Consider the following 57671-nt stretch of genomic DNA (forward strand, 5'->3'; position numbering starts at 1 on the left):
GAGGTTGTTAACGGCGCATCTCGCATTAATTTTGGTTTTAATCGTGAGTTGACTGACGGTTGGAAAGCATTTGCTAAATTGGAATGGGGTGTGAACCCTGTTGGTAGTAGCGACATCGTCTATAACAATCGCTTCGAATCTGTTCAAGAAGAGTTCTTTTATAACCGTTTAGGTTACGCTGGTCTGTCCCATGACACTTATGGAACACTGACTATTGGTAAGCAGTGGGGCGCTTGGTACGATGTCGTTTACAACACTAACTACGGTTTTGTGTGGGACGGTAACACTGCAGGTGTTTACACTTATAATAAAGATGATGGCGCGGTAAACGGTGTTGGTCGTGGTGATAAAACAGTTCAATATCGCAATGCATTTGGCGATGTAAGCTTTGCAGTTCAAGCACAATTGAAAAACAGCAGCTTCTATACCTGTGATACAACGGATGATATTTCACAAGCTCAGTGTCAAGCGAACTGGGAAAGCGGTGATAAAGCGGCTCAACAAGTAGAATACAATTATACTTATGGTGGCGCGCTGACTTATAAAGCCACTGATATGCTGACCTTAACTGCGGGTGTTAACCGCGGTGAGTTTGATGTGAGTTTTGGTAACGGCGAACAAACCACAGCGGTTGATCTTATCTACGGTGCAGGTATCACTTGGGGTAACTTCGATAGCAATGGCTTATACGCTGCTGCAAACGTTAACAGACAAGAAAATCATGACACAGACAATATTGGTCGTTTGATTAAAGACGCCTATGGTATTGAAAGTTTAGTTTCATACAAGTTTGACAATGGGTTACGTCCATTCATTTCTTACAACGTGCTTGATGCCGGTAAAGACTACGTCATTCAACCTAACTTTAATGCCGATCCTAACGATGAGTTCAAACGTCAGTTTGTCGTGGTTGGTTTGCATTTTGTATGGGACCCAAACACAGTGCTTTACGTAGAAGCACGTAAAGATTACAGCGATTTTACCAGTGCAGATAAAGAACAAGAAGCTAGAATGGCGCTTTCAGAATCTGACGGTGTTGCCATTGGTATCCGTTACACACTTTAAGTTTCCAGTTTCTATATAGTAGAAACCACTGTTTTAACAAAAAGCCAGTCAGTAATGACTGGCTTTTTTTGTTTTTAACGGTAAGTTAATTTGTAATAAAAAGACATTGTGTATTATTTGTTTGTATTTGGTTATCTTTTTGTTGATTAAATGTCTCTCATATGATTTTATGCTCCCGCAGCACTTCGGAATGTTTAAGGTGCCCTTGTTTAAAACTGCTTATTAAATAAGCAAATTATAATAAAAACATGATTTTCCCGGGAGATTGACAATGCATAAAAAAAACTTGATAGCAAAATCTGTGCGCTTTGCACTGATTAGCGGTGTGACTGCTACGGTATTAAATGTACCTTTTACATTTGCAGATGATAAAGATGGAGCAAAAGTTGAGCGTATAGCTGTAACTGGTTCGCGAATTAAACGCGCAGATATGGAAACGGCTAGCCCTGTTAGCGTGATTGATGCTTCAGCCATTATTTCCTCTGGTGCAATATCGATTGATGATGTTTTGCAGAAAATGACTTCGGCTGGCGGTGCAATGACTAACGCTGGCATAAATAATGGTTCTGGTGGTAATTCTCGCATAAACCTCAGAGGATTAGGCACTAACCGTACTCTAGTTTTGGTTAATGGTCGTCGAATGATTGCTTCTGGTACAGGAGCTGCTTCTACTGTTGACCTTAATACGATTCCAGTTTCTATGATCCAAAGAGTTGAAGTACTTAAAGATGGTGCTTCTGCGGTTTATGGTACAGATGCTATTGCTGGTGTGGTTAACGTAATTTTGAAAAGAGACTTTGAAGGTTTTGAAGTCAACGCCCAAACCGGCATTTCTGGAGAAGGTGATGCTGACGAGTCTACGATTGATATGACTTTGGGTAACACCTTTGATAAAGGCAATGTCGTTATAGGCGCACAGTATACAAAGCGTGGCGAGGCAAGCCAAGCTGATCGTGATTTTTCTGATTGCCCTGTAACAGAAACTAAGCCTGATGCAAGTGGTAAAATTAGCTTGTTTTGCGGTGGTAGTGGTTATTCTCAAGGTGGTCATATTTGGGGCGATACTGCAGATCTAAGTGGTAGAGGTGGTACTTACCATGATTATGTTACTGCAAATGATGCATATAACTATGCGAAAGATAGTTATCTATCGACGCCAATGGAACGCTTGAATCTCACGGCTGCTGGAACCTATGAGCTGACAGATACAACTCGTTTCTTTACTGAGGCTATGTATTCAAAGCGTTGGTCAAATCAACAAATGGCTCCTCAACCAATTTGGAACAGCGATGCATGGGTTTATAATCCTATTTCAGCTGGTGGTTGGATGACCGATGACCTGCTGCCATGGGTTAAGCCTGGAGAGGAACTCTCTTATGGTCGTCGCATGGTTGAGTCCGGTACCCGTGACTTTAGTCAAGTTGTAGACACTATTCGTATTGTTTTAGGCGTAGAAGGTGAATTTGATAATGGCTGGAGTTGGGATGCCTCTTATAATAAAGGTCGCAACGACTCTGTCGATACTCTGGCAAATCTACATAATTTAGGTTCAATTAATGCAGCAGTTTTAAAGGGGGAGTTTGATCCTTTTTTACAGTCTTCATGGGAAGGTGAGAGCATCACTCCATTCATTTATACCGAAGTAAATAGTGGTGGAAGTGAGTTAGATATTATTGCTGCAACCTTATCGGGTGATATTGTTGAGTTACCAGCGGGTATGATGGGCTTTGCTGCTGGATACGAGAATCGTAAAGAAGCTGCAAAGTTTACACCAGATTCATTAACAGCACAGGGGTTAGCTAATGATCCTAGGGTAGAACCTACCGGTGGTGATTTTAGCGTTAATGAAATTTATGCTGAATTGGCTATCCCATTGTTAAGTGGGTTACCACTAGTGGAACAACTCGATCTAAGTGCTGCAATGCGTTATTTTGATTACAGCACGTTTGGTGATGACACTACATGGAAACTAGGCTTAACTTGGCGAGTATATGATGACCTTATGTTCCGTGGGGGGTTGTCTACTGCATTCCGTGCTCCAACTGTTGATGAGTTATATGGTGGTAAGTCACCATCCTTCGAACAAATTGTTCATCCTGCAACAGAACAAGACCAAGCTGAAGTCACTGTTGGCGGTAATGGGTTATTAACCCCAGAAGAAGCCGACATTACGACGATAGGTTTAGTTTATTCACCAAGCTTCGTAGATGGTCTGTCTATGACTGTTGATTACTACGATATTGAATTAACAAACACTATAACTTCTGTTGACAACAATTATATTGCTAACCAATGTTTAGATGCTGCAGGTAATAAGATCAATACTGATACTGTATTGTGTCAATCTTCTAATATTCAGATTGATAACAGTGGTCGTATTAAGTTTGACAATGGTCTACAAAATATCGGTGCGACGAACACTGCGGGTTATGACATTAATGTTGCTTATGCATTTTCAGCTCTGGGATTGGATTGGAAAGCAGGTTGGGATACATCAATTCTGACCGAATATGAAGAATTCGATCCTGATGGTGTTGCTGTGGATTATCGTGGTTACATTACCGGCGGTACGGGAGCATATGCTAAATTCAAGAGTAATATGAACATCACTGCTAGTGCAGATGACTGGAGCTTTACTTATGAAGCTCGTTATATTGATGGGATGGACTCATTTGCTTGTAAAGGCAAAGAATCTAGTTGTTATGCGCCAACGGTAGGGAGTGTTATATACCATGATCTATCAGGATCTTATGATTTAACTCAAAATATTCGCCTATCAGGTGGTATCAATAACCTGTTCGATAAAGAGCCTCCCTATTACACAGGTAATAATGACTCAAACACAGATCCATATACTTATGAAATGTTAGGTCGTTATTTCTTCGTTCGTGCGAGTATGAAGTTCTAAATCCTCGTTAGCGGGAGTCATTATTTTGTTCCAGCTTTGATTATAAAAACCCTGAGGCACTTGGGGTTTTTTATCATCAGAATGAAGAAAATGGAAAACTAACTGGTACATAGCGTAATGGTCATTTAGATTAAGTCATTTATTTCAATAATTTGGTCACCTTAAATAACGAGCGCTTCTCAAATGGAAGGTAATTCAAATTTTGTTATTGTATTTGTTCGACAAATTTTCAGAACTCGTCAGTTCTGCACGCACACGTAAACTATCATAGACATCTTTGGTCATTGTTCTTATTGGCAATCAAGGACAAGTCAAATCCAGTCAAATGTCGGTATTAAAATCACTTTGGTTAAAAGTGCATGTTTAAGCAGAACTGAGGTTGTTTGTTGAAAATTATTCCCATGTTGTAATGATCCCCCCCATTTTGTTGAACAAAATTTAGCCATAAAATGTCAGGTTTTTTGAGCACTTATACTTAAAAGTGGTTTTAAGTGTTAATTTTTTGCAAGTATTTATGTTTGAGTTGTTTTTCAATTTGATAATGGGGAATTCTCCATTGTAACGAAATAAGTTCTTAAATTTCATGTGGTTATGATTTTTATTCAATTTGACACTAGACAAAGCTTATGGCTAATCATCAGCTTTAAACTATTCACAAACAGCGATCGTTGTGTTATTTCAGTTTCAATTGTTGATTAAGTGTTTTAAATGTGATTTTATTGGCTCATCTATGTGTCGGCGTGTGATTTTTTGGTGTCGGGCTTAGAGGAAAAGTCGTCAGTGAGATGTCGATGAAAAATAATAAAGACATAGTATGTCAAGGGAGATAGGCAATGCATAAGAATAATTTATTAGCTAAATCAGTGCGTTTCGCATTGATTAGCGGTGTGACAGCAACAACCTTAAGTACATTCGGCGTATTTGCTGCGGAAGAAGATGGTGCAAAAGTCGAGCGTATTGAAGTTACTGGTTCTCGTATCAAACGTACTGATATGGAAACAACAGTACCAATTACAGTTTTATCAAGAGAAGATATTGCTCAAACAGGCGCAATTAACGTTGCGGATATTTTGAACTCATCACCAGTAACAATTGCTGGTTCAGATCAATCAAATAGTGCCTTCACTACATCTACAGTTGGTCTCAATACAACTTCATTACGTAATTTAGGAGACTCAAGAACTTTAGTTCTTGTCAATGGTCGCAGATTTGTTTCTGGTGTTGATCCATCAAGTGGTTATGCAGTAGATTTAAACGCAATTCCGACTTCGATGATTGAACGTATCGAAATTTTAAAAAGTGCATCTTCTGCTATTTATGGTTCTGATGCTGTAGCTGGCGTAGTTAACATCATTACTCGTAAAGATTTTGATGGTGTAGAAGTAAATGCTCAAACAGGTATTTCTGGAGAGAGTGATCGTAATACTAAGACTGTTAGCCTTACATCCGGTAAAACTTGGTCAGGTGGTAATGCTTGGGTTTCGTTGGGCTATGATGATGATGAAGGTATTAAAGCAACTGACCGTGATTTTTCTAAACAGGACTTGGCAGTTTTTCTTGATGAGAATGGTAATGAATATGCTGGTCCATTGAATTCCTCTTTCGCCCCACAAGGCAAAATTGGTAAGTATAATGGTGATGGTACTTTATATTCAGGTGCAACAGGTAGTTTTAACAGAGCAGAATATCGGCAGTTAGTTACTCCACTTGAGCGTAAATATGCAGCGGCTGGCTTGAATATGGAGCTAGCAGATAACGTATCTATGTTTACTGAACTTAACTGGAATACGACTAAAACGATAGATTCCACTATTGAACCAACACCTTTAGATGTCGTAAACGATGTATGGTTGAAAAATCGTAATGGTAAAGGTGGAATGGACATTAATTCTCCATTGATTCCTGATGCCTTACGTAATGCTCTTGTTGCTGACGGAATTACAAATTTAAATCAGACAACGTTTACTCGTCGATTGGTTGAATTTGGTCCTCGCTCTACAGATTTAGAAAGAAATACGATTCGTATTGCTACAGGTGTCGATTGGGCAATAAATGATGCATGGGCATCCCAAACGTACATGACCTGGGGGAGAACTGACCAGTTACAAGATAACGGTGGTCAGGTAAATAAAGAGCGAGCAGCACTTGCGTTGGATGTGATTAAAGATGCCAATGGCAACTTAGTATGTGCTAATGAACTAGCACGTTTACAAGGTTGCGTTCCATTAGATTTATTTGGTGCGGGTACTGTATCTGATGAGGCTGTTAAGTATATTGAATCTCCTGCAAAAGCAGCTGGTCAGGCAGAGCAGTTTGTTCTAGGAAGTAGCGTAACAGGAGCTTTACCTGTTGCATTACCGGGGGGAGATATTGGTGTTGCCATGGGCTTGGAATATCGTGAAGAACGCGGCGTTTACAGTCCTGGGGATTTAGCTCAAACAGGTGCGTCAAGTACTAACCAATCAGATCCTACCGATGGCAAATTATACTCAAAAGACGTTTATGTTGAAGCAATTCTTCCTGTTCTTGAAAACCTGGAATTTGATTTAGCTGCGCGTTTTGCTGATCATTCTGTTACTGGTGGTGATTGGACTTGGAATGCTGGTCTAGAATATACGCCATTTGATTCGTTTAAGGTGAGGGCTTCTGCTGCCACAGCTATACGTACTCCAAATATTTCTGATTTATACGGAGGGCGTGGTGAAACTTTTGCTACTGTAGCCGATCCTTGTGATGGTGTGACTGCAACAACTGCTGGAAATGCGGCGGCTAATTGTCGTGCAATCCAATCTGTAAGTGATCGAATCGCTGCTGATGGAGTCTTTAAGTTAACTCAAGCAGAGCGTCAGGCCACTGGTGGTACACAAGGTGGTAACCCTGATGTCAAAGCGGAAACTGCTGATACTTGGAGTGCAGGTATTATTTGGCAAATCGTTGATGATTTGGCATTTACGTTAGATTACTATGATATATCTGTGAAGGATGCAATTTCTACAACAAGTCGCACGACAGTGTTGAACCGCTGTTTTGATGTTGATGCAAGTCAGTTCTCACAAAATTGTAATGGAGCTGCTGTACGTGACTTTAAAGGTGCTTTGATTGAAGTTCATTCAGGTACATCTAACGAAAATAACATTGATACTTCAGGTATTGATGCTGAATTTAATTATACGACTGATTTAGGGCCTGGTAGTTTTAAAGCTCAACTAGTTTGGAACTACACTAATGAATATGTTGTTACAGGCATTCTATCTGGTGAGGCCATTGATTATGTCGGTGATGTTACGCATCCAGAACATAGAGCTAACTTGAATTTATCCTATGCTCTTGATGAGATGAGCTTTGCATGGCGTATGCGTTACTGGGATGCAGTTGTTGACTCAGTAGATGAAAGTAATGGTAATTTTACAGATGGTGCTTCATTAACTACATTTAACGAGATTGATGCGGTTATATACCATGATGTAAATGCTAGTTATACATTTGCGAATGGGTGGGAAGCAATGGTAGGTGTCCGTAATTTATTTGATAAACAACCTCCATTATTGCCTCAAGGCTCTAATTCTGGCTCAACAGGTATCAATACTGCGTCAGAGGCTTATGATGTAACAGGACGTTATTTCTATGCTGGTGTTACTGCCAAGTTTTAATGACTGACTATCGGTAATTAGACTATTACAGAATGGAACCGGATCAATGTTGATCCGGTTTTTTTATTAGTAAGTAAAGTCATGTAAATATGCTGCTTAGATTAGGGCTTATTGTTTTTGTTGTATAAGTATTACTCAGGCTATACATGGTAACCACATTAACGTAAATGCCAGTGAAACCATATTGGCGTAATTCTTCGCTAATTTTTTATATTGCTCGGCAGTGTTTAATTTTTCAAAATTATTCTCCACCAAATGTCGATATAAATACCAATCAACCTTCACTTGAAGTGTATTGTTATAGTTGCGCTTTGAGATAACTGATTTCCCATCTTTATTTGCGGAGAATTCACGAAAAGTATCACTTCCATAACCTTTATCAGCAGTCACAGTATCAACCTGCTTTAAGTGCACAATGAGGTTGGGTGCGATAGTAATATAGTGTCTCTGGCCTTCTGATAATTCGACATAAATCGGTAATTCTCCGCTATTGACCGCTAAGTGAATTTGGGTTTAATTGCTGCTTCGACTTTTACTTAGGCGCTCATTGCTCTGTGTGGTTGCATCAGTAGTGTACTGATGTGCGCGCACGAGCGAGTCATGGATAAAGAGTAATTCCATGTTAGCAAGTCTAGCTAAGGCTTTTTATAGGTAAGCCCGCATGCTTTTTTAGACAATAAATGAAGCCGTCTAAAGATTGTACTCCAATGATCGAACTCTTCGGGCAAATCTTGCAAAGGAATAGCTGTTGAAAGCGATAAAGAATGTCTTCGAATGTTTGTCTATGTTCAGGCTTATCATAAACATGGCCTATGCTTTCCATTACTTAAATGAAATAGCTTTTCCCTGTATATCAGTTAGCATAAATATTGGCATGGCTTGAAGTTATTAGTTTTTTTGTAAAACAAATAATAACGTCTTGCTATGTTCTCTAAATATCACTCTCGAAAGAGCAACAGATCCTAGTCATTACTCCAAACTCCAAGAAAAGGGGTGTAATTGAGTAAATTTTGGAAAGTTAACTTGTAAAAATGAGTCATTTGCCTGTGTAGACGTTTTTGAAAGCACTATGGTGGGCATCTGGAAGAAGATAATGGTGGTCATGATCTCATTTATTGCGATGCGATTAGTGCGTCTCTTCAGCTAATGAAGTTTTCTCTAATTCTATGATGACAACATAGGAACATCATAGATATCACAAAACACTTCCACTAACTTGTTGTATAAAGGCTCTTCTGTGTGATGGGGTTATTTGAGGTCGAAAGATCCTATCACTTGTGCCCTTAGTTCTGATGTTCTTACACTGAGTTCAAGTTAAGTAAATCTTATCGGGGGATTTGAGTAAAGAGCATCTATTTGAGTCGTCTTTATGTTAAAAAATGTTAATTTTAATAAACAGGACACACAAAGTTGGTCTTTAGCTATCGTTATGATTTTATAGGGTTTAAATTAGTTTATTATTTTTTGGAACAAAAAGTAATAACCCTAAAGATTCATTTTTGTCTAAAAAAACACCTTTCGTAAAAAATTTCATTATTAACGCTTCTTTACACTAGTTTTTAGTCGTCTGAAATGTTGACACAGGTCAACATTTTGTGAAATGATGCCAGCGGGTCTATGCCTGTAAGGGCGTAGGAAAGGGAAGAAAAAACTAAGAATCACAAGAGAAAGACGAACTTACAGAAATTTTTTCGGCAAGTATTTATTCCTTGTCGTTATGTTGCTGGTAAGTTAAACCTTTTTATTCACTTCAAATTGGTTGGGAACTATGTCCAAGGTAAGCAATAGAACAAAAATCGCTACTGCACTTGTTGGCGTGCTGGCATTAGCGAGCAGCAACTTAGTAGTTGCAGATCCTCTTACCGACGTGCAGAAAGCGGATAGTATGATCCATGCTGATGCTGCTGCGTCGCAAAAGAACGTTGATAAGTATTTCGATCAAGCACAAGACATGCTTTTTGAGTATGGTTCTGTCGCAGATGAGCGCGAATCACTGAAATCATATAACGATTACGTTGCAAGCTTAGTCGCTGATCAACAAAAGACAATGGATTCAGTGCAGGGTGACATCAATGGTGTTGATAAACTTCGCCAAGGTGTTGTGCCATTAATGTTTAAAATGGTTGAGTCATTAGAACAGTTTGTTCAATTAGATTTACCTTTTAATTCTGAAATACGCACTAATCGTGTTAATGAACTGAAAAAACTTCTTAATACTGCCGAAGTCACACTAGCAGAAAAATACCGTCTAATTCTTGATGCTTATAGTATTGAGCGTGAATACGGTAGTGCTGTTGCCGTTAACCAAGGTAAGTTAAACCTAGATGGTAAAGAAGTGTTGGTTGACTTCTTTAACTTAGGTCGTGTTGCTCTTTATGCACAGAGTTTAGATCAAAAGACTGGCTGGATGTACAACCCAGAATCTAAGGGTTGGGATAAGTTAGATGACAGCTATTTGCGTGAACTGACCAAAGGTATCCGCATTGCCCGTAAACAAGGCGCTCTAGATCTATTCGCGTTACCAATTCCTGCTGCGGAGACTGCACAATAATGAAGAAGTTAATTACTACAGCTGTGTTGGCTGCAAGTTTCTCTTTAACTGCTGGTATGGCGAGCGCTGCTGATGCGCCTAAGTCAATTGACCAATTATTGCAACAAGTTAAAGTTGAACGCGCTGCAGAAGGTAAAGTCAACAGCAAGCGTGAGCAAGAGTTCCAAGCAGAGCGTGGCGATAAGGCCGCTTTACTGCAAAAAGAAAAAAATGCGTTAGCTGCTGAAAAGCAACGTGGTAAAGATTTAAACCAAGCGTTCTTAGATAACGAGCGTAAAATTGCTCAGTTAGAAGAAGATCTAAAAACGGCTCAAGGTGACTTGGGTGAAATGTTTGGTGTCGTTAAAGGTGAAGCCGGTGATTTCGCTGGTAAACTGGCAAGCTCTAACATCAGTGCTCAATTCCCAAATCGCGATAAATTTATCGCTGATTTAGGTGCCCGTAAGCAATTGCCAAAAATTGAAGAGTTAGAACAATTTTGGCAAGAGCAGCTATTTGAAATGGCGCAATCTGGCAAAGTGGTTAAGTTTGAAGGTTCTGTTACCGAAATTGATGGTAACGTGAAAACGACGACTATTCATCGTATTGGTGCTTATAACTTAACGGCTGACGGTAAATACGTTGTATATAACCCTGAATTAGGTTTAATTCAGCAGTTATCTCAACAACCTGAAGGTTATCAAGTTAGCGCTGTTGCTAAATGGGAAGAAACGGCTTCTGGTACAGCACCTTTCTATATCGACCCTGCACGTGGCGTACTGTTAAACATCTTTACGAACAAAGCTAGCATGGAAGATCGTATCGAGTCAGGCGGTACCATTGGTTATATTATTCTGATATTACTTGCTATTGGTTTATTAATTGCGGTTGAGCGTTTCATTGTGCTGGCAGCTATCGGTGCAAAAGTTAAACGCCAAGCTAAGAATGTTGATAATCCAGGTAACAATGCCCTTGGTCGTATCTTGAAGGTTTACCATGAAAACAAAGATGTTGATGTTGAAACATTAGAGTTGAAACTGGATGAAGCTATTCTGAAAGAAACGCCTGCATTAGAAGCTCGAATTTCAATTTTGAAAGTCATTGCAGCTATCGGCCCAATGTTAGGTCTGCTAGGTACAGTAACTGGTATGATTGCGACCTTCCAAAGTATCCAACTGTTCGGTACTGGCGATCCTAAACTGATGGCGGGTGGTATCTCTATGGCTCTGGTTACTACAGTACAAGGTCTGGTTGCGGCTCTGCCACTGATGTTACTACATGCAATACTCGTTGCGCGTAGCAAATCAATCACCCAAATTTTGGAAGAGCAAAGTGCGGGCATTATCGCAGCACATGCTGAGAAGAGGGCTAACTAATGATGCTATACCTGATGGACATATGGGATTCCGTCAGGGGCTTCATGGCCGCTGGAGGAAACGTCCTTTGGTTGGTTGCGTTTGTATTGTTCTTCATGTGGGTATTGATGCTTGAGCGTTATTGGTATCTTAATTGGATATCACCAAAGCAACATAAAGCTATCATATCTGCGTGGGATGCTAGAGAGGAAACAACCTCTTGGTACGCACACCGTATCCGTGAAGCTTGGCTGTCCCAAGCGAAGCAAGATTTGAATGCACGTATGCTGATGATTAAAACCTTAGTAGCTATTTGTCCTATGATAGGTTTGTTAGGTACCGTAACCGGTATGATTTCAGTGTTTGATGTGATGGCAGTTCAGGGGACGAGTAATGCTCGTTTAATGGCGGCTGGTATTTCAATGGCGACTATGCCCACGATGGCGGGGATGGTTGCAGCATTATCGGGAGTATTCTTTAGTACTCGTCTGGATGTAAAAATGAAAATCAGTTTAGAAAAGCTAAAAGACAGCATGCCGCACCACTAGAGAGAGATTGAACATGGCACGTAAAAAGCATTCCAGTGTAGACGAGGAAGCGCAAATTGATATGACACCGATGCTCGACATCGTGTTTATCATGTTGATCTTCTTCATTGTAACAACGTCATTTGTGAAACCTTCTGGTTTGGATTATAACAAACCCAAAGCTTCGCAAGCGACTTCAAAGCCTTCGGCTAACATCTTTATCGGCGTCAGTAAAACAGGCGTGATCATGATGGAAAACCGTCAGGTTGATATCGAACGTGTAACAGCAAACGTTGAGCGCATGCTGGCTGAAGCTCCTGAGGCTGCGGTATTGATTCAGGCAGATAAAGACGCAACGCATGGCCTAGTTGTTAAAGTTCTAGACCAAGTCAAAGCGGCTGGTATAGATAAAATTTCGGTATCTGCGGGGAACGATTAATATGCTAAGAGCACTAGTATCGATCATTATTGGTGCTGCTGTGACTTTTGGTCTGTTCGCTTTTATGGCGTTCTTGGTCGGTGGCGGCGCACAACGCGGCGAAACATCGGCCGAGACCCCTGTAATTGAAATCACTATGGATAGACAGGATTCAAAAGCACAGAATAAGCCAAGGGTAGTGCCTAAGCCACCACCACCGCCAGAACAGCCACAGAAGCCTGAGGCAACGCCGCCAGAATCTTCGAGCAATATTGACACAGCGATGTCGTTCAATATGGGTGGTGTAGAAGCTGGAGGTCACTCAACAGGTGGTTTTAAATTAGGCAATATGATGACTCGCGATGGTGATGCTACACCTATCGTTCGTATCGAACCTCAGTATCCAATTGCTGCGGCGCGTGATGGTAAAGAAGGTTGGGTACAACTTCGTTTTACCATTAACGAACTCGGTGGTATCGACGATGTTGAAGTTATTCAAGCAGAACCAAAACGCTTATTTGATAAAGAAGCGATTCGTGCACTGAAGAAGTGGAAGTACAAGCCAAAGATTGTTGATGGCAAGCCATTGAAACAACCTGGTATGACAGTACAACTAGACTTCACCTTAGATAAAGGAGGCAACCAATAATGCGTAATGTTAATAAAATCGCAGTTCTATTATTGCTTTCTGTTTGTGGCGGTTCATTAACTCTTTCATCTGCAGTCGCAGAAGAAAAGTGTGCTATCGACAAACGTCAATCTAAAGCTGTGGGTGAAAGCGCGGCGAAGAAAGTTCAGAAGTCATTTGAAGCTTATACCAATGGTCAGGTCGATGAAGCTATTGCTATTTTGCTAGAGGCAAATGCCAAGAACGACTTCGACAAAGCCTATGTTGCACGTATGTTGGGTAACTTTTATGCCGAGAAAGGCAAAATGGATACCGCGATCAAGTACCTAAAACAAGCTGTTGAAGCTGATATTTTAGGTGGTACAGATCATGCTGCAACTATGCGTCTTTATGCTGATTTGCTATTACAAGAGAAAAAGTTTAAGGAAGCGATTCCTTATTATTACAAGTGGATGGAATTTACTTGTAAAGCCGATTCTCAAATGTATCGCCGTATTGGTATTGCGCATTCAGAACTGAAGCAGTGGGATAAAGTGATTGAAGTGGCCGACAAAGGTCTTTCATTAGCTGAAGCTCCTGACAAAGGTCTGTATCAAATGAAGCTGACTGCTTACTTCAATCAGAAGAAGTACAAGAAAGCTGTTGGTGTGTTAGAAGTCATGGTGCCTTTATTCCCGGATGATGGCAGATTGTGGGTTCAATTAGCACAGTTTTATTTGATGGTTGAAGACTATGACAAGTCTCTTGCAACTTACGATTTGGCTTATAGAAATGGTTTCTTGGATAGCGCGGGCAACATTACGCGTTTAGCGCAGTTAATGGCACAAAAAGGTGCTCCTTATCAAGCCGCTAAAATTTATCAGAAACATATGAAATCAGGCATGATCGCTGAGGACGCTAAGTCTTTAGAGATTTTGGCGGGTTTCTATCAAAATGCGAAAGAGTTTAAGCAAGCTGCTGAGTATTACGGTAAAGCTGCAGCCATCAGCAATGATGGCAAGACTTACTTGAAACAAGGTCGCTTATTAAACTTGAATGAACAATATACAGCTGCGATCCCTGTGCTTGAAAAAGCCATATCAATGGGTATTGAGCATCCTGGTGAAGCAAACTTTGAATTAGCTTTGGCTCATTTAAGTTTGAAACAGTATAAGTCGGCTTATAACCGTGCAGTGTTAGCTGCTAATGATAAGAAGACACAGAAGAGTGCAAATAGCTATATCTCTTATATTAAAGAGAAAGCTCGTATGCATAATATCACGCTGTAATCAGTTCGCCATTTAGCGTTTGAATCGAAAGCCCCGCAAGGGGCTTTTTCTTTGGTATCAATAAACCTATTTACTGTAATCGGATTAAAGCTTGGGATTGATCATGATTTTTTTCAAGCTGTTGTAAAAGTTGGCTGACATTACTGAAGAGTGACTCTATTTTACTTTCCTGTGTAGGTAGGCAAATACAGGCAGCCAGTTTATAGTCGATTGTCAGTTTATGATGTTTACCAAAATCTTGGTTAAAGTCAGATATTTGCTGTTCTATTCGCTTTAACACTACTTCCGTTCCCACCTCATCTATATTGAACAAACCCAACGCAAAGTGATTGTGATCTAGTCTAGCAATCATATCTGTTGCTCTTAATAGCGCTTCTTGCACTTGTTTGGTAAAGAATTCGAGTAAATGGGGTTGTTTGACGGTTTCATGAATGTGAGGGCACAGATACAATAGTGCCAAGCTTTGGTGGTCTCTCATGTGACGATGCCATTCTCGGTTGAATACTTCCATGAAATAGGTTTGGTTATAGACTCCAGTTTCTGGATCCCTGAAACCTGAGTTGCGGAACGAGTAGATCATAGATTAACTCCGATAGCAGACCTTGAACTAAGTATAGAAACAGTTCTGCAATAGCGGGCCAAAAAGGAGAAATATTAAAATGAAATTGGGTTTATTGGCAGGTTCGATAGCGTTAATCCTCACCCTTCAAGGTTGTTCTAAGCCTGAAGCCACTGCAGTTCAAGAAAATAGCTCGGCTAATACGACAGCTGTGCAGGGCGAAACTCAAACGGCAGAGCAGCGTTACTTAGCGCTTGTGGATGCTTATTTTAAAGATTACCTAAAGCTTGAGCCCATCTACGCTACTTTTGTCGGCGTTAATGACTATAACGCCGATTTCGGCGGAGATTTAACTGAGGATTACCTTAAGGCTCGTCATGATCTTAACACTCACTATTTAGCTCAGGTGCGTGCGATAGATCCAAAGCAACTGCCTGCGGATCTACAGTTGAGTTATGACCTGTTCGTCTATGACCGTGATATGGCGTTAGTGGACGAAACTTTCCCTTCACGCTTTATGCCGATAAGCCAGTTCTATAGCACTGTCATTACTATGGTGCAGCTGGGAAGTGGCGAAAGTGCACAACCTTTTAAGACTGTCCAAGATTATCGTAATTGGGAACAGAGAGTCGATGGTTTCATCAAGTGGGTCGCACTTGCTGAAAATCGTATGAATCAAGGTATTGAAAGTAAAGTGGTACTACCTCGAGTGTTGGTAGAGCGCATTATTCCTCAGTTAGATGCTATGTTAACGACGGATGCGACTCAGAGTATTTTTTACTCGCCAATCCAGCATTTCCCCGAGAGTTTTTCAGAGCAAGATAAAGCGGAATTGACCACCCGTTATCAAGCCATGATAGCCGAACGTATCGTGCCAGCGTTAACGAACTTACGCGATTATTTTAAGCAAACCTATTTACCTAAATCGCGGGCGACTGATGGTTGGTCAGGTTTGCCTAACGGTAAAGCTTGGTATCAGCATCTGGCGAACTCACATACGACCACCACTATGTCTGTGGATGAAATTCATCAAATTGGTTTAAGTGAAGTGGCGCGAATTTTATCTGAGATGGATAAGGTGCGTGAGCAGGTCGGTTTTAAGGGCGATTTGAAGGCGTTTTTTGCGTCTTTATCTTCAGAGCCGCAGTATTTCTATAGCGATCGCCAAGGCTTGATTGATGGTTATATGGTGTTGAAGGATAAAATCAATCATGTCTTACCTAACTACTTTAATGTGATGCCAAAGGCTGATTACGTGGTTAAGCCGGTTGAAAGTTTTAGAGAACAATCAGCAGCGGGAGCCTCTTATGAAGCGCCAGCGGTGGATGGCAGCCGTCCAGGGGTGTTTTATATCAACACTTATAACCTCAAAGCACAGCCTAAGTGGGGGATGACGACTTTATCTTTGCACGAGGCCGCTCCTGGGCATCACTTCCAAATCGCGATCAAACAAGAGCTGACCGGTGTGCCTGAGTTTCAGCGTTTTAGCGGTTATACCGCTTTCGAGGAAGGTTGGGCACTTTATGCTGAATACTTAGGTATTGAGATGGGGCTATTTACCGATCCTTACCAGTATTTTGGTAAGCTTTCCGATGAAATGCTGCGTGCAATGCGCTTAGTGGTTGATACTGGCCTTCATTCTAAAGGTTGGAGTCGTGAACAGGCGATTCAGTACATGAAAGACAACTCGCCTATGGCTGAGAGTGACATAGTCGCTGAAGTGGAGCGCTATATGGCGATCCCTGGTCAAGCTTTGTCTTACAAGGTCGGTCAGTTGAAGATTTTGGCACTGCGTGCCCGCGCAGAAAAAGCCTTGGGTGATAAATTTGATTTAAAAGCATTCCACGATCAAATCCTCACCTCAGGTTCATTACCCATGGCGGTCATGGAAAACAAGATCGATCGTTGGATTGCGTCGAAACAAGCTTAGCCGTGTAAGATGCCGTTAATTGACTTTGTTGTCAGTGACGGCATTTTAAGACTTTTTTATTCAACAGAAAGTTTTTATACTGTTGATTCCAAACCTGTTAAAACGAATGTTTTAGTGGGAACTCAATGATATTTGGGGCAAATGTCTCATGATCCTTACAGGAGTTTTACTATGGTCCAGGCAACAGCAAGACATTTGTTAGTCAGCAGTGAAGAGCAGTGTCAAGCGCTGAAACAGCAAATAATGGAAGGCGCAGATTTTGCTCAAATTGCTCGCGCGCACTCTTCTTGCCCATCAGGTGCCCAAGGCGGCGAATTGGGGTCATTTGGTCCTGGCATGATGGTCAGAGAGTTTGATGAAGTGGTTTTTAGTGCACCATTAAATGAAGTACAAGGACCCGTGAAAACGCAATTTGGCTTTCATTTGCTTGAAGTGACCAGCCGCGCGTAAGTTTTGCCGCTTATCTAATACAGCTTGTTTGATACGGCAGCGTTTGCTGCCGTTTTGTTTTATATGCTCATCACGGAGTCACTATGCTGGAACTCTACACTGATAGATTGAAACTCAGGAGCTTACAAGATAGTGATTGGGAACATTTTTATGCACTGCATAATGATCCTGAGATTAATCGTTTTGTACGCGTTCCAGAGTCGCAAGAGGTGATCCGCAGTAAGTTTCAGCAGCGTTCTGATACTTGGTTCTACGGTTCTGGCGATTGGCTGACCTTAGTGATTGAGACCGTTGATACTGGGCAGTTTATCGGTTTAACGGGCCTTTATTGTCAAAGTTTCGAGGAACAGCGTGCCGAAGTGGGTTATTTACTGGCGGCAGAGGGCCACGGTAAAGGTTATGCGACTGAGAGCTTAATGGCGGTCATTGATTGGGCCTGTTTAAGTTTTAATGTACATAAATTTGTTGGGCATTGTGCTAAAGATAATCACGCATCGGCACGAGTACTCGAAAAGTGTGGTTTTCGGCTTGAAGGTTTGCTCAGGCAGCAATTCAAAATAGGTGAAAACTGGCTCGATGAATCAGCCTTTGGCCTACTCGCCGATGAAAGACGTCTCTAGCCAAATTATCTTCAGCGAATTTTGTACTGTGCTGGTATAATGCCGCAGGTTTATTTTTAGAAGGCGTGTATTAAGTGGCGCAAATTAATCAATTGGCTTTGCATTCTGGCGAAGATTTCATTGAATTGTACAAAGTATTAAAAGTGCAAGGCATGAGCAATGCGGGTGGTGAAGCCAAACATTTTATCGACGAAGGTCAAGTCACTGTGAATGGTGAAGTTGAAACTCGTAAACGTAAAAAAATTATCGCGGGCGACATCGTCAGCTTTAATGGTGAATCAGTTCAAATCATTGCGGCAGAATAAGCCTGAAACAGTGGAGCAAGAAATGCAATTTCCAGATGATGACAATGGTAAAATGCTGGCCGCAATGGCTGAAGCGGGAATCGATTTAACTAAAGAGTTAGATGTTGATTTCTTTTTGGTTTTTGATGACCAACGCGATGCTGAAACTGCGTTAGAAGAATTAACAAATTCTGACTTGGAAGGCGAGCTTGAGCTGAATCTGAATGATGAGCTTGGTAAGTGGGAAATCATTGTTTGTCTCAATATGGTGCCTGAGTACGATACATTGGTTGAACAAGAAGTCATGCTAAATGATTTTGCTGCCGAATTCGGCGGCATGACCGACGGTTGGGGCGTAATGCAACATCAAGACGGTGACGATGAGTTTATGGACGATGATGACCATGTTCACGGTGAGCATTGCAATCACTAATTCTGATGCGCTTTAAGTCTTGAATCTAATAAACCACCTTTTGGGTGGTTTTTTATTGGTGTTTTTCTGCGCTCAGTTAGTGATCTCAATAGCTTCGTTTGGCACTTATAGCGTTATTGTGCCTCGCTTGAACTGAGATAGGCTTAATGCAGATTAATGACGATAGGGCGCAAAAATCTCTAATAACCAGTCGATAAAAGCTTGAGCTTTTAACGGCAGGCTTGGGGATTTTGGGGTGAGTAAATAATATCGATAGGGACTGGTAAAGGGGGCGTCGAAGGGGATGACTAAGCTGCCATTTGCCAGTTGTTCTTCGATGAAAAATCGCGGAATAAGTGCTGCGCCCATGCCACTCGCTGCCGCTTGACTCAACATATAAAAATGCTCGACACCAAAGGTTTGCGCTTGGGTTAATATCAGCCCTACTTTTTCAGCCCAATAATCCCAGAGTTCGGGTCTGGTGGTGTGTTTCAGTAAAGTGACGTGATTAATGTCCTCGATATTTTGCAGTTTAGGCGCTAACGAAGGCGCGCAAACTAAGCATAAATCCTCATCCATCAGCTTGATATAATTCGCGCCCTTAGGGATAACAGTGCTACTACGGATCGCAATATCATAACGACCTTGGCTAAAATCCACGGCAAAGTCGCCAATGGATAAGTCGACATACAAGTGTGGATGGCGGGATTTAAACTGCTCCATTCTTGGAATGAGCCAATTGATGGTTAAGCTTGGCAGCACATTGATGGCTAAGGTTTGTGGCTTAGTGGGATGACGGCGCAAGTCACTTGTAGCACTAGATAGTGTTTGCAGAGCGGCTTGAACATGGGGTAAGTAGCGTTTGGCTTCATCGGTTAAACCGACTTTTTTGTGTAAGCGTACAAAGAGCGCAAAACCTAAATAATCCTCCAATACTCTGATTTGTTTGCTGACTGCGCCATGGGTGACATGCAACTCCTTGCTGGCTAATGTCATGCTCTGTAAACGTGCTGCGGCTTCGAAGGCACGGAGAGAATTGAGGGGCGGTAGTTCGGCAAACATTTTATTTCCTACTGCTGGAAAATCAGAACAGGACTCGGGATTTTGTGTGAGTTTATCTCACGCTGTGCCGACAATAACTCCTTTGCGTTTATTTGGCAAACGCAGTCTAATGTTCGGCAATCACTCTCTTTTTTATCAGAAGAATAATAAATCATCATGGAATTTGAACTGACTCTACAAATCGCAGCGATACTTTTTGCCGTCGCTATGGTGGCTGGTTTTATTGACTCAATCGCCGGTGGCGGAGGCTTGCTGACCATTCCTGCACTTATGTGGGCAGGCTTGCCGCCTGCGGTTGCCTTAGGGACAAATAAGCTGCAGGCCTGTGGCGGCAGTTTTTTTGCGAGTTTGTACTTTGTCCGTAAAGGGCTGGTTGATCTTAAATCCGTTAAGTTAGCCTTGATTTGTGCATTTATCGGTGCGGCATTAGGTACGATTCTAGTTCAACTCGTCGATACTGAAGTGCTGGAGTTGATGTTACCTTTTTTGATTTTGGCTATTGGTTGTTACTTTTTATTTTCGAAAAAGATTTCTGAAGATGATAAACATCAAGTGCTGACACCTACCGCATTTGCCTTTACTGCAGCATTGGGCGTGGGATTGTACGATGGCTTTTTTGGCCCTGGTACTGGGAGCTTTTTTGCGCTGGCCTTTGTATCGCTAGCTGGGTTTGGTTTGGCGAAGGCAACTGCCCACGCAAAACTACTTAATTTCTCCACTAACATTGCTTCGCTGATCTTCTTTGCCTTGGGCGGAAAAGTGATTTGGTTATTAGGATTAGTCATGCTGGCAGGGCAAGCGATTGGCGCAACCTTGGGTTCTCGTCTCGTGGTCACTAAAGGTACAAAGATTATCAAGCCATTGGTGGTGACTATGTCCCTTGCTATGAGTTTTAAACTTTTGGCGAGCCAATATAATTTATTTTCGTAAACTATTTGATATTAAGCATTTTATAAAACTCACTCATCAATAGACGCTCTTTAAGCTGCGCATGAGTGTATCTTAGTGGCGTCCATCTTGGCTCAAAAGTTAAGCCGAGGTGGATATCACCCAAAAGATCCGCCAAATGACGACTTAAAACGTCTCATCCTACTTTGAGTTAGGTGTACTCTTTCAAGTTTTTTGAATAGTATTACCTGTCATTTTTAATACACTTTTTAGGCTTCTTATTGTTTTGGTGTGTATTTTAAATATTGTGTACATATTTAATCCGATTGATATAAGTGCAGTGTCTATCTTGCTAGTCTTATTTGCATCGACGGGCGGCATGTGCGCTCGGGTTTAGCGCCACCACTTCTTTAAAAGAGCGATTATGAAATTTATCCACACCTCGGATTGGCACATAGGTCGTCAATTACACAATCAATCACTACTGGATGATCAAGGCTTTGTGCTCGAGCAAATTATTGCTCTAGCGGATGAACACAAGGTGGATGCTGTGATTGTGGCGGGGGATATTTATGACAGATCGATTCCGCCTGCGAATGCGGTCGCGCTGTTAGATGATGTGCTTAACCGCTTAGTGCATGATTTAGGTCTACAAGTCATTATGATTGCGGGTAATCACGATGGTCACGAGCGCTTAGGTTTTGCAGCAAAACAAATGGCGGCAAGTGGGTTACATATTATTGGCCCTTTGAGTGCTGATATTTATCCCATTACTTTGTCGAGTTCAAGCGGTGATGCGGTGTTTTATGCCTTGCCCTATGCCGAACCTGCCACAGTGCGCCAAGTTTTTGAGTGTGAGGCGGCAAGCCATGAGGCCGCAATGACGCTATTGCTTGAACAAGTACGCCAGCACGATAGCCAAGGTTTGCCGAAAGTGGTGATAAGCCATTGTTTTTTGGATGGTGGTAGCGAGTCAGCATCTGAGCGACCACTGAGCATTGGTGGCGCTGATAAAATATCGCCAACGCTATTTACTGAGTTTGATTATGTCGCCCTTGGGCATTTGCACGGACCGCAATACAAAGGTGCAGAGCATGTGCGCTACTCAGGATCGATTTTGAAGTATTCCTTTAGCGAACAACATCAACATAAGTCGGTGACCTTAGTCGAACTTAGCGCGCAAACGCCGATTAAAATTAGTTTATTGCCATTAACGTCAATACGCGATGTCCGCATCTTAGAAGGGGAGTTAGCCACATTACTCGCCCAAGGTAAAACGGATATCAAGCGTGAGGACTACCTTATGGTCAGACTTCTTGATAAACATGCCATTTTAGATGCTATGGGAAAATTGAGAGCCGTTTACCCTAATGTGCTGCATTTAGAGCGGACTGGTCTGATGGCGGGGCAGCAACAAGTCACCTTGAGCCGAGATCATATCAAAAAAGGCGAGATGGACATGTTCCGTGACTTTTTCTCTCAAGTGTCCGGCGAGTCATTAACACAAGCACAGCAAGCCGTGATGGATGAACTCCTGACTAAGCTACACAATGAGGAGCGCCAAGCATGAGACCACTTAGCCTTTCCATGTCAGCCTTTGGCCCCTTTGCATCGACTCAAGAACTTGATTTTACGGCCTTAGGGACTAATCCGTTATTTTTGATTAATGGACCCACTGGTGCGGGTAAGACGACCTTGCTCGATGGTATTTGCTTTGCTCTCTATGGCAAAACCACGGGTAATGAGCGTGAAGGCAGCCAGATGCGCTGCGATATGGCCGATGATAGTCTGCTAACAGAAGTCACTTTTAGTTTTCAGTTGGGTAATAGCAGTTATCGTATTCGCCGTGTGCCAGAGCAAGACAGGGTTAAAAAAAGCGGTGACGGCTCAACGGTGCAGAAGCCCGAAGCACAGTTATATAAGATAGACGCCGAGGGTAATGAAAGTTTGCTTGTAGCGAGCAAAGTCTCTGAGGCAACCGCTGAGATTGAAGCCTTAACTGGCCTTGATGTGGAGCAGTTTCGCCAAGTGATGGTGTTGCCGCAGGGAAAATTTCGCGAATTGTTAATGGCAGACTCTAAAGCAAGAGAACTGATATTTAGTCAGCTATTTCAAACGCATATATATCGACGTATTGAAGATTCCTTAAAAAATAAGGCTGCAGATATCCGCGCCTTAGTAAAAGATCAACGCAGTCGCCGTGATGGCATTTTACAAAGTGCGGGTTTAGCATCCGATGACGATCTTAGCTGTGAATTAACCAAGCTCACGCCAGAACTTGAAACAGCCCAAAGTGCGAAAGAACAAGCATTACAGCAGCAACAATGGGTGATAAAAACCAGCGATGCCGCCCAGCATTTATTGGCCGAATTTGCGCAGTTTGATGCCTTAACTCAAACGGCAGCAGCCCTTGATGCGCAGCAAGAAAACATGGCTGCGCAAACCTACAAACTTAATTTGGCTAAACAGGCGCAGCACTTGGCACCCATGCTTGAGGTGTTTGTGGCCCGTGAGCAGGAAGCCAAGGCGGCAAGTATCGCACTTGATCATGCGAAAACAGCATTAATCCATGCTAAACAAGCCTTCGATAACGCAGAGCTTAAGGCTGCTGATTTGCCCGTGTTGGAAGCGTCGTTACTCGAACAGGAACAGGTTAAACAGCAACTGAATGCGTTAGGGCCGCAGCTTAGGGAATTGGATAGGCTTAATAAAACCCTCGAACAAGAGCAAGCGCAGCTAATTAGCGCGAAAACACAACTTCAGAACAGCAAACATGAGTTAACCACCTTAGTCCAAAAACGCCGTGAATTGGAATCCGCTCTGCCGCAACTACAGGCCAACAGCGAAACACGCCTCTTATTGCAACAAGCGCACCAGCAGCAACAGCAATTATTGTCGACTTATCAGCAATGGCAACAAGTGGCGGCAAGGGTATCTTCGACACAGGCAAAACTTGTTGAGGCTAAAGTCAAAGGGCAACAACTCAGTGCTCAGCATCAGCAAGCACTGGTTGCATATAAAGCCTTATTGTTGACTTGGCATCAAGGGCAGGCAGCTATTTTAGCGCGGCAATTACAGCAAGATGAACCTTGCCCTGTTTGTGGTAGCCAAACACATCCACAGCCAGCAAAAAGCCAAGAGCCACTCCCAAGTGATGAAGCGCTGCAATTAGCACTAGAGGCTGAAACGAATGCTCAAGAAATCCTGAGCAAAGCCAGAGCGGAATATCGTGGGCTACAAACGCAGTTAGAAACCTTGCAACAGCAAGTACAAGATCTCGCGGTCCAATTGGGCACTGCGGTTGATATTTCTTTAGACGAACATACACATACCTTGTCGCAATACGCTTTCTCACTCACTCAAGCGGAGCAAGCCCATCAGCAGTTACAGCTGTTACAGCAAGAGATTGCATTGTTGCACGCACAGGAAACGCATCTACAACAAAAGTTAGAGCAAGGACAAACACACGACAGTGCACTGCAATCTAAAGTGGATATATTGCAGGGGCAGTTAGCGCACATGCAGCAAAGTGTTCCATCTGCGCTTGCAACGCTTGAGGCCTTAACTGCAGCAATCGCGCAAAATCAGCAAAGTATCAGCCAAATTAAGCAACAGATTGCTAGTGTTAGGGATCTCCAACAACAGACTGGCCAATCTTTTGTTGCGGCTAAAGCGGCACTTAATGGTGCTGAAAATGCTGCTGAGGCAGCATTAGCCCAGCAAACGCGTGCACAGCAGCAACTCAATCAGCAATTAGTCGCAGCAGGTTTTGCCGATCAACAGGCCTTATTTGAGTCCATGCTGGATGAAGAACAACAGCGTGCATTAGCCAGCGAGATTGAGGCTTACCAGCAGCGCAGTGCTTTGACCAAAGCACAGTGCGAGCAGTTAGCGCTTAAGCTTAAGGATAAAGTACTACCCGATAGCATTAAGCTGGCTGCTGAGCTTGAGTTCGCGCAGCAAGCATTACACGCTGCTGAGCAGGCATGGCAGTTGCTTCACACGCGCACAGTATTACTGATGCAAACCCAAACCCAGCTGAGTATTGCCGATGCAAAAGCTAAGGTTTTGGAAGATGAATATGCGGTTATCGGCACCCTTGCAGATGTCGCTAATGGAAATACAGGTAATAAGATCAGTCTGCAACGTTTTGTGTTAAGCGTACTGCTTGACGATGTGTTGTTAGAGGCAAGCCACAGGCTACACCTCATGAGCAAAGGGCGTTATCGTTTACTACGTAAGGAAGATAGAGCCAAGGGTAACAAAGCTTCTGGGCTCGAATTGGAAGTAGAAGATGCTTATACCTCCAAAGTGCGTCCTGTGGCCACCTTAAGCGGTGGTGAAAGTTTTATGGCAGCATTATCTATGGCGTTAGGCCTATCTGATGTCGTGCAAGCCTATGCAGGTGGTATTAAACTCGATACTTTATTTATCGATGAAGGCTTCGGCAGTTTAGATCAAGATTCTTTAGAACTGGCCATTCGGACCCTGATGGATTTGCAATCCTCTGGCCGCATGATAGGGGTGATCTCGCACGTGTCGGAAATGAAAGAGCAGATAAATACCCGCATCGACATCAATAAAACCTCACATGGGAGCGAAATGACGATAGTTTTGCCTTAGTTGCTCATTCTCACAGAGTGCGATAAATAACAAATTGTTTTATAAGTGTTATTTATTGTATCTCCTGTGTGTTTAACATTCGGATAATACATGCAAAGTGAGTTGGAAATGCCAACTAGCGCATGTTTTTCATTAATGGTGCAACAAAAGAGTGAAATAGCGTTTGTCATAATCGGTTTTTTGATATAAGTTGGAAAAAATTCGGGCTTCCCTCAAAGGGACTGGTCAAAAATAGAACGCAAAGTTAACGAAAGGTGAAAAGCGTTGCAAACAGGCAAACCCAACTTTATCAACTTATCGCAAACCCGTTTGCAGAACTTATCATCGACCCAAAAGAACATTCTATTAATGGGTAGTTTGTTGATGGGTGCTGCGATGTTGATGCCGAATAATAACCATGTTACGCCAACTGCTCAGCGTATCCCTGTTGTTCTCGATATTGAAAATATTCTCCCTCAAGTTTCTGAACCTGAAGTCCTAGATCAAGCTGCACTCATTAATAATGCTCCCCAGTTTGAGCGAATTATCGTTTCCGGTGATACCTTAAGTGGGTTATTTTCCAAGGCGGGTGTTGATCAGCAGACTATGTATAAGGTTTTAGAAGCTGATTTAAACATTTTGGCACTTGATACCTTGTTACCTGGTAACAGAATGCAATTTTGGCTTGATAGTGAAGGCCAGTTACAAAAATTAGAACTTTATTTTAACGCTGCCCGCCAAGTGGTTTTTACGCGTTATGAAGACGGTAGTTTTAATGTTGAAGAAGTGAACGTTGAAGGTGTTTGGCAAAATCGAATTTTGACTGGCGATATTAAAGGTTCTTTCTACGTTTCAGCCCAAAAAATGGGCTTAGCCGCTGCAGATATTCAGCGAATTGAAGATTTACTCAAAGAAAAATTGAATTTTGCCCGTGATTTACGAGCTGGCGACAAATTCTCAGTTTTGGTAAATGATCAATATGTTGAAGGTGAACCGACGGGAAGTAGCCAAATTTTAGGCGTCAGTATTAAAAGTGGCCGTTCTGAAATTAGTGCATATCAGTATTCTGATGGTAGTTATTATGATGCTAAAGGTCAGAGTTTAGTTCGGGCATTCCAACGTTATCCGTTAGCTAAACAACCGCGTATGAGTTCACGTTTTAACAGCCATCGCAAACACCCAATCACAGGGCGTATTTCTCCCCATAATGGAACAGATTTTTCCGTGCCAATCGGGACTAAAGTTATTGCACCTGGTGATGGAATTGTCAGTTTAGTGACGGACCATCAGTTTGCTGGTAAGTATATTGTGATTGAACATGGTGGTAAGTACCGTACCCGTTACCTACATTTGTCTAAGGCGTTAGTGCGTAAAGGTCAACGTGTAACTCGCGGTCAAGTGATTGCTTTATCTGGTAATACAGGTCGTTCGACTGGTCCACATTTGCATTATGAATTCCATATCAATGGTAAACCTGTTGATCCGTTGAAAGCCGATATTCCTATGTCGAGCAAGTTAGCAAATCAAGATTTACGCACATTCACTAATATGGTGAAGAGTCGTGAAGCTATAATGAACTTAGGTTAGCCAAACCTAAGCTAATAGAATTTATAGTATCAAAGTTTGAATAAACAATAGCACTGATTTTCTAGAAGAGTTTATCAATGCCGATGAAATGAAAATTTCATCGGCATTTTTGTTTCCACAATACTTATTATGGTAGACATTTTCCTGCTATCACGAGTACTGTTCGAGTTGTATAAAAGCTTAAAACTTGTTCGATTCGAAGTCGTGGCGATAAAACATAAGGGATAAAATAGATAGGATCTTCAGTTAGAAGTGGTATAGCGAGTCATTCAAAAGGTTGTGAAGAGGAAAATTGTGCAGATGAAGAGCTTATAACGTTTTTTATTAAGGACTGAACAGAGAACCCAATATGCAGTGCTAAATCGTGCCTATCAGCTTGCGTGGCGCCTTTGCATCACTTTTAATGCGCACTTGCACAATTTACCTTTTAATGCGGGACAGCCACCACAGGGTGATTTTTTAAAGGGACGTAATGCAAAGCTGTGTTCCGTGGGTAAAGGAGAAAGTCGAGTAATAATAGTCGATGAAAATGTCGCATCATTTGCGGCAATAAAATTAGCTTTCGCGAGTTTTAATTGTTTTTTGAGTGTTGATTTATTGCTATGGGCAAATTCTTGCTGAGCAATATGCTTAGAGAGTAATTGGGTGAGGTGCTTTCGTTGAGCCTTTTTATTCGTCAAAGATTTATCAGTCAGGGTGTTCAGATGAGATAAGGATGGAATCGCTTTTCCTGAACTTGAAACAGATTTCGCCTGTGTTTTGAGTAACTTTTTAGCTTGCTTTTTACACCACTTGCTTAAGAGTTTGTCGATATTCTGTTTAGTCATTGTCATTACAGTATTCTGCAGCACTAGATACTACAACATTCTAAATGAAAACTATTATCAGTCAAGTTTTGGGCGAAAAATATACGAAGGTCAGGTGTCGACTTTATCTGCAGAATAAGGGGATATGTTAGCGTCGATGCAAGTCAATAATAAGCGCAAATCAAATTCAAACTGGTGATAATCCGGCTCCATGTGGGTACACAAATTATAGAAAGCTTTGTTGTGATCTTTTTCTTTTAAATGGGCTAATTCATGTACTACGACCATACGCAACAAAGGTTCTGGCACACGCTTTAAACGCGAAGAAATGCGAATTTCGTTCTTCGCTTTGATTTTATTGCCTTGAACTCGTGCTACGTAAGAATGCAAGCCAAGTGCATGATGGCTAATATTAATTTTGTCATCAAATATCACTTTTGAGAGCGGGGAGGACTGGCGTAAAAATTGATTTTTAATCGTCTGAGTATAGTCGTACAGCGCTTTATCGCTACGAACGCTATGTATGACAGGATGACGTTTCAGCAATAGCTTGGGTAATGTGCCAGCATCGAGATGTTGCTGTACCTGCTGCTGAATATCAAGGCTGTAACCGTTTAAGTACTTTAATGGATTCATAGAGGATTTAGCTCCGAATGACTTCGGAGCCTGAGTTCATCACATTACTTATACTTTGCCAAAAATTCGGCGATTTTGATGGGCATAAGCGGCTTCGAAAGCTAACTGCTGTACTTTTTTAAGATCTAAACTATCGAAATCAACTTGGGGTGGATTGCGCTTGTTTTGCTCTTTGATAGTGACAGGAGACAATAGACTGACAGGTAATTCCCCTAATTGAATGGCTGCTTCAAGTTTAAAGCTTGTCGCTGAACCCGCGAGTTTACCTTTTTGCTCACGTTCTATGATGACAACTTCATCAACGCGATAATCTTGCATAAGCTTATGAAAAGCGAAGTGAAACTCACGAATAGCTTCTGTGGTAGCAGATTGGGAAACGGTGAAAGACACCTTACGGCATTCTGGCACATTGAAGGTTTCACCTTCATAGCTCAATAAACTGATAATGGCTTCGCCACCTTTTAATTCAACACCACAAACTCTCATGTTACACCTTCAAAATATCGATAATAGCGCTATTGTAGCTGGAAATGACATGAGGATCAGTGTTTACCATGCGCTTTTGATTCGCTTGGCGACAGACTGATAATTTTAGTATGTCAATTTCCAGTATTAGATCATGCCTATGTGATTTGTATCAGAGATAATATCTGATGTTAAATCCACCGGCCTTTATGCATAAATTAGTTTTAAACTTTTTCAGTATCATTATCTTGCAGTAATTGTGCCGCAGCAGGTTTTCTACGCATAGGAGCATCGCCGACATCCACGCCTGTGATGAAACGCTTATCCCGCGACGGTGCAGGTGTGGTTGCTTTAGTTCTTTTGCTCTTACCTTTAGCAAGCTCCGCTTTAGCAACACGTTTTACTGGCGTCTGTTTAGCTTTGCTTTTTATACCACTAAATTTAGCTTCGAGGCCTGAAATTGTGCTGATCTCAAAGGTTTTTCTGAGGAAGACTTGGACTTTCTTAAAGTTGTCCCAATCTTTTGGCCCGACGAGCGATATCGCATCACCTTTTGCGCCTGCACGACCAGTACGGCCGATACGATGCACGTATTCTTCGGCAAATTTAGGCATGTCGAAGTTAACGACCAAGGACACATTGAGCAAATCCAGACCACGAGAGGCGACATCGGTCGTCACTAGGACTTGTTGTTGGCCACGGGAAAATTGGTCCATGATTTGGTTGCGTGCGGCTTGCTTTAAATCACCGCTGAGTGCTGCGGTTGCAAAACCTTGCGCGGTTAATTTAGCGGCTAAGCGCTCAGTATCTGGACGCGTCGCGGTAAAAATAATCACTTGTTTATGGGTTTCATCTTTGAGCAAACGGGCTAATAACGCTTCTTTATGGTCTAAGTGGTCACATAAAAAGATACGTTGATGAATATCGTTATGCTCAGAGTGAGCTGCGCCAATCGCCACGTGCGCTGGATTTTTTAGTAATGTTGCTGCGATATCATTGATTTCGTCGTGATCTAAAGTGGCAGAAAACATCAGCGTTTGACGGCGTTTATGATCGGCTGCATCGTTGATCGCTTTTAGCTGCGGTGCAAAGCCTAAATCCAACATGCGGTCGGCTTCATCGAGGACTAATAACTCTAAGCCATTGAGAAAAAGATGCTTCTGTTCTAAATGATCGGCGATACGGCCTGGAGTCGCGACAATGAAATGCGGTTCTTTCGCTAAGGCTTTGGCTTGGTCATTAAAGTTTTCCCCGCCCAGTACGCTGATGGCCTTGTATTGGGTGTTGGCGACAAGGAGGCGAAGCTGACTATAAACCTGATGCGCTAGTTCGCGGGTCGGTAATAAAATCAAGACTCTAGGATCACGTTTCGACAGTGAGCGGGTAGAAATGACTCTTTGCAATGCGGGTAACAAAAACGCTAAGGTTTTACCTGAGCCCGTTTTTGATGACGCCATTAAATCTTTACCTGCCAATGCGATAGGCAGTGCTTGTTCCTGGATGGCGGTGGGTTCTGTGATCCCCATATGTTTTATGCTTTGAAGCAGACGCTGGTCCAGAGAAAAATCGGTAAATTGCAAAGGTATATCCCCTAAATCTTAGTAAGGGCAGATTATAGCCTTAATCATCCTTGCTCAGCTATCCACATCGGTGATTATCTCTGCTTCATGCACGGATTGATGTAGAAAGTGTGCCATTTATGCTCTGTTGATTGTATTTATTTACATTGGTATTACAACCTCTTAATTGTGTCGTTTTTACCGATTGACAGTGGATATGGCAGGATTTTACGTTATCGTGTACTGCATGAGTTACAGGAGAAATGATTTATGGCTAACGGAACAACCCCTTCGGTAGGTATTGCCTTGGGTAGTGGGGCGGCGAAAGGTTGGGCACATATAGGTGTATTGAATGGTTTAGCTGCCATGGGTATTAAGCCCGATAAAGTGGCTGGATGTTCGGTGGGGGCTTTAGTGGGGGCCGCTTACGCCCATGATCATTTACCCGAGTTAGAAAAATGGGTGCGCGGTTTTTCTAGTTGGGACGTGCTTGGCTTGATGGATATTCGATGGCGTAAGGGCGGGCTTATCGGCGGAGACAAGGTGTTCGATGTGCTGCATGCACGTATAGGAGATGTGAATATTGAGAATCTCAATCGTCCCTTTGCAGCCGTCGCGACTGACTTATACTCTGGTCAGGAAATTTGGTTTACTGAAGGGGATTTACGGCAAGCGGTACGGGCCTCTTGCTCCATGCCGGGGATTTTAGCCCCTGTCAGGCAAGGAGAACGCTGGTTAGTCGATGGTGCTGTAGTGAATCCTGTGCCTGTTTCGGTCAGCCGTGCCATGGGCGTTGATGTAGTGATTGCAGTGGATTTATATGGCTATCATTCTGGGCGTATCCAAGTGTTACCCGTGAATATGACCAGCCAAAGGACTGTCCAAGCTGAAATGGATATGCCAGCGCGACAAGAAACGGGCTTTATGGATTTATTCGCCCGTGGCCGAGATTATGTCAGCAACCTAACCGATAAGTTTTCACTCGGCACTAAATCGAATCCGGGGATGATTGCTGTGATGTCGCAATCTATGGGTATTTTAGAGCAAAGGCATAAACGGGCGCGGTTGATGGGCGATCCACCAGATATTTGTATTGTGCCAGAGGTGGGCAATATCGGCACTATGGAGTTTCACCGTGCTGATGAGGCGATTGCCGCCGGCGAAGCGGCGGTGGAGAAAGTCGCCCACTTGATTGAAGCAGCGCTCTGGAAGGGCTGATGAGTCAAAATGTAGAGTTAAAAGTTTTATATAGATAGCGTTTGATTGCCAGATAAACAAAAGTCGGTATCACTTTCGGGATACCGACTATTTACTATCTCATTTTGAGATGTTTATACCGCTTTGTTGGTGACTTAGGCTAGTTTTACCAACATTTTACCGCGATTCTTACCTTCAAATAGACCGATAAAAGCATCAGGTGCTTGTTCAAGCCCTTGATAAATTGTTTGTTCTGCTTTGACTTTGCCTTCCGCTAACCATTGAGCCATTTTTGCGGTGAACTCAGGATAATGCGCCCAATGTTCGGATACGATAAAACCTTCTAACTTGAGTTTTCGCATTACAATTAGGGCTAAGTTGTCAGGGCCAGGGGTTGGAGTTGTGTTGTTATATTGCGAAATCATACCGCAAACAGCGATACGTCCATGATCTTTCATATTGCTCAGCGCTGCGGCTAAATGCTCGCCACCGACGTTCTCAAAATACACGTCAACCCCTTCTGGCGCAGCTTTTGTCAACGCTTGGGTGAGATTGCCACAAGTCTTGTAATTGATGACCGCATCAACACCATAACTTTTTAATAATTCAGCTTTTTCATCTGAACCGACAGAGGCTATTACACGAGCACCTATTAGTTTACCAATTTGGCAGGCTACGCTACCTACTGCGCCAGAGGCTGCGGAAACGAACAGTGTCTCACCCGCTTTTAAATCTGTAATGCGAGTCAGTCCTGTCCAAGCTGTCATGCCTGGCATTCCGAGTACGCCGAGGAAATGTGAATTATCAAGCGTAGTTAGTGGTAGAGCGGTCAGTCCTGCTGTATCTGTGACTGCGTGTTCACGCCAACCTAGCATGCTGCTGACTTTAGTACCAACCGGGAACTCGGTGTTTTTTGACGCGATAACTTCACCAATCGCACCGCCTTCTAAGACTTGATTTAAGGCGAAGGGCGGAACATAACTCTTGCGATCAACCATGCGCCCGCGCATGTAAGGGTCAACCGACATCCATAGATTTTTAATCAGCACTTGTCCATCAGCGAGTGGTGCTAACGCTTTATTTACTAAAGTAAAGTTCTGTGCTGTAGGCATGCCTTCTGGGCGACTAGCTAGATGGATCTCACGGGTTTCAGTCATACTCTTCATAAAAACTCACCTTTTGTTTGTGCGCAAACTAATGATGTTAACTCTACGTGGCTTTAAGATTGAATGCAAATAGTTTGCGCGCAAACTAGATGGGGTGGGACAGATCGGATAAGATAGCGTTATGTTTAAATGACAGGCGCTTAAACGTGCAAAATTGCTTACCTCAACCTGAGCTAGACGCTACAAAACAGACTCATAGCCAAGCTTCTAGCGATCCACTCTGTTTATCCGATAATGTTTGTTTCGCGTTATATTCTGCGAGCAATGCATTAGTGCGTGCTTATCGGCCTCTACTCGAGGCATACGAGTTAACTTTCCCTCAATATTTAGTGATGCAAACCCTGTGGCGTCAAAACGGCTGTAGCCAAACCCAGCTATCAATGGCGACTAAACTCGATATGGGAACCTTAACGCCCATCGTCAAGCGGTTAGAGTTGAAGGGGTTGATTACGCGATTAGCCTGCGTTGAAGATGAGCGGAAAAAGCTGATCACTCTGACAAGTCAAGGAGAGGGTATCAGGCACGAAGCTCTTGCCTTGAAGCAAACCTTGCTTGATAAAGTGCAGATGGACGCTGAGGCACTCGATTTATTAAGGCGGCAATGTCTTGCCTTGATCGAAGATATACAGTCCTAGATATAAGTTGGTTTATGCATAGTGATGCTATTAACTCAGGGGTTGCACTGATTAATACTTGATTGGCTTAGTTTTTGCTTTAAAACAGTCATTGAGTCTTAGACGCCGAATTTTTGACGATGAATTCTATTTTAAATGCCTTTAATCTTAATCGCAGCAGTGCCAGTATCGCCGATGCCTATGGTGCCAATAGCCAAAAGACGAGCACGGCTAAAACCGATACTACGACAGAAACAAATAAAACGCAGACGGATGCTACCAAATCCGATAACGGTAAAACCGATGAGATAGCGCTGTCGCCACGGGCGCAACGCGCACAGAAAATTCAATCAATGGCGAAGGATTTTTTTGCCGATGGTCAATTTGGCGTCGCCGATATTCCCGCATTGGTGTCGCGCTTACAAAAAGATGGCATTTTATCGGATGTGCAACTCGAGCGTTTATCGAAAAACGGTATTACAGTGCCGAGCACAACAACGCCGACTAAACAATCGTTGCAAGATTTTTTAGATGATGAAATCAAGTCATTAGCTAAAAAATCACCTAATAATCCTCTTATCAATACCTTAGTTGATGCTAAAAACGTCTTAACCAATATGGATGATGCTCAGTCGCCGGTGCTAGCCCAGAAGGCCACGAAAGTCCTTAGCCAATTGACGGATTATTTGAATTCTGAACCTCCGCTTACGGATGCTCAAAAGCAGCAGTGGCAGGGGCTAAAATCTATGATGCAACTTGCTTCATCTATGGGGGCACATCAATCTGCATCGGGCCAACTCAGTAGTTATCTTGCGCTTGCTAAACGTTAATTCACATCCATAGTGCGTGATAAACACAAATTGTCACGCATTCAACTAGCTGGGTTTAATCAGCAGGTCAAGGCGCAATTTTCAGATAATTGGGCCTAGCTGCAGTTCTTGTTTGTTCTTTTATTTCATCCTAAAAACTATGATCTGGATCATGGACTCCTTACCGTCATTGTAGCCTAATGCTCTACATATTGTGTTTTATGCTTTTAAAATCACTAGATGTAGTGTTAATTTTTAGGCGAGATGGAGAGGAACTGAACAATGCCAGTCGTAATTAAGCGTGATGGTTGCCGCACACCTTTTGATGAAACAAGGATACGGGATGCAGTGAATGCCGCTGCAAACTCAGTTGGAATAGAGGATGGCGACTATGCAGCGACAGTGGCAGCGTGTATCAGTCAGAGCGTCGCGCCATTAGCAGAAGTCGATATCCACCATCTACAAGATGCGGTTGAGAATTTACTGATGGAAGGGCCGTACAAGTCCCTTGCGCGCGTGTATATCGAATACCGTCACGACAGAGATGTGTGCCGTGAAGCGACCAGTAAACTCAACCTCGAAATCCGTGGTTTAGTTGAGCAAAGCAATGCGGCTTTACTCAATGAAAATGCTAATAAAGATTCAAAAGTCATTCCTACTCAGCGGGATTTACTCGCGGGCATAGTCGCCAAACATTACGCCAAGAGTCATATTTTGCCAAAGGATGTGGTCGCTGCCCATGAGGCGGGCGAGATCCATTACCACGACCTAGATTACTCGCCGTTTTTCCCGATGTTTAACTGCATGTTGATTGATTTAGCTGGCATGTTGACCCACGGCTTTAAAATGGGTAATGCCGAAATTGAAACCCCTAAGTCTATTTCAACAGCGACAGCAGTGACCGCGCAGATCATTGCCCAAGTGGCGAGCCATATCTATGGCGGAACTACTATCAACCGTATCGATGAAGTGTTAGCGCCATTTGTCGCTAAGAGCTACGACAAGCATTACCAAATTGCCCTGAATTGGAAGATCACCGACGCCAAAGCCTTTGCCACGGCGCAAACTGAAAAAGAATGTCACGATGCATTCCAGTCTTTGGAATATGAGGTCAATACTTTACACACTGCCAATGGCCAAACACCGTTCGTGACCTTCGGGTTTGGTTTAGGCACGTCATGGGAATCACGCTTAATTCAGCAATCAATGCTCAAAGTGCGGATGGCGGGATTGGGTAAAAATCGCAAGACGGCAGTATTCCCTAAGCTAGTGTTTGCGATTCGTGATGGCATTAATCATAAAGCGGGCGATTGCAATTACGATGTAAAACAGATGGCGCTCAAATGCGCGACAATGCGCATGTATCCCGACATCCTCAACTACGAGCAAGTCGAGAAAGTGACCGGTTCATTTAAAACCCCAATGGGCTGCCGTAGCTTTTTAGGCACCTATGAAGAAAATGGTGAGCTTGTGCATGAAGGGCGCAATAATTTGGGAGTGGTCAGTTTAAACCTGCCGCGGATTGCCTTAGAAGCCAATGGCGATGAGACTGAGTTTTATCGCATTTTAGATGACAGACTAGTATTAGCCCGTAAAGCACTGGATACCCGTATTGAGCGACTGAACGGTGTTAAAGCCCGCGTGGCACCTATCCTTTATATGGAAGGCGCCTGTGGTGTACGTTTGCGGGCAGATGATGATGTGGCGCAAATCTTTAAAAATGGCCGTGCGTCGATTTCACTCGGTTACATTGGACTGCATGAAACCATGAATGCACTCTATGGCACCCAAACCCATGTATTTGATGATGCACAATTAAGGGAAAAAGCCGTTGCTATTGTAGCTTATCTTAAAGCGGCTACCGATGCGTGGAAGGCCGAAACAGGTTATGGCTTTAGTCTGTATAGCACGCCAAGTGAAAGTCTCTGCAGCCGTTTTTGTAAACTGGATGCGAAGCAATTTGGGCTAGTCACAGGGGTGACAGATAAGGGCTATTACACCAATAGTTTTCACCTCGATGTGGAAAAAAGTGTTAACCCTTACGATAAAATTGATTTTGAACAGCCATATCCCGCTATCGCGAACGGTGGTTTTATTTGTTACGGCGAATATCCCAATATGCAGCATAACCTCGAAGCGCTGGAAAACGTCTGGGATTATAGCTACAGCCGCGTGCCTTACTATGGCACTAACACACCAATTGATGAATGCTATGACTGTGGCTTTACCGGCGAATTTAGTTGTACCAGTAAAGGGTTCACTTGCCCTAAGTGTGGCAATCATGAGCCTAGTCGAGTCTCTGTGACGCGCCGTGTGTGCGGTTACTTAGGCAGTCCTGATGCGCGGCCCTTTAATTATGGCAAGCAAGAAGAAGTAAAACGCAGGATCAAACACTTGTAACACTATTACCTTATTCTACCTGTTAGACTTATTCCGTGGCATCAATGGTGTCATGGGGTAAGTACCAATGTTAAAAGATGAAATGCACTGTGAGTGACCATCAATGAATTACCATCAGTATTTCCCTATCGATGTGGTCAATGGCCCAGGTACCCGTGCGACCTTGTTTGTCTCTGGCTGTGAGCACCAGTGCCGCGGTTGTTACAACCAAAGCACTTGGGATCCCCGTTCTGGGCATGTATTTGATAGGACGATGGAAGATAGGATTATTGCCGATCTTAATGATAAGCGGATTGTGCGCCGTGGTTTATCGCTTTCGGGCGGAGATCCTTTATTGCCTGTCAATCTCAGTGCCATTTTGACGCTCGTCAAACGAGTCAAGGCTGAGTGTAAGGGGAAGGATATTTGGCTGTGGACAGGTTATGTGCTCGATGAGTTGAGTGATGAACAGCGCGCCGTGTTGGCCTATATTGATGTGCTGGTGGACGGAAAATTTGAACAAAGTCTTGCCGATCCTAGTCTCGTGTTTCGCGGTAGCAGCAATCAGATCATTCGTTTGTTATAAAAGCGGTAACGAGGATCTGTAACTTGCTGCTATAATCTCAGGCCTTGACACAGACGCTAGCATAATCAGGCTAAGATTTTACTGTGGCTAACTTAGGTAATTTAAGGTAACAGAATGAATTTAAAGCAAGAACTGCAGCAGCTTAACGATAAATTAGATAAATTTCGTCGTAAACTTGCTGCGGCTGAACAAAGAGGCGATGACGTCATTATTGCCCAGTTCAAACGCGAAATCGCTGCGGTCACTAAGCAAATCGGCAGTGTGAAAGGGCAACAAACCCGCTTATTGAATAAGCAAGGGTCAGATATCAAAGGTTTGCCTTTCCATCGTGCTTTGACAAAAGCGGAACAAGCAGACATGGGCAAACTGAAAAAGTCTGTCAAAGGGCTTGTGGTAATCCACCCTATGACGGCTATCGGCCGTGAAATGGGGCTAACGGAAGTTACTGGATACGCTCCCGCAAAATTTTAATGTGGGATTGGATGTCACTGGCACGGGATCGAGTGTCGATCGCGTGTTTGTGCTCCTTGTATTTAATGCATTGCTTCGTTTTAATCCATTCCTTCGTGCTGCCCATCGAAAAGACATTCATGTTTGGTTTAGTTGATTAAAACACTAAAGTATTTCTGGATTGTTCGAAAACACTTTAGAATAGTGCGCTTAGTTGGCTAAGTGCCTAATCCTCGTTTTGTTTCTAGGGATCTTATTCGTCTCATGGAATGAGAGTTGTCGTTAAGGTTAAGTATGTCGATAAAATATGTCGCGACGTCAAAGTTACCCACTCCTTGGGGCGTGTTTGCCATGCATGGTTTTGAAGATACCGAATCAGGTAAAGAGCATGTTGCGCTCACATTCGGTACGCTCAGTGCGGATGAACCTGTGTTGGGCCGTATTCATTCCGAGTGTTTAACCGGCGATGCTTTATTTAGCTTGCGTTGTGACTGTGGTTTTCAGTTACAAGCTGCCATGCAAAATATTGCGGAAACGGGCAGTGGCTTTATCCTCTATTTACGCCAAGAAGGCCGTGGCATTGGTTTGCTTAATAAAATTCGCGCCTATGAGCTGCAAGATAAAGGCGCCAACACGGTTGAAGCCAACGAGCAACTCGGTTTCGAAGCGGATATGCGTAAATACGACATGATCAAGCCTATGCTGGAACAGATAGGGGTGAAGCATGTGCGTTTGATGACCAATAACCCTCGCAAAGTAAAAGCGATGAAGGAGTTTGGCATCGAAGTGGTTGAGCGCGTACCGCTGCAAGTTGGTAAAAATCGTTACAATGAGGCGTACTTAAAGACCAAATCCACTGAGCTTGGACACATGATGTCTGAATATCATTTTATGGATGAAAATAAGTAACTTTGTATTTATGATGGGTCGACCGATTGAGTCAGAAATGAGTAAGGTTTAAGTCAATTGAGCCATTTTTTCAGTCGGTTGCTATTAAGCTTGTCGCTAATGTGCTTGGCATTACTGAGCGTTATTCCTACCACCTTTGCCGATAGTATTTCCGCTACAAATACATTCATATCTGCATCTCAAGCGGATGATTCCGGCTTTTCTATCAATCATGCACCTAATAATGCTAATGGTAGTAATCCGATAGAAACTAGCACTAATCCAAATTCTGTTTACGCCTTTGGTAGTTATCTTGGCACTGGCGTTTACCGCGCTGCAAACCAAAATGCGACCGTCGTTAGCATTCCGTTAAGCTTTGATTTGAAGAAAGATAGCGGTAGCCAAACTTGGTTACGGTTACCTATCTCCTTTGGCTTTTTTGATTATTTAGCCAAAGATATCACTGAAGGTGAGTTGCCGTCGTCGATAGGTACTATGACGGTTACCCCAGGTTTTGAGCATCATTGGCAGGCGAGCGAAAATACTCGAATGGAAGGGTATTTAGATATCGGTTTTGGCACTAACTTCGATAAAAACGATAACGTTGCTATTATCGCCTCAGGGATCAGTAGCTTGTATGACTTTACCTTAGCAGGGCAGGATGCTGTGTGGGTATCGAGATTACGCTTTGCTGGGTACAGCGAGCACTATGGTAAGTTTTCGGATCAATTTGCAGTACTACAAACAGGTGTTGATTTAGGGTTAGCACCACGCTGGCAATGGTGGGATCTGCAGGTGCAACCAAGGATCTTTGCCGTAGGCTATTGGTATTTCAATGAACTTAGATTTATTAGCGAGATAGAGCAAGATACTATTGTTTCTGGCAGCTATGAGGCAGGCTTCTCCCTCGCGTTTTCTAAGCCCCTTGGGGGCGAACTGTTGAGTGTTGATCGCATCGGATTCAGTTATCGTCGTGGCGATGGGCTCAATGTTTGGCGTTTAATGTTTAGCTTTCCTATCTAGGTATCATCCATTACGGGATGTATTACAAAGACTATTGGTCAGTTATTTTGTCTAAGCTGACTTTTGCGCGTCGCGCATCTTCTTATCAGTCAAGGTCGCTATTTGACTACTTAGCTGCATTATTTGTTCTTGGATTAACTTACGCTGTTGCTCCGCAACCTCAGAGTCATCTCCTTTAAGTTTGGCCAGCATTTTTTGTAGTGCTTTGATCTGCTCTTTTATTTTCTGGATCTGTTGGTCGATTAACGTCATGGGCTCTTCTGACGCATCATTTTCTGTTCCATCTTTTTTTGCTGCAGCATTGTCTCTTAAAGGGGCACCTACATCTGCGGACAATGCGGCGCGGCCGGCTGAAGAAATGGAGACTGTGTCTTGAGTATCCTGCGCATCTGCTGTCGATTCATTAGTCGTCGTTTTTGTTGTGGCAGGAGTTGCTGCGATATATGCGCTCGATACCGGAGTGAAAGTTGAGCCGATTGTGGCACTGTTTATTCCATTAATGCTCATTCCATACTCCATTAGATGCAAACTGTGTTGATACTCAAATCGCTATCGGCCATTAATTGGAAAACTGAAGCTAATTTTTGGCTTATTTGGCAAAAAGCGCGATATTGCTGATGACAATACAGCCCTCAAGTGAGGGCTGTTCACGTTTTATGGCTGCAGAGGGCGAAGATTAACTATTACCCCAAATATGGCTATTTACTTTGTCATCTGTGTTAGGTTTATCGCTTTTAGCTGACTTGTCAGGGGGAGTTTGATTGGTTTTCTTCGTCGCAATTTTTGCCGCAGGCTTCTTAGCCGTTTGACTAGAGTCTACTTTAGGTGGCGGCAAGGGTAATTTATTGGCTCTTAAATAAAGATATTCGACTTTATCCCGCGCCCACTCTGTTTTTCTCAAAAAACGTAAACTGGATTTGATGCTGGGATCGTGGGTAAAACAACGGATATTAATTCTTTCACCTAATTCTTCCCAGCCGTATTTCTCGACTAAATAAGTGATGATCGTTTCCAGTTTAATGCCGTGGAGCGGGTTATTCGATTGATTCATATTATGCATGTTGCAATGTGCTATGGCGGGAGTATAGCAGTTTTGTATGCCTGATACAGTGTGGAATGGTATCGAGTCAAGCTTGAATACCTTGCTAGCTTAAACCTGTGATAGCTGCTATTGGTGGAGCAGTATGATCAAAACAGGCGCAATAAAGCGCCTGTTTTAGGTTGGTCATTTGAATTGTTTGACTAGTCTTTGACTGTCTCTTTAAGCTTAGTTTCAACCAGTAAATCAATTTCGCCTTTACCTTTGGTTTTCACAATCAAGAGTGCTGTAATCACTAAGGTTGTGACTATGCCCGCTATGGTTGATACCGTCATAGGTAAACCGGCACCTAAGGTTGGCGAGTTCAGTAGGAAGGTGATAACCACAGTGGTCATAAACATCGCTGGAATTGTCGCAATCCAATGTAGTTTGTTATGTCGTAGCAGGTAAGCCGAAGCCGTCCACAGCATTAATACTGCAGTGGCTTGGTTTGCTACACCGAAGTAGCGCCAAATCACACCAAAGTCTACTTGGGTCAATATGCCGCCGATAACGAATAGTGGGAGAGCTAACACTAAGCGCTTTGGTAGTGAGATTTGTGGCATATTGAAAAATTCAGCCAAAATCAAACGCGCAGAGCGGAAAGCCGTATCGCCTGAGGTAATCGGCAGAATAATCACCCCTAGGATAGCCATAAAGCCACCGATAGCGCCTAACAGACCGGTAGAGGCCTCATAGACGACGTTGGCAGGGTTACCTGACATACCCGCACTCAACCCTTCTACTCCGCCAAAGTAAGACAACGCGATGGCACACCAAAGCAATGCGATTATGCCTTCGCCAATCATGGCGCCAAAGAAGACGAAGCGACCATTAGTCTCGTTTTCAACGCAGCGGGCCATTAACGGTGATTGAGTCGCATGGAAACCCGATACTGCGCCACAGGCAATAGTGATGAATAGGGCAGGCCAAAGTGGCATGTCGTTCGGATTTAAGTTTTGGAAGAAATCGCCCGCTTGTACGTTAGGCAGTAAGGTATGCTCGCTTGATAGCATAATTGCGAAAGCTAAACCAAACGACATGAAGAACAATAAAGCGCCAAAGAAAGGGTACAGACGACCGATAATTTTATCGACAGGTACCACAGTTGCAATCAGGTAATAGACGAAGATTATACCAACGAAGATACTGACATCCCAACCGGTAAGCTTGCCAAGTAAGCCAGCAGGCGCAGAGATAAAGACCACACCGACTAGCAGTAACAGCACAATAGCAAACACGTTCATGAAGTGTTTGGCGCTCTTACCTAAATACTTACCCGCAAGGTTTGGCACGGATTGACCGCCATTGCGCACTGACAACATACCGGAGAAGTAGTCATGTACTGCACCTGCAAAGATACAGCCAACTACAATCCACAACATGGCTGCAGGACCATAGAGTGCACCTAAGATAGGACCAAAGATTGGGCCTACGCCTGCAATGTTTAATAATTGAATTAGATAGACTTTGCCTTTAGACATAGGCACAAAGTCGACGCCATCAGTTTGACTGAAAGCGGGTGTTTGACGATTAGCGTTAATGCCGAAGACTTTCTCGACAAAAGCGCCGTAGATAAAGTAGCCGCCGATCAGTAGACCGACACAGAGTAGGAACCACATCATTTTTGTTATCTCCCCATTTGAGTTCTGGCGAGTGTAAACAAGTTGTTGATATAAAACTTTGTAATTTCAATGAGTGGTCGAAAATGCAGTGTGAGCGGCAATTGGTGAGCTTAAGTGGTTACCATTGTATGTTAACGGTGAGTGTTGTTGGCTATCTTATGGCTAAAAATACGTCGCTAAGATGACTTTTGGATTGTGTTTATTGAAAGCCAAATAGCTGTTTAAGGCTTTTAAGATAGCGGCGTGATACGGGTACTTTATCGCCTAAATGAGTGGTGACTTCAGCCCCTGTATCTAACAGCTCAATTTCAGCAATCGCCTTAGGTGAAATCAAATACTGCCGATGGCAGCGCACCAGTGGGGTTTTTTCTTCGAACACTTTCAAGGTCAACTGGGTATGGACTTTGCCTTTCGTGCTGGCCACATGGATGCCGCTTAAGTCACTGAACACATATTCCACATCTTGGATTGCAATGACTTTGAGTTTATTGCCGCTGTAGCAGGGAATATGTTCAAGACTCTTTGGGGTAATGGAGTCCATAGCCTGAGGCGTTAGATTTTTACGCACGCGAGTGAGGGTTTTACTGAGTCTGTCGGCATCTATGGGTTTGAGTAAATAATCGAAGGCATGATTGTCGAAGGCTTTGACGGCAAACTCGTCGTAGGCGGTGACAAACACGATTTTCGGCATGTCATCGGGGTCGAGCATTGCAATAAGTTCCATGCCCGAAATGCGTGGCATTTGGATATCAAGAAAGATTAACTGAGGTTTTTCTTTGGTTATGCTCTGTAATGCCTCAATAGCATTGGCGCATTGACCGACGATTTGGATGTCGTGTTCTTGCCCCAAAAGGTCAGCTAATTCTTCACGAGCAAACAGCTCATCATCGACAATTAAACAAGTGATCACGTGCGGTTATCCATATTTGATGTTTCAGGGCTTTCTATGGGCAATCTTATGGTGACACGAGTCAATTGATCGGGCTCGCACTCCACTGTCACGCCGTATTGTTCGCCAAAAATATTTTGAATTCGCTTATGCACTAAGTTCATCCCTAGGCCTTCTGAGCCCTCAATGGGCTGATACAACCCTGCATTGTCTGTGACTTCTAGCTCCAGCACATCATTTTCGAGCTTGCCAGTCACTTTAATCTGCCCTTGCTCAATCATGTGCGAAGTGCCGTGCTTTACGGCATTCTCAATAATCGGCTGCAGGGTAAAGGCTGGTACTTTGCAGTGGTAGAGTGATTCAGGTATCGCGATACTGACTTGTAATTTATCAATAAAACGCGCTTTTTCAATGGTGAGATAGGACGCTATGTGATCTAGCTCGTCCCCAAGCGTCACTAAGCCTGTCGTTCGCTTTAAATTGATCCGTAAAAATTGCGATAACTGCTGCAGTAGCTGCTTAGACATATCAGGATCACGTTTGATAATCGCGCTAATGGTATTCAGTGCATTAAATAAAAAGTGCGGATTGACTTGAGCCTGCAGTAATTTAAGTTCGGCTTGAGTCAGTAGATTTTGCTGTTGCTCAAAACGCCCATAAAGAATTTGGTTTGATAACAGACGGGCAATACCTTCACCTAAAGTACGGTTGATATTCAAAAAAAGTTTATTCTTAGGCTCATAGAGTTTAATCGTGCCAATGACTTCGGTATCACTGCGCAGCGGGATCACAAGACTTGACCCTAGACGGCAATGAGAAGAAATAGAGCATGCATAGGGCGTTTCAACGCCATCGGCGAACATGACCTTATTTTGATTGATGGCTTCTAAGGTGATTTTGGACGAAATCGGTGTACCTGGGAGATGGTGATCGGCGCCTATGCCAATAAAGGCTAACAGTTTTTCCCTGTCCGTGATGGCCACTGCACCAACATTGGTTTCTTCGATGACGATTTGGGCGACGTGACTACTACTTTCTTCGTTAAATCCTTTGGATAGTAATCCGACACTGCGTTCGGCAATTTTTAATGCCTTAGTCGAAAAGCTCGATGAGAGTTTATCAAACATGGTTTTTTGGTCACGGATCATGCTCATAAAGAGTGCCGCTCCCACAGAATTGACTAATAACATGGGCGGCGCGATTTGACGTACTAATTCCCATGCATCATCGAAGGGGCGTGCAACCAAAAGTATGATGCTCATTTGCATCATTTCAGCATAAAAAGTCACTAGGCAAACGAGTAATGGATTGTAGATGAGCTCACTTTTATCTGCGCGTCTTAAGTAGAAGCTTATCATCCCTGCGGATAAGCCTTCTAAGGTGGTGGAGATGGCGCAGGCTATATCAGTAAAGCCTCCCATACTGTAGCGGTGTAGCCCACCAGTCAGCCCCACCAGAAAACCAGTAACCGGTCCTCCTAATAATCCGCCTAAAACTGCGCCCATAGCACGAGTGTTGGCAATCGCTCCCGAGGTTTGCTCACCAAAATAAGTTGCCATGATGCAGAAACTCGAAAAAATCAGATACATAAAAATCTTATGTGGCAGACGAGGAGACGTTTCGGCAAACAGTTTAAACAGTGGCGTTTTACTGACTAAGTAAACGATCACTAAGTACAGCGACATCTGTTGGGTCAGTAATAGGATCAAAGACATAATGGCTCACATTATCGTCACAGATGTCGGCGCAGTCGTCCTCATTTGAAAGTTTGTGCGCGAGATCAGGGTTCGAATTTAACCGTTAGGATATAAAGAACAATAATATTGCATCTTTAGGAGGACATATGTCCAATTCTGTTCACGGTCATGATGTTATGGCGCTGATGGTAGCTCAAGGGGCCGCTATTATAAAGCCTGAATTAATTTCCATGATGGAGCAAAAGTTTGGCTCGGCGGCTCGATACCATACTTGTAGTGCAACTGATTTGAGTGCCGAAGCATTAATTGAGTTACTTATAGGTAAAGGTAAGTTTTACGAAACGTCCCAAGGTATTCAACTTGTAGCTGGGCGAAAGTGTGGGCATTAATACCCATCGTATTAAATATCTGTTCATTCAGCGGGAGTTCAACGCGCTTTAGACAAGGCGAAGGCTTGAAGGCATAGCGGTGCTCTGTCCAAAGCCTTAAACGCAGTATAAAGCGCGATGCCATTAACATCAGCCGCCCTTCGGGAGCCACAGGCATTCCACTCTGGTGTTGCATTGACTTAATAGGGAATGACCATTTCTGCGTCAATGCGCCTTGGATTGAGATGCCAGTGAGGCTCTGAACTGACTAACCATTTAATATTATTGGTATAATACACAGTGCCATAGCGTACTCATTTTATTTCGCTGGTTAGTTTTTAGTCACTTAGATGTGTAATTATTTTGTTGAAGCTTAGGCTTCATCATGGCGCTTATTTGCAATTTGCTCCTGCTGTGCGGGTGTGAGTTGGGTAAATTCATTGATCAAAATACGCAGTAATCGAGATTTTGCAATATTGGTGGATTTCGATAGGGCGTCAAGCTGAGAAATACTGTTTTCAGTGAGGGTAAAGGTCGCGTGGCGATAAATCTTAGTCGATTTTTTATCTAAGCCCTTAACTATGGTGTGTGTGGTGGGCGCAGCTAATAAACTCGCCTTACCTAAGGCGTAGTTATTGGCATCTTCAATGAAATCATCGACAGAAACCGGCTTGATGATTTGTTTAGGTTTCTTACGTTTAAGATCAGTTAAGCTCATAGCTATTTTCTGGTGGCATTGCGAATAACTCATCCGCTATGGCGCGGATCTCATCAGCTGCTTTCCCATCGGGTTCTATTTCGACGACTGAAGAGCCTCTTTCTTCACTGTCATCATAAATATTTCGACAAAATGTAACTGAATTTAGCACCCTTAGTCCAAAGGATTGCACCACATCTTTGGCTTCTAAAATGCGTTTAAACTGTGTGGGAAGCGCTGGGCATTGGGTTAGCACTATAGTCGCGATCATTTTAGGATTAACCATCTTACAAGTACTTAGCATGTCTTCCATGTGGGGTAATGTTTTGAGATCGCGTCTTTTGGGTCTGAGGGGGATCACAACATAAGTTGCTACCGACATAGCTGCGCGCATGGCTAAGTTATCTTGACCACCACAATCTACAATTACGTAGTCAAAACGCTCATTGAGGCTGAGTAAATCATTACGAATCTTGCCGTAAAGTTGGATGCAATTAATGCTTGGGAGGCTTGGATCATTATTTCTTGCTTGGATCCAATCTGAAGTCGTGCGCTGGGGATCACAATCGACCATGAGGACGTTTGCCTGAAATTTTTGCTTAATATAAACGGCAAGATTTTGAGCGAGACAACTTTTTCCGCTACCACCTTTTTCACCACCTACCAGCAAGATCATACTGACGCCCCTTAATGAATTGTTCAATTCATTGAGTGTAGAACAGAGCCATTAAAGCTGCGAAATTTAAGTTAAATTAAAGCAGTTGCATGGCAATGTGGTAGCTTTGGTCGTGGCATTTTGCGCAGCGGCAGACTTGTCCTTTGACGGTATTTTGTTGTGTGCTATCGGGATTAAAGGTCACTTCGATGAGTTCCCCGAGTGTAAACGGATTTTTATAATCGAATAAAATGCCGCGTCTTGCTAAGTCGATACACACACCTTCATCTGTTTGCTTCATGCCTTGAGTGTCGATCCAATTCAAGACCACGCGCTCTGCTTCCATGTCGACTCGCAGCGATGTGCGTTTTTCTTCAAAACCAGTAGTATGGTCACCCATAACTCAATTGCCCCGTAAATTATTGATCTCAGTAAAACTAGCATAATTGCTTTTTGGCAGAATACCAATGTGAAAGCTAGGTCTTTGATAATAGTTTTAAAACGAGAACAGCAGGTGCCATTGATTTAGGTTTCAATAGCACCAACTCAGGTATTTGATTAATTGTCGTATTCTTGATTTTTTGGATAAGGCATTTTTAATTGGCCCCAACGAATCACAATCACGGTTGCCGCTAAAATTAGCGTCGATAATGATATTGCTGCGATACGCCAGTCTTCCATGCTCTTCATATCTAAGATTAGGTAACGGGCCAAGGCGACAATCGCAATATAAAGCGGCATACGTACTGGTAACTTACCGGATTCATAGTAGTTAGCCACCATGGCTAACACTTCTAAGAAAATAAATAACAAGAGTAAATCGGCCAGTGCGACCATACGTACAGAGATGATATGCACAATTTCTTGGCCTATTGCGACAACGGTGGCAATGGCAATAATAAATAGGACTAAGTGTTCAACTGCTTTGAGGCTTTTAGAACCATATTGATGATAAAAAGGCATGGATATTCCCTACTTGATGTTTTTATAAATAGTAACAGCAAAAATCTGTTTTTAGGGAAAAGCTAGGCGCCGCTGTGTGATTTAATTCACAGATATGTACGATCTTAAATTCGGCGCAAAGCGGAGTTAACGTGGTTGTATGTAGAAGGTGATTCACATGATGAACAAAAGGGAAGCGAATGTGTTAATCCGCTTATGCTGTTACCTTGACTCAATCGTTGTACCAACATAAGCGATTTGAATATAAGAGATTATTTATTCTTGCGTTTCTGCCACTTAAACATAATTGAATATTTCCACAGATTATTAATCAGCAAATAACCGACAGCGGAAAAAACCACTCCTAGCACTAGACACCCGAGTAAGAATGCCGGACCTATGGTCGCAAGCGATGCTTCAATCCATTGCCAACTTGCTTCGAAGGCAAAATCTTGCGGAGCATGGCCGAGTATTTTAGCACCGAGTAAATACGCCCCATAAAACATCACTGGCATAGTTAAGGGATTGGTTATCCATACTAATGCAACTGAAACAGGAATATTAACGTTAAATAGAATGGCAAAAGCCGCTGCAACAACCATCTGAAATGGCATGGGGATCCAAGCGACAAATAACCCTACGGCAAATGCGCCTGGGGCGGATTTTCGATTAAGTGCCCATAGATTGGGATTGTGTAACAAGCGTCCGAACATGCGTAAGTGTTTATGCTCACGCAAGGTTTCAGGCTTAGGCATAAATCTTTTAATTAATTTTTTTGGCATATGCTGAAATTGCTGTCTTAACTTAATTCACTATGAATCGATTCATGTTTGGCTTTAGTGCCATCTTATTATCAGCGATGTTATGGCCTTCGCTGCCGCCAGTCAGTTACATACCCTACCTTGTTGTTGGGGCGTTAATCTTACACCGAAAAATCCCTGTCTGTGCAGGTGGGCTCTTTGCGGTAGCATGGCTAACTGGTTTTTGCTTAGGATTATCTAGGCAGGATTTGCCAATGTTACAACAACCTATACAGGTAAGGGGCGAAATCATATCACTAGTTAGTCGAAACAGCGACTGGCTAAGTTTGGATATATCGCTCATTAAACCAAATTTAATCTTAGGGCCAAACGCAAAATTGCGACTCACGTGGAAAGATCCGCCAGAAGTCGATGTGGGTCAGGTTTGGCTGTTTACGTTGACACCTAAGAGCATTGCTAGCGTGCTAAATCAAGGCGGCTACAACGAACAAAAACAATTAATCAGTCAACATGTTGTCGGTAAAGGACGAGTGATTGAGGCGCAGTTACTTGCAGTTTCGCCTTCATTGCGTAATGACCTCATAAGCGCATTGACACCTGAATTAGCCTCTTTACCTCAAGGTGACATTTTACTCGCTTTGCTTTTGGGGGATAAGCATTTGATCTCGCAAGCTCGTTGGCAAGCACTAAGGCAGACTGGCACTGGCCATTTAGTGGCGATTTCCGGTTTGCACCTCTCCGTCGTCGCGGCATGGGTATACGCTTGCCTTTTGTTTGGATTGAGTCGTTTTGTGTCACATCAGAGTCGACGGAATATGACTTTTGCGTTAGTCGCGGCAGGTATAGGCGCCGCATTTTATGCTTATCTTGCAGGCTTTGGTGTGTCGACTCAGCGTGCACTCGTGATGATTTTACTGTTAATGCTTCTGAGTTTATTAAAGCGATTTTCTACTGCGTGGGAGCGCTTGCTGTTTGCATTGTTTGTCGTATTGTTACTCGACCCGCTTGCTTGTTTAAGTGCGGGATTTTGGCTGTCGTTTTGTGCTTTAGGGGTGATTTTATATACCTTAGTCATCCAGCCCAAAGAGTTTACGGCTGTGTCGACTCGAAGGACGCGTGTAAGTGCGGGGCTTTTGCAATTTTGGGCCATCCAGTGGCGCTTGAGCCTTGGGCTTGGATTACTGCAAGGAGCACTCTTTGGTGGTGTGAGTTTACACAGCTTGTGGATGAATATCCTAGCTGTGCCATGGTTTAGTTTTGTTGTTATCCCATTAGCTATGGCGGGATTTATATGCTGGTGGGTCGGTACTGCGTTTGGGTTCTCTTGGTTGGGACTGCTTCGCCTAAGTGATTGGAGTTTATCACCCTATGCGCAGTTGCTAGACATAAGCCAGCAATTGCCAGCCCACTGGTTAGCGCTTTCAGATACGATATTAGCCTTGGGGTTATCCGCGCTCATCGGTGGTGTGTTATGGCGCTATGTGCCTAAAAATAAAAATTATACTTCTTGGTTAAGCCTGCTGAGTTTACTGTTTATTCCCGCTTTGCTTTTCTGTATTACGCTGTGGTCACCCGTTCAAAATAATCGATGGGCTATGCATTTACTGGATGTGGGCCAAGGTTTAGCTGTGGTTATTGAAAAGGATGGTAGAGGGCTGGTTTACGACACTGGTGCCGCCTTTGGTGATGACTTCAGTTATGCGGAACGGGTGATATTGCCTTTCCTAAAAGCCAAAGGCATTCAAGAGATTGATTATATTGTTATCAGCCATAGCGATAACGATCATGCAGGTGGTGCCCCTGTTTTGATTGAGGCTTACCCTAAGGCTTTAGTGATCACAGATGTGGCTGGTTTTAGCGGCCAAGATTGCCGCCCAAGGCAGATTCAATGGCAAGGGCTGAGCTTGAATTTGCTTTCTCCGCCTCAAGCGTTAGCGGGTAATAATGGTTCCTGTGTTATACGCATTGATGATGACAGGCAGAGTCTACTGCTTACGGGTGATATCGAAAAGCAAATCGAAACTTCGCTATTAAGTCGTGCCCTAGGTGGTGAGTATGAGTTACAAAGTGAAGTGCTCGTTGCGCCCCACCACGGCAGTAAAACCTCGTCAACTGAAGCTTTTATTGATGCTGTTGCCCCCAAGTTAGTCTTGTTTCCTGCTGGTTTTGCTAATCGCTGGGGGTTTCCCAAATCCACAGTAGTTGAACGGTATCAGCAACGGGAGATTATGGGCCTAACTACAGGTATAGAAGGGCAGATTAGTGTGATTTTTCAGCAGTCTGAGCGAGAGGTTAAGACCTATCGTGGTGATTTAGCGCCATTTTGGTACAACTCTCTGTTTAGATTTGGTGACTTGATTAATCCAGAGTAGAATGCCTACTTTGCCATAATTTAGTGTTATCAATGACAACATCTCCTAAAGACGAAATGTGGACAGTTTTCAAACGATTACTGGGCTATATAAAACAGATGAAAGGCATGTTTATGCTTTCAGTTGCGGGATTAATTATTTATGGTCTCGTCGATGCCGCCTTTATCGCTTTCATCGGCCCCTTTATTGATAAGGGTTTCTCCGGCGGCGCCCCTGCTGCGGTGACCAACGGCATCGCATTGCCAACCAGTGAAGGTTTCCACGCAAACAACGACGTGCTTATGATGGCGCCGCTTGTGGTTATCGTTATGTTTTCCCTACGTGGCTTTGCTAACTTTGTTTCGACTTACGGCATTTCATATATGAGTGCACGTTTGATCATGGACATGCGTCAGCAAGTGTTTGAGCATTATCTGAGCCTGCCTGTCAGTTATATGGATAAGGAAAATACCGGTAACTTGATCTCAAAAGTGACTTTTGATACTGAGCAAATCGCTCGAGCATCGGGAAGTGCTTTGATTTCTATCGTCCGCGATAGTGTGACTGTGTTTGGTATGTTGGTGCTGATGTTCTATAACTCTTGGAAGCTATCCCTCTGTATTCTTGTGATTGGTCCTATCATGGGCATGGTCATTGCGGTGGTTAGTCGTCGTTTCCGTAAGGTTTCTAAGCAAATTCAAACCGCCATGGGCGGCGTGAGTGCCACGACTGAGCAAATGATTAAGGGCCATAAAAACGTATTGGCCTTTGGTGGACAGGAAACAGAAGCAACCCGTTTTGCTAAAGTAAACGATCAAAACCGCCATCAAAATATGAAGTTAGCTGTGGCACAAGCCATTAGTCAGCCTCTGATCATGATTATTGGCTCATTCGCCTTAGCCTTTGTACTTTATGCGGCAAGCTTAGACAGCATGAAAGCCGATCTTACCGCGGGTACCTTCGCGACGATTCTTGGCGCTATGATGGCCATGTTACAGCCAATCAAAAACTTAACCCGAGTGAATGCCGAATTTCAACGGGGTATTGCGGCTTGTACCACAGTGTTTGAATTACTGGATACGCTGCCAGAGTCCGATACGGGAACTTATACTGTCGAGCGTGCTAAGGGTCATCTACGTTTTGATAATGTGTGTTTTACCTATGACAGCCAAGACCGTCGTGCACTTGAGAATGTCGATTTTGAAGTCAAACCCGGGCAAACCTTAGCCTTAGTTGGACGTTCTGGCTCAGGTAAGTCGACTATTGCGAGTTTAGTGACCCGTTTTTATACCGGCCTTGAATCCGGCGATATTCTGCTTGATGACGTCAGTATCTACGATTACTCGCTAAAATCGCTGCGTAATCAAGTGGCACTAGTATCGCAACAGGTGACCTTGTTCAATGACACGATAGCCAATAACATCGCTTACGCCTACCCAGGTGAAGCCACTCGTGAGCAGATCATCGAAGCTGCGACCTTGGCCTATGCGATGGAGTTTATTGATCAGCTGCCCCAGGGCCTTGATACCCAAGTGGGTGAGAATGGTGTGTTATTGTCCGGTGGTCAAAGGCAGCGGATTGCGATTGCGCGCGCTATGCTACGTGATGCGCCCGTGTTGATCCTCGATGAAGCGACCTCAGCACTGGATACTGAGTCAGAAAAAGCCATTCAAAAAGGGTTAGATAACCTCAGACAAAACCGCACATCTGTAGTGATCGCCCACAGGTTGTCGACCATCGAGAGTGCGGATCAGATTTTAGTAGTCGATCAGGGGCGTATCGTCGAGCGCGGGACGCACCAATCACTATTGGAATTAGATGGCATGTACGCCAAATTATACCAAATGCAATTTGGTAGTTAGATGCAGGCCTTAGTAAATAAAATTTGGTATCAGGGCCATCCACTGCGATGGCTCTTGTTACCTTTATCTGGCTTATTCGCGGTTATCACTTATGTGCGCCGCGCTTTGTTTCACCACGGAATGAAATCACAAACTGCAATGCCTGTACCTGTCATCGTCGTCGGTAATATTACCGTCGGTGGCAGCGGTAAGACACCAACTGTGATTTATCTGATTGAATTACTGCGCCAACATGGATTTCACCCCGGTGTGATCAGTCGTGGTTACGGTGTTGATATTCAAGGCGTTAAATCGGTTTGCTTAGGTGCAAGTGCGGCAGAGGTGGGTGATGAACCTGCCATGATAGTGGCGCGTACTCAAGTGCCTATGGTGGTTGGTGCTAAACGGGTCGATGCGGCTAATGCGCTTATTGCTGAGTTTGGTGTTGATGTCATCATCTGTGACGATGGCCTACAGCATTATGCTCTGGCACGCGATATTGAGCTGGTGGTGATTGATGGTCAGCGCGGTTTAGGCAATGGCTTGCTATTGCCAGCAGGTCCATTGCGTGAAGGCGCGTGGCGTCTCGATACCGTGGATTTTATTGTCAGTAATGGTGGCTCAGCGGCAAAAGGGCAGTTCGAAATGCAACTGACACCTACGGCAGTGAAGCCTGTTAAATGTGATGCGACGTCTGGTGAATATACTTTCGATAAGTCTCAGCCGCTCGTTGCGATGGCTGGCATAGGTAATCCAGCGCGTTTCTTTGAATCGTTGCGCGCACAAGGCTATCAACTGGCCTTCTGCCATGGTTTTGATGACCATCAGGCCTACGATAAAACCCAGTTAGGTGATTTAGCCCAAGGCTTGCCACTGTTGATGACAGAAAAAGATGCGGTTAAATGTCGCGATTTTGCACAAGAAAACTGGTGGTATTTGGCGGTCGATGCCAAGCTATCCCCACAATTTGATGAACAGCTGCTCGCACGTCTTCGTGAAGTGGCTGCAGCTAAATAAGGAAACTTCCATGGCATTCGATAAAAAATTGTTAGATATAGTGGCTTGCCCTGTGTGTAAGGGAAAACTTGAGTATGATAAAACGACGCAGCAGTTGATTTGTAAGGCAGATAAACTTGCTTATCCGATCACTGAAGGTATCCCTGTGTTATTGGAAAATCGTGCTGTGCCACTGACCGAATCAGTCTAGTGTGATGTGAATGCGCGTATTGTCTCATACGCGCATGCTTGCTTTTTATTCTGCTTATTATCGTTTTAGCTATTTTTAGCCGATTTAAGTTTTTTGTATTGGTAACTGTGCACGTTTCTTCATTACTTTGAGTTTAGTTAATAGCTCATAAATTTTTGTTTATCAGCATTGGTTGCACCCTCTTGGCACTCACCGCGGATTTCTCCTCGACCGGGCTCGATAATTCGGCTTAATTCAATATAACCTTCGCGGCAATAACCCGTCATTTCAAGGGTTTTGATTAAACCTAAATCAACCTGTCTCCCCCAAATTTCTAATGAGTCCTGTAGATCTTGCATCGCACGACGTTGCTCACGGGGATCTTGCATATTACGTATGCGTGCCTCGTGTGGAAAAGGGCGCTCTGTATCATTCATTGTCGACTTTTCATCGACCAGCCGCGCTTTGTAGCTGAAGAGTTTAAGGCCATCGCTTTTAATATCCGTCGTTAACTTATCCCGTAATTTTCCGGCGAGTTCACTCGGGTCAATTGGCGCACTGCTGCAGGCGATGAGCGAGAAACAACTTAAGATGGCAAGGCTGAGATATCGAAACGGCATAATCAAATTTAACTCTTAGTTATTAACTGGCAGAAGAATACCTTAATATGGCCCTAAAGTTCATGGATTTATGGCATTCTCATAGGATGAGTACGCGCCGATAGGTGTAATGGATTAAGGATGGGCGAGTAATGTTGGCGTTTTGGTCGAATAAATGGGCGCAAATCGAATGGGATATTAGCCTGACTCAAGGTATATGTCTTATGTTCTTGGCGTTATGGATCTACGCCATATGGCCAAAAGAAGAGTTAGTGCAGCTCCGGCGGGATAAACATCTCCAATTACGTTTGTTGCTGACGTTGGTGGGGATCAATGCACTGTGGTCGTTAAATGCCAGTATTCAAACTGGGTTGCATCTGCATTTTCTGGGAATTGTCACTTGTATGCTGATGTTCGGCTGGCGTCTTGCGACTCTAGTGTTGCTGTTGCCTAGCGCTTTTTTTAGTCTTTTTGTATTAAAGCAGCCCGCTGATTTTGGTGCTTTTAGTTTGTTCGCTATGGCTGTGCCGCTGTTTCTGTGTTTTATCCTATACAGTCGCAGTTACCATTTATTTCCTAAACATATTTTTGTATTCATCTTCGTCGGTGGTTTTATCAATGCGGGCCTCTCAACTGTGTTTCATCAATTGAGTTGGGCGACGTGGTTGTGGTCTGCAGCGGATTACGATTGGAATATGTTAGTGGACGACTACCTGATGCTCATCCCTTTGCTGGCATTCCCAGAGGCATTGCTTAATGGCATGGCGGTGACGCTATTGGTGGTGTATCAGCCCCAGTGGTTATTTGATTATTCTGACCGTGAATATTTGTGGCGTAAGTAAATGCGATAAAAGAATGTGATAAAACAACGCAATAAAAGAACTGCGCCCGAAACCTCGTCATTCCAACGTAAAGCCCTTTGTAAGGGCCCATAGAACAGACTATTGAAAAGGTTATTGGACGCACTTATTTGTATATTTGCGCTGACCGTTGCGCCGTGATTTAGGCGAAGCGTTGGTCTAAGTAGTTAATGATTTCTTTTGATTCATATAACCACTGTACTTGACCGTTTTCTTCAATCCGCAGACAAGGCACTTGCTGTTTGCCGCCTTGAGCGATGAGTTCATCTTTATGCGGCGCTTTTTTAGCGTCGTGGGTCACTATGTTGAGTCCTTGGCGACGCATTGCACGGCGGACTTTTACACAAAATGGGCATGCAGGATATTGATACAGGGCTAATGCTTGAGTTTGAGCATCAATTTTTTGTTGCTCAGCCAGTGGACGTTGGCGCTTCTTAGGGCTAAATACGAAGTTTAAAAACAGAATAATCCTGCCTAAAATCCAGCGAATGATAAACATGTTATTGACCTTAATGATAATTTTTGTGGAAGAACATTTGTGCGTCATGGCGCCACAGAAAGCGTGCGGCGAGTCTGGGTCCAATCGTTTAAAAACTGTGATCTCAGTTGTATAAAGGCCGCAGAGTGTAACCTATGGCATTAAGCACGGCCAACATTTTAGAGTGAATTAACAGATAGATGATTTGATTGTAGAAGAATGGTTTTTGATTGGTTATGACGCTTAGCCATAAGGTAAAAGCCCGCTAAAGTCGAACTTTAGCGGGCTTAGTTTTATATAAAAAGCAAGTTAATTGGCTAAGTTATTGAGCATCAATGGTGAGGCTCACTTGGGCTGCATTCTGGGTTAAACTCACTCGGCTTTCGAGCAAGAAGATCCGCTCTGGAGCAATTTCTTTCACGTCCACAAGGTAAGCTTTAACGGCTTTTGCTCTTTCTTGGGCCAAATTACCCAACATGCCATCGTTAACATTCTGGGCTTTTACCGACAGATTATATAAAGCGATATGCCAGCGGGTGGTGATTTCGTCATCTGAAAGCTGCGCGTCTTTGGCCTCTGCGATAACAGTGTCTTTGATTTGGGCAGGATCGGCTTTAACTTCTTGTTCATAAAGCTTTACTAGCGCATCGGCGAGCGGCCCTTGGGTCGGGAATTGACTCGGACTTAAATCATCAGGTAACGCACTAAATTCAATATTGGCTAATTTAGCCAATTTACGCTTCATGATGCGTTCAGCAATGGCTTGGCTGTCATTGATGGCATCGACTTCCCCTTCAACGCTAAGCTTGAGCATAGGTCTGTCGAGTAAGGCGCTAGCGAGTTTGTCTAAACTTTTTTGCTCATCTTCACTTAGGCTGAATTTGCCTGCGGCAAAGCTGATCTTATCTAAGGTTTCGTCAGAACCTATGAGTCCTGCTAAGAAAGTGAAGGGCGCTGTGACGGCTTTAGTGATCACATTGGTAATCGCCGTCATTATGATGCTGCCGACACTAAAGCTCGGTGAGTCTAAATCGCCAGAGACTTCCATACCTAAATCAATCACGCCGTTACGGTCCTGCAGCAGGGCAATCGCGAGCGTGATGGGTAAGCTAGTGGCAAGGTCACTGTCACTGGGTTTACCAAGTTTCAGTTGGTCTATGACCAGATGGTTACTGCCCTTGAGCTTGTTCTTATCGAGTTGATAGTTCAGCGATAGTGATAGCTGCCCTTTATCTATGTAGTAACCCGCATAGGTGCCTGAGTAAGGATTGACTGAGGTTAACTCAACGCTCTTAAAGACTAAGTCGAGATCTAAATATGGCATATCTAGCAAAGGGTTAATATCGCCTTTTAGAGTTACAGGCGCATACTTGTCTATCTTACCTTTGATATCGACCGAGGCCTTAGTCCCTGGCGTTGACGACAAGTGAGTGATATTACCTTCAAATAACTCAATCCCTGAGGCAAAGTTTGGTGTCAGTGAGTTATCGGCAAAGTAAGCTGAGCCTTGGCTAAAGCTAATTTTTTGAATATCGAGGCTTAACTCAGGCGTTGTCTTGCTTGCCGTTTGCAGCTTGGTTTGCTTAGCACTGGCTGTGGTTGTGTTTTTAGTTGTCTTGCTATTTGCAGCCGGAGCCTCAACGATAAGATCGCTGATATTAGTGGTTCTATCTTTGGCTATCACCACTTTGGCGTAGGGTTGATTAAAGGCTAAGTGATCAATTTTGATTTGATTTTTCTGTTGGTCAAAATCCAGTTGATTGATATTCATCTTTTGCCATTTGACCAGTGGAGCATTACGCAATTTGTCATGAATAGTTAAATCATCGAGCTCAACACTACCACCGTAAATGGCTTTGCCTTTAGCATCGGCGGTCAGCTTGCCTGCTGAGCTTAATAGACCGCTCTTGAGCTGGATATTCACGTAGGGCGCTAAATAGGGCTGAAATTGAGTTAATGCCAGCTTATCGAGTTGGATATTGGCATCTATGGTTTCGCCCGTCACATCGACTTGGCCTTGAGAGCTCAAAGTACCTTGACCATTGAGGCTGAGTTGTAGCTCATATTCAATCGGAGCGGTTAAGGTACTCGTTATGACCTTAGTTGAAAAATTAAGCGGATACACTCGCCATTGCTGCGGCGTTGCCGTTAGCTTTTGTTCCGATAGATTAAGGTCATAGTTTTCAATATTGAGCGCATCGAGTTGCACTAACCAAGTGTCAGTTGACGTCGTTACTGGTGTTTGCTTGATTGGCTGTAGAGGATCTGCCTCAGAAGCGACTTCTGCAGCGGTTTCTTTAGTGGCATCAGTGGTGACATTTGC

At 43.4% G+C, this 57671-nt stretch carries 53 protein-coding genes and 1 pseudogene (2 of these 54 running past the window's edge); 32 read left to right on the plus strand and 22 right to left on the minus strand.

Annotated features, from left to right (window positions below):
* The 3 genes from GWI56_RS04020 to GWI56_RS04030 form a co-directional block, all read left to right on the plus strand.
* A protein-coding gene (locus GWI56_RS04020) for a porin (protein WP_028760445.1) crosses the window boundary here: on the plus strand, positions 1 to 1065 show its 3' portion. Its footprint begins 147 nt before the window's first position; only the last 1065 of its 1212 coding nucleotides appear in the window; the start codon falls outside the window, past its left edge; its stop codon occupies positions 1063 to 1065.
* A gap of 271 nt (positions 1066 to 1336) precedes the next feature.
* Positions 1337 to 3973, plus strand: a complete 2637-nt coding sequence (locus GWI56_RS04025; protein WP_028760444.1) for a TonB-dependent receptor — start codon at positions 1337 to 1339, stop codon at positions 3971 to 3973.
* 833 nt (positions 3974 to 4806) lie between these two features.
* Positions 4807 to 7623 (plus strand): TonB-dependent receptor, encoded by a 2817-nt coding sequence (locus tag GWI56_RS04030; protein ID WP_198572207.1) that lies wholly within the window; start codon positions 4807 to 4809, stop codon positions 7621 to 7623.
* Positions 7624 to 7758: 135 nt separating this feature from the next.
* Here the strand turns inward: GWI56_RS04030 and GWI56_RS04035 are convergent.
* A pseudogene (locus GWI56_RS04035) lies at positions 7759 to 8499 on the minus strand (IS5 family transposase).
* 892 nt (positions 8500 to 9391) lie between these two features.
* Between GWI56_RS04035 and GWI56_RS04040 the strand changes: the two are divergent.
* From GWI56_RS04040 to GWI56_RS04065, 6 genes are read left to right on the plus strand one after another with little or no spacing between them, the layout of a single operon-like run.
* On the plus strand, positions 9392 to 10174 hold the full coding sequence (locus GWI56_RS04040) for a DUF3450 domain-containing protein (protein WP_113938838.1): 783 nt from the start codon (positions 9392 to 9394) through the stop codon (positions 10172 to 10174).
* Positions 10174 to 11529 carry a MotA/TolQ/ExbB proton channel family protein gene (locus GWI56_RS04045; protein ID WP_113938837.1) on the plus strand — a complete coding sequence of 452 codons (1356 nt, stop codon included), beginning with the start codon at positions 10174 to 10176 and terminating at the stop codon, positions 11527 to 11529. Before GWI56_RS04040 ends, GWI56_RS04045 begins: the two co-directional genes overlap by 1 nt.
* Positions 11529 to 12056 carry a MotA/TolQ/ExbB proton channel family protein gene (locus tag GWI56_RS04050; RefSeq protein WP_113938836.1) on the plus strand — a complete coding sequence of 176 codons (528 nt, stop codon included), beginning with the start codon at positions 11529 to 11531 and terminating at the stop codon, positions 12054 to 12056. Before GWI56_RS04045 ends, GWI56_RS04050 begins: the two co-directional genes overlap by 1 nt.
* A 13-nt stretch (positions 12057 to 12069) precedes the next feature.
* A complete protein-coding gene (locus tag GWI56_RS04055) occupies positions 12070 to 12474 on the plus strand; it encodes a biopolymer transporter ExbD (RefSeq protein ID WP_028760438.1) in 405 nt (134 codons plus the stop codon).
* A gap of 1 nt (position 12475) precedes the next feature.
* Positions 12476 to 13102 carry an energy transducer TonB gene (locus GWI56_RS04060; protein ID WP_028760437.1) on the plus strand — a complete coding sequence of 209 codons (627 nt, stop codon included), beginning with the start codon at positions 12476 to 12478 and terminating at the stop codon, positions 13100 to 13102.
* Positions 13102 to 14349, plus strand: a complete 1248-nt coding sequence (locus GWI56_RS04065) for a tetratricopeptide repeat protein (RefSeq protein WP_105252916.1) — start codon at positions 13102 to 13104, stop codon at positions 14347 to 14349. Before GWI56_RS04060 ends, GWI56_RS04065 begins: the two co-directional genes overlap by 1 nt.
* A 70-nt stretch (positions 14350 to 14419) precedes the next feature.
* On the opposite strand, the gene GWI56_RS04070 is transcribed toward GWI56_RS04065, so the two are convergent.
* Positions 14420 to 14929: a diguanylate cyclase gene (locus tag GWI56_RS04070; RefSeq protein WP_198572208.1), complete on the minus strand. Its 510-nt coding sequence runs from the start codon at positions 14927 to 14929 to the stop codon at positions 14420 to 14422.
* A 79-nt stretch (positions 14930 to 15008) separates the two neighbouring features.
* On the opposite strand from GWI56_RS04070, the gene GWI56_RS04075 reads away from it, so the two are divergent.
* From GWI56_RS04075 to GWI56_RS04095, 5 genes are all read left to right on the plus strand, one after another.
* A complete protein-coding gene (locus GWI56_RS04075; RefSeq protein ID WP_198572209.1) occupies positions 15009 to 16838 on the plus strand; it encodes a DUF885 domain-containing protein in 1830 nt (609 codons plus the stop codon).
* 171 nt (positions 16839 to 17009) lie between these two features.
* Entirely contained in the window at positions 17010 to 17288 is a 279-nt protein-coding gene (locus GWI56_RS04080) for a peptidylprolyl isomerase (RefSeq protein WP_028760433.1), read from the plus strand.
* Positions 17289 to 17371: 83 nt separating this feature from the next.
* Positions 17372 to 17908 (plus strand): GNAT family N-acetyltransferase, encoded by a 537-nt coding sequence (locus tag GWI56_RS04085; RefSeq protein ID WP_028760432.1) that lies wholly within the window; start codon positions 17372 to 17374, stop codon positions 17906 to 17908.
* Positions 17909 to 17982: 74 nt separating this feature from the next.
* Positions 17983 to 18213 (plus strand): RNA-binding S4 domain-containing protein, encoded by a 231-nt coding sequence (locus GWI56_RS04090; protein WP_028760431.1) that lies wholly within the window; start codon positions 17983 to 17985, stop codon positions 18211 to 18213.
* A 22-nt stretch (positions 18214 to 18235) separates the two neighbouring features.
* A complete protein-coding gene (locus GWI56_RS04095) occupies positions 18236 to 18625 on the plus strand; it encodes a ribonuclease E inhibitor RraB (protein WP_113938831.1) in 390 nt (129 codons plus the stop codon).
* A 153-nt stretch (positions 18626 to 18778) separates the two neighbouring features.
* On the opposite strand, the gene GWI56_RS04100 is transcribed toward GWI56_RS04095, so the two are convergent.
* Complete coding sequence (locus GWI56_RS04100; protein ID WP_198572210.1) at positions 18779 to 19666, minus strand: LysR family transcriptional regulator; 888 nt, start codon at positions 19664 to 19666, stop codon at positions 18779 to 18781.
* A gap of 156 nt (positions 19667 to 19822) precedes the next feature.
* Between GWI56_RS04100 and GWI56_RS04105 the strand changes: the two genes are divergently transcribed.
* The 4 genes from GWI56_RS04105 to GWI56_RS04120 all read left to right on the plus strand — a co-directional run bounded on the left by GWI56_RS04105 (position 19823) and on the right by GWI56_RS04120 (position 26743).
* Positions 19823 to 20596, plus strand: coding sequence for a TSUP family transporter (locus tag GWI56_RS04105; protein ID WP_028760428.1), 774 nt, complete (start codon positions 19823 to 19825; stop codon positions 20594 to 20596).
* Positions 20597 to 20978: 382 nt separating this feature from the next.
* Complete coding sequence (locus tag GWI56_RS04110; protein WP_113938829.1) at positions 20979 to 22124, plus strand: exonuclease SbcCD subunit D; 1146 nt, start codon at positions 20979 to 20981, stop codon at positions 22122 to 22124.
* A complete protein-coding gene (locus tag GWI56_RS04115; protein ID WP_198572211.1) occupies positions 22121 to 25177 on the plus strand; it encodes an SMC family ATPase in 3057 nt (1018 codons plus the stop codon). Before GWI56_RS04110 ends, GWI56_RS04115 begins: the two co-directional genes overlap by 4 nt.
* 264 nt (positions 25178 to 25441) lie before the next feature.
* Complete coding sequence (locus tag GWI56_RS04120; protein ID WP_113938827.1) at positions 25442 to 26743, plus strand: peptidoglycan DD-metalloendopeptidase family protein; 1302 nt, start codon at positions 25442 to 25444, stop codon at positions 26741 to 26743.
* A gap of 371 nt (positions 26744 to 27114) precedes the next feature.
* On the opposite strand, the gene GWI56_RS04125 is transcribed toward GWI56_RS04120, so the two are convergent.
* From GWI56_RS04125 to GWI56_RS04140, 4 genes are all read right to left on the minus strand, one after another.
* Positions 27115 to 27570: a hypothetical protein gene (locus GWI56_RS04125; protein WP_198572262.1), complete on the minus strand. Its 456-nt coding sequence runs from the start codon at positions 27568 to 27570 to the stop codon at positions 27115 to 27117.
* Between the two features lie 90 nt (positions 27571 to 27660).
* Positions 27661 to 28185: a M48 family metallopeptidase gene (locus GWI56_RS04130; RefSeq protein WP_028760423.1), complete on the minus strand. Its 525-nt coding sequence runs from the start codon at positions 28183 to 28185 to the stop codon at positions 27661 to 27663.
* 48 nt (positions 28186 to 28233) lie between these two features.
* Positions 28234 to 28671 (minus strand): DUF3010 family protein, encoded by a 438-nt coding sequence (locus GWI56_RS04135; protein ID WP_028760422.1) that lies wholly within the window; start codon positions 28669 to 28671, stop codon positions 28234 to 28236.
* 203 nt (positions 28672 to 28874) lie between these two features.
* Positions 28875 to 30230 carry a DEAD/DEAH box helicase gene (locus tag GWI56_RS04140; protein ID WP_198572212.1) on the minus strand — a complete coding sequence of 452 codons (1356 nt, stop codon included), beginning with the start codon at positions 30228 to 30230 and terminating at the stop codon, positions 28875 to 28877.
* A gap of 249 nt (positions 30231 to 30479) precedes the next feature.
* Between GWI56_RS04140 and rssA the strand changes: the two genes are divergently transcribed.
* Complete coding sequence (rssA, locus tag GWI56_RS04145) at positions 30480 to 31427, plus strand: patatin-like phospholipase RssA (RefSeq protein ID WP_105252908.1); 948 nt, start codon at positions 30480 to 30482, stop codon at positions 31425 to 31427.
* Positions 31428 to 31561: 134 nt separating this feature from the next.
* Here the strand turns inward: rssA and GWI56_RS04150 are convergent, their stop codons facing one another.
* Positions 31562 to 32572: an NADP-dependent oxidoreductase gene (locus tag GWI56_RS04150; protein ID WP_198572213.1), complete on the minus strand. Its 1011-nt coding sequence runs from the start codon at positions 32570 to 32572 to the stop codon at positions 31562 to 31564.
* 146 nt (positions 32573 to 32718) lie between these two features.
* On the opposite strand from GWI56_RS04150, the gene GWI56_RS04155 reads away from it, so the two are divergent.
* From GWI56_RS04155 to GWI56_RS04185, 7 genes are all read left to right on the plus strand, one after another.
* The gene (locus tag GWI56_RS04155) at positions 32719 to 33207 is read left to right on the plus strand and encodes a MarR family transcriptional regulator (protein ID WP_105252906.1); all 489 of its coding nucleotides are present in this window, start codon (positions 32719 to 32721) and stop codon (positions 33205 to 33207) included.
* Positions 33208 to 33326: 119 nt separating this feature from the next.
* On the plus strand, positions 33327 to 34016 hold the full coding sequence (locus GWI56_RS04160) for a hypothetical protein (RefSeq protein ID WP_198572214.1): 690 nt from the start codon (positions 33327 to 33329) through the stop codon (positions 34014 to 34016).
* Positions 34017 to 34277: 261 nt separating this feature from the next.
* The gene (nrdD, locus tag GWI56_RS04165) at positions 34278 to 36395 is read left to right on the plus strand and encodes an anaerobic ribonucleoside-triphosphate reductase (protein WP_173245562.1); all 2118 of its coding nucleotides are present in this window, start codon (positions 34278 to 34280) and stop codon (positions 36393 to 36395) included.
* 103 nt (positions 36396 to 36498) lie between these two features.
* Positions 36499 to 36960 carry an anaerobic ribonucleoside-triphosphate reductase-activating protein gene (gene nrdG, locus GWI56_RS04170; protein WP_198572215.1) on the plus strand — a complete coding sequence of 154 codons (462 nt, stop codon included), beginning with the start codon at positions 36499 to 36501 and terminating at the stop codon, positions 36958 to 36960.
* 114 nt (positions 36961 to 37074) lie between these two features.
* Positions 37075 to 37431, plus strand: a complete 357-nt coding sequence (locus GWI56_RS04175) for a YibL family ribosome-associated protein (protein WP_028760414.1) — start codon at positions 37075 to 37077, stop codon at positions 37429 to 37431.
* A 273-nt stretch (positions 37432 to 37704) separates the two neighbouring features.
* Positions 37705 to 38319: a GTP cyclohydrolase II gene (gene ribA / locus GWI56_RS04180; protein WP_006087423.1), complete on the plus strand. Its 615-nt coding sequence runs from the start codon at positions 37705 to 37707 to the stop codon at positions 38317 to 38319.
* A 57-nt stretch (positions 38320 to 38376) separates the two neighbouring features.
* Positions 38377 to 39321, plus strand: coding sequence for a hypothetical protein (locus tag GWI56_RS04185; protein ID WP_131524329.1), 945 nt, complete (start codon positions 38377 to 38379; stop codon positions 39319 to 39321).
* Between the two features lie 51 nt (positions 39322 to 39372).
* On the opposite strand, the gene GWI56_RS04190 is transcribed toward GWI56_RS04185, so the two are convergent.
* The 5 genes from GWI56_RS04190 to GWI56_RS04210 all read right to left on the minus strand — a co-directional run bounded on the left by GWI56_RS04190 (position 39373) and on the right by GWI56_RS04210 (position 44628).
* A complete protein-coding gene (locus GWI56_RS04190) occupies positions 39373 to 39828 on the minus strand; it encodes a FlxA-like family protein (RefSeq protein ID WP_198572216.1) in 456 nt (151 codons plus the stop codon).
* A gap of 169 nt (positions 39829 to 39997) precedes the next feature.
* Entirely contained in the window at positions 39998 to 40381 is a 384-nt protein-coding gene (locus GWI56_RS04195) for a VF530 family protein (RefSeq protein ID WP_198572217.1), read from the minus strand.
* A 182-nt stretch (positions 40382 to 40563) separates the two neighbouring features.
* Complete coding sequence (locus GWI56_RS04200; RefSeq protein ID WP_198572218.1) at positions 40564 to 42024, minus strand: carbon starvation protein A; 1461 nt, start codon at positions 42022 to 42024, stop codon at positions 40564 to 40566.
* A 199-nt stretch (positions 42025 to 42223) separates the two neighbouring features.
* A complete protein-coding gene (gene btsR, locus GWI56_RS04205; protein WP_028760409.1) occupies positions 42224 to 42934 on the minus strand; it encodes a two-component system response regulator BtsR in 711 nt (236 codons plus the stop codon).
* Entirely contained in the window at positions 42931 to 44628 is a 1698-nt protein-coding gene (locus GWI56_RS04210; RefSeq protein ID WP_028760408.1) for a sensor histidine kinase, read from the minus strand. Before GWI56_RS04210 ends, btsR begins: the two co-directional genes overlap by 4 nt.
* Positions 44629 to 44756: 128 nt before the next feature.
* Between GWI56_RS04210 and GWI56_RS04215 the strand changes: the two genes are divergently transcribed.
* On the plus strand, positions 44757 to 44999 hold the full coding sequence (locus tag GWI56_RS04215) for a YecH family metal-binding protein (protein ID WP_105252897.1): 243 nt from the start codon (positions 44757 to 44759) through the stop codon (positions 44997 to 44999).
* Here GWI56_RS04215 and GWI56_RS21680 read toward each other — a convergent pair.
* The 6 genes from GWI56_RS21680 to GWI56_RS04240 form a co-directional block, all read right to left on the minus strand.
* Positions 44926 to 45123, minus strand: coding sequence for a hypothetical protein (locus GWI56_RS21680; protein ID WP_242068351.1), 198 nt, complete (start codon positions 45121 to 45123; stop codon positions 44926 to 44928). The two genes, GWI56_RS04215 and GWI56_RS21680, sit on opposite strands and share 74 nt — an antisense overlap.
* A 228-nt stretch (positions 45124 to 45351) precedes the next feature.
* The gene (locus GWI56_RS04220; RefSeq protein WP_028760406.1) at positions 45352 to 45696 is read right to left on the minus strand and encodes a replication protein RepA; all 345 of its coding nucleotides are present in this window, start codon (positions 45694 to 45696) and stop codon (positions 45352 to 45354) included.
* Positions 45683 to 46351: an AAA family ATPase gene (locus tag GWI56_RS04225; RefSeq protein ID WP_028760405.1), complete on the minus strand. Its 669-nt coding sequence runs from the start codon at positions 46349 to 46351 to the stop codon at positions 45683 to 45685. Before GWI56_RS04225 ends, GWI56_RS04220 begins: the two co-directional genes overlap by 14 nt.
* A 76-nt stretch (positions 46352 to 46427) precedes the next feature.
* Complete coding sequence (locus GWI56_RS04230; protein ID WP_198572219.1) at positions 46428 to 46730, minus strand: PilZ domain-containing protein; 303 nt, start codon at positions 46728 to 46730, stop codon at positions 46428 to 46430.
* 158 nt (positions 46731 to 46888) lie between these two features.
* Entirely contained in the window at positions 46889 to 47293 is a 405-nt protein-coding gene (locus GWI56_RS04235; RefSeq protein WP_028760403.1) for a phosphate-starvation-inducible PsiE family protein, read from the minus strand.
* A 251-nt stretch (positions 47294 to 47544) separates the two neighbouring features.
* Complete coding sequence (locus GWI56_RS04240) at positions 47545 to 48054, minus strand: DUF2062 domain-containing protein (RefSeq protein WP_028760402.1); 510 nt, start codon at positions 48052 to 48054, stop codon at positions 47545 to 47547.
* A gap of 32 nt (positions 48055 to 48086) precedes the next feature.
* Between GWI56_RS04240 and GWI56_RS04245 the strand changes: the two genes are divergently transcribed.
* The 4 genes from GWI56_RS04245 to GWI56_RS04260 are packed head-to-tail and all read left to right on the plus strand — an operon-like array spanning position 48087 to position 53432.
* Positions 48087 to 50405 (plus strand): DNA internalization-related competence protein ComEC/Rec2, encoded by a 2319-nt coding sequence (locus tag GWI56_RS04245; protein WP_198572220.1) that lies wholly within the window; start codon positions 48087 to 48089, stop codon positions 50403 to 50405.
* 32 nt (positions 50406 to 50437) lie between these two features.
* Positions 50438 to 52246: a lipid A export permease/ATP-binding protein MsbA gene (gene msbA, locus GWI56_RS04250; protein ID WP_105252892.1), complete on the plus strand. Its 1809-nt coding sequence runs from the start codon at positions 50438 to 50440 to the stop codon at positions 52244 to 52246.
* Positions 52247 to 53242 carry a tetraacyldisaccharide 4'-kinase gene (gene lpxK, locus GWI56_RS04255; RefSeq protein WP_198572221.1) on the plus strand — a complete coding sequence of 332 codons (996 nt, stop codon included), beginning with the start codon at positions 52247 to 52249 and terminating at the stop codon, positions 53240 to 53242.
* A gap of 10 nt (positions 53243 to 53252) precedes the next feature.
* Positions 53253 to 53432, plus strand: a complete 180-nt coding sequence (locus tag GWI56_RS04260) for a Trm112 family protein (RefSeq protein ID WP_006081200.1) — start codon at positions 53253 to 53255, stop codon at positions 53430 to 53432.
* A gap of 137 nt (positions 53433 to 53569) precedes the next feature.
* Here GWI56_RS04260 and GWI56_RS04265 read toward each other — a convergent pair whose 3' ends face one another.
* Positions 53570 to 54031, minus strand: coding sequence for a hypothetical protein (locus GWI56_RS04265; RefSeq protein WP_028760398.1), 462 nt, complete (start codon positions 54029 to 54031; stop codon positions 53570 to 53572).
* Positions 54032 to 54162: 131 nt separating this feature from the next.
* Between GWI56_RS04265 and GWI56_RS04270 the strand changes: the two genes are divergently transcribed.
* The gene (locus GWI56_RS04270) at positions 54163 to 54852 is read left to right on the plus strand and encodes an energy-coupling factor ABC transporter permease (RefSeq protein WP_198572222.1); all 690 of its coding nucleotides are present in this window, start codon (positions 54163 to 54165) and stop codon (positions 54850 to 54852) included.
* Between the two features lie 160 nt (positions 54853 to 55012).
* Here GWI56_RS04270 and GWI56_RS04275 read toward each other — a convergent pair whose 3' ends face one another.
* Positions 55013 to 55369, minus strand: a complete 357-nt coding sequence (locus GWI56_RS04275; protein ID WP_028760396.1) for a glutathione S-transferase N-terminal domain-containing protein — start codon at positions 55367 to 55369, stop codon at positions 55013 to 55015.
* A gap of 301 nt (positions 55370 to 55670) precedes the next feature.
* A protein-coding gene (locus tag GWI56_RS04280) for a DUF748 domain-containing protein (RefSeq protein ID WP_198572223.1) crosses the window boundary here: on the minus strand, positions 55671 to 57671 show its 3' portion. It continues 1410 nt past the right edge of the window; 2001 of the gene's 3411 nt are visible here — the last part of the coding sequence; the start codon falls outside the window, past its right edge; its stop codon occupies positions 55671 to 55673.

Source organism: Shewanella sp. DW31 (genome assembly GCF_015767295.1).
Taxonomy (GTDB): domain Bacteria; phylum Pseudomonadota; class Gammaproteobacteria; order Enterobacterales; family Shewanellaceae; genus Shewanella; species Shewanella oncorhynchi.

Coding starts and splice junctions, on each gene's coding strand:
- GWI56_RS04055 (WP_028760438.1), top strand. CDS start 12,070: ATGGCACGTAAAAAGCATTCCAGTGTAGACGAGGAAGCGCAAATTGAT.
- GWI56_RS04130 (WP_028760423.1), bottom strand. CDS start 28,185: ATGAATCCATTAAAGTACTTAAACGGTTACAGCCTTGATATTCAGCAG.
- GWI56_RS04045 (WP_113938837.1), top strand. CDS start 10,174: ATGAAGAAGTTAATTACTACAGCTGTGTTGGCTGCAAGTTTCTCTTTA.
- rssA (WP_105252908.1), top strand. CDS start 30,480: ATGGCTAACGGAACAACCCCTTCGGTAGGTATTGCCTTGGGTAGTGGG.
- lpxK (WP_198572221.1), top strand. CDS start 52,247: ATGCAGGCCTTAGTAAATAAAATTTGGTATCAGGGCCATCCACTGCGA.
- GWI56_RS04160 (WP_198572214.1), top strand. CDS start 33,327: ATGAATTCTATTTTAAATGCCTTTAATCTTAATCGCAGCAGTGCCAGT.
- GWI56_RS04215 (WP_105252897.1), top strand. CDS start 44,757: ATGTCCAATTCTGTTCACGGTCATGATGTTATGGCGCTGATGGTAGCT.
- GWI56_RS04030 (WP_198572207.1), top strand. CDS start 4,807: ATGCATAAGAATAATTTATTAGCTAAATCAGTGCGTTTCGCATTGATT.
- GWI56_RS04210 (WP_028760408.1), bottom strand. CDS start 44,628: ATGTCTTTGATCCTATTACTGACCCAACAGATGTCGCTGTACTTAGTG.
- GWI56_RS04190 (WP_198572216.1), bottom strand. CDS start 39,828: ATGAGCATTAATGGAATAAACAGTGCCACAATCGGCTCAACTTTCACT.
- GWI56_RS21680 (WP_242068351.1), bottom strand. CDS start 45,123: ATGGCATCGCGCTTTATACTGCGTTTAAGGCTTTGGACAGAGCACCGC.
- GWI56_RS04245 (WP_198572220.1), top strand. CDS start 48,087: ATGAATCGATTCATGTTTGGCTTTAGTGCCATCTTATTATCAGCGATG.
- GWI56_RS04260 (WP_006081200.1), top strand. CDS start 53,253: ATGGCATTCGATAAAAAATTGTTAGATATAGTGGCTTGCCCTGTGTGT.
- GWI56_RS04195 (WP_198572217.1), bottom strand. CDS start 40,381: ATGCATAATATGAATCAATCGAATAACCCGCTCCACGGCATTAAACTG.
- GWI56_RS04100 (WP_198572210.1), bottom strand. CDS start 19,666: ATGTTTGCCGAACTACCGCCCCTCAATTCTCTCCGTGCCTTCGAAGCC.
- nrdD (WP_173245562.1), top strand. CDS start 34,278: ATGCCAGTCGTAATTAAGCGTGATGGTTGCCGCACACCTTTTGATGAA.
- GWI56_RS04200 (WP_198572218.1), bottom strand. CDS start 42,024: ATGATGTGGTTCCTACTCTGTGTCGGTCTACTGATCGGCGGCTACTTT.
- GWI56_RS04220 (WP_028760406.1), bottom strand. CDS start 45,696: ATGAGCTTAACTGATCTTAAACGTAAGAAACCTAAACAAATCATCAAG.
- GWI56_RS04105 (WP_028760428.1), top strand. CDS start 19,823: ATGGAATTTGAACTGACTCTACAAATCGCAGCGATACTTTTTGCCGTC.
- GWI56_RS04175 (WP_028760414.1), top strand. CDS start 37,075: ATGAATTTAAAGCAAGAACTGCAGCAGCTTAACGATAAATTAGATAAA.
- GWI56_RS04040 (WP_113938838.1), top strand. CDS start 9,392: ATGTCCAAGGTAAGCAATAGAACAAAAATCGCTACTGCACTTGTTGGC.
- GWI56_RS04235 (WP_028760403.1), bottom strand. CDS start 47,293: ATGCCTTTTTATCATCAATATGGTTCTAAAAGCCTCAAAGCAGTTGAA.
- GWI56_RS04110 (WP_113938829.1), top strand. CDS start 20,979: ATGAAATTTATCCACACCTCGGATTGGCACATAGGTCGTCAATTACAC.
- GWI56_RS04080 (WP_028760433.1), top strand. CDS start 17,010: ATGGTCCAGGCAACAGCAAGACATTTGTTAGTCAGCAGTGAAGAGCAG.
- GWI56_RS04095 (WP_113938831.1), top strand. CDS start 18,236: ATGCAATTTCCAGATGATGACAATGGTAAAATGCTGGCCGCAATGGCT.
- GWI56_RS04135 (WP_028760422.1), bottom strand. CDS start 28,671: ATGAGAGTTTGTGGTGTTGAATTAAAAGGTGGCGAAGCCATTATCAGT.
- ribA (WP_006087423.1), top strand. CDS start 37,705: ATGTCGATAAAATATGTCGCGACGTCAAAGTTACCCACTCCTTGGGGC.
- GWI56_RS04075 (WP_198572209.1), top strand. CDS start 15,009: ATGAAATTGGGTTTATTGGCAGGTTCGATAGCGTTAATCCTCACCCTT.
- nrdG (WP_198572215.1), top strand. CDS start 36,499: ATGAATTACCATCAGTATTTCCCTATCGATGTGGTCAATGGCCCAGGT.
- GWI56_RS04125 (WP_198572262.1), bottom strand. CDS start 27,570: ATGACTAAACAGAATATCGACAAACTCTTAAGCAAGTGGTGTAAAAAG.
- GWI56_RS04025 (WP_028760444.1), top strand. CDS start 1,337: ATGCATAAAAAAAACTTGATAGCAAAATCTGTGCGCTTTGCACTGATT.
- GWI56_RS04265 (WP_028760398.1), bottom strand. CDS start 54,031: ATGCCGTTTCGATATCTCAGCCTTGCCATCTTAAGTTGTTTCTCGCTC.
- GWI56_RS04240 (WP_028760402.1), bottom strand. CDS start 48,054: ATGCCAAAAAAATTAATTAAAAGATTTATGCCTAAGCCTGAAACCTTG.
- GWI56_RS04275 (WP_028760396.1), bottom strand. CDS start 55,369: ATGTTTATCATTCGCTGGATTTTAGGCAGGATTATTCTGTTTTTAAAC.
- GWI56_RS04115 (WP_198572211.1), top strand. CDS start 22,121: ATGAGACCACTTAGCCTTTCCATGTCAGCCTTTGGCCCCTTTGCATCG.
- GWI56_RS04085 (WP_028760432.1), top strand. CDS start 17,372: ATGCTGGAACTCTACACTGATAGATTGAAACTCAGGAGCTTACAAGAT.
- GWI56_RS04225 (WP_028760405.1), bottom strand. CDS start 46,351: ATGATCTTGCTGGTAGGTGGTGAAAAAGGTGGTAGCGGAAAAAGTTGT.
- GWI56_RS04270 (WP_198572222.1), top strand. CDS start 54,163: ATGTTGGCGTTTTGGTCGAATAAATGGGCGCAAATCGAATGGGATATT.
- GWI56_RS04065 (WP_105252916.1), top strand. CDS start 13,102: ATGCGTAATGTTAATAAAATCGCAGTTCTATTATTGCTTTCTGTTTGT.
- GWI56_RS04060 (WP_028760437.1), top strand. CDS start 12,476: ATGCTAAGAGCACTAGTATCGATCATTATTGGTGCTGCTGTGACTTTT.
- GWI56_RS04230 (WP_198572219.1), bottom strand. CDS start 46,730: ATGGGTGACCATACTACTGGTTTTGAAGAAAAACGCACATCGCTGCGA.
- GWI56_RS04050 (WP_113938836.1), top strand. CDS start 11,529: ATGATGCTATACCTGATGGACATATGGGATTCCGTCAGGGGCTTCATG.
- GWI56_RS04150 (WP_198572213.1), bottom strand. CDS start 32,572: ATGAAGAGTATGACTGAAACCCGTGAGATCCATCTAGCTAGTCGCCCA.
- GWI56_RS04070 (WP_198572208.1), bottom strand. CDS start 14,929: ATGATCTACTCGTTCCGCAACTCAGGTTTCAGGGATCCAGAAACTGGA.
- msbA (WP_105252892.1), top strand. CDS start 50,438: ATGACAACATCTCCTAAAGACGAAATGTGGACAGTTTTCAAACGATTA.